Source organism: Paenibacillus sp. J5C2022 (genome assembly GCF_025567625.1).
Lineage (GTDB): Bacteria > Bacillota > Bacilli > Paenibacillales > Paenibacillaceae > Pristimantibacillus.
This window is the reverse complement of sequence record NZ_JAOQJC010000002.1, coordinates 1-57,671: the sequence shown is the minus strand read 5'-3', so window position 1 is coordinate 57,671 and position 57,671 is coordinate 1. Positions and strand designations below refer to the sequence as shown.

The following is a 57,671-nucleotide window of genomic DNA, read 5'->3' as shown; positions in this document are numbered from 1 at the left end:
CTTCAGACCGATGTCCTTCAAAATGAGCGTAGTCAAGATGCTGGCCTGCAGATCTCCGCCGATCGCGACGATGGCGTGATCCATATTTTTGACGCCCAGCTTCCGCATCACTCCGTCGTCGGTGGAATCCGCCTGGAACACATGCGGCAAGATGGAAGCGAATTCCGACACCTTCCGCTCGTCCTGGTCAATACCCATCACTTCAAAGCCGAGGGACAGCAGCGTTCTCGTCACACTGCCGCCGAATCTGCCGAGACCGATCACAACAAATTGTTTTTTCATGCAACTACCTCTTTCCGGACTGAATGGAAGATCAGAACTAAAAAAGCACAGCAAAAAACCACAGAGGCAAAGGTCCTCTGTGGCCGGTAACGATCACAAATATACACTTCCTCTCTCGAACGACGCTTACGAGGTTAGCTGTCGGATTCGGGATTCGAGAATTCCCTACCACAATTGTGGATTCACCCCTGCGGCTGTGCCGCGATGGTTCCCCCGCTCTTCACAAGATTCAGCGTTCCGTTTATTCAATTATTGGGTTAAGCCTTACTCTACTCCTATCGGAGGCAAAAGTAAAAGGCGATTGCGGGCCAATTTTTCCCGTATTTGTTCAAATCCCTTTATTATAGCGTTTACAAGCGGGATATGATTATGCAAGCTTCTTCTCGCTCAATTCAACATCCGATCCCTGAACTGCTTGGGTGTGCAGCCGTTGAATCGCTTGAACAGCTCATAGAAGTGCGCCATATTGTCAAGGCCTACAGAGCCGGCGATGTCCGAGACGGTACGGTCGCTCATGACAAGCAGCCGCTTCGCCGTCGCAATTCGCTTGCGGTTCACATATTCCGTGAAGGATACACCCGTCTTTTTCTTGAAATACTTGGAGAAGTATACGTAGCTCATGCCGGCGATTTTGCTAACCTCCGCCATATCGACTTTTCCGCCAAGATGATTATCAATATATTGAATGACGGGCTTGATCACCGAAGCGTCCACTTGCTGATGTGCGGCCAGCACATTGCGGTCGTCATGCCGCAGCAGCGCAAGCATAAGGTGCTTGATATGCATGCTTACGGCGATCTCATATCCCTTCTCCTTGCCCATCACTTCATCGTGAATCGCTTGCATAATGGCGCCGATCTCTTCCTGCAGGCTTCGATTGCGCTCCAATATGTCATTCAGTTCGTCCAGCGGCTTCAGTACTTCCATGAAGTAGCCCATATAATTCATCATGGCGGCATCGAAGTACGGCTCCAAATCCACATGCAGCACGATATACTTCACGTATTTGCCCTTGCGGGTTACGCCTCTGTGCAGCTGCGACGAACCAAGCACCATCACTTCGCCGGGCTTCAGAATGTAATTTTGTGACGGCGTATGGATTTCATGAACCCCATCCAGCACGAGGATAAACTCGATTTCCTTATGATAATGCCATTGCAGCTGATGAGCGGAGTCCACATCGCCTGCGGCAGCGAACTGCCATACTTTCAGACAAAGCTGCGGATTCTGGTAATGGATTGGTTCTTGATAGATTTGCACGCTTGTCCTCCTCACTGAACGTCAGGTTGAATATGGATATAAACTGCGTTAAATTCCGCATATACTGGAGCCCGTTATACCGGTAAGATCAACTTGTAAGCGCCAATTTACTTATATTAGGGAGATGAATACATGAAAGTTGCGGTATTGGGCTGCGGCGGGCTGGGCTCTATTCATGCCAATATTTACGCCAAGCTTAGCGGCGTCGAATTGACCGGCGTATGCGACATCAACCCGGAAGTCGTTCAGAATATCTCGAATGGAACCGGAGCTCCTGCATTTGCTTCCTTCGAAGAGATGCTGGACGGAGCGGAATTCGATACGGTCAGCATCGTTCTGCCTACGTATTTACACAAAGAATATACTGTGAAAGCGGCAAAAGCAAGAAAACATGTCATTTGCGAGAAACCAATTGCACTTACGCCCGAGCAAGCGGAGGAAATGATTGCGGCATGCAGGGAAAACGGCGTGCAGCTGTACATTGGACATGTCGTCCGCTTCTTCCCGGAATATGTTAATATGAAAGCCGCGCTTGACGCAGGCCAGCTTGGCCGTCCGGGCGTCGCCCATGCCAGCCGGATCGGAGATCATCCCGGCAAGGCAAGGGAATGGTATTACGACAAGGAGCTTAGCGGCGGCATCATTAAGGATCTCATGATTCACGATCTGGACTTCCTGCGCTGGACGTTCGGAGAGGTCGATACGGCCTATACGCAGCTCACGAATCGCGATGGCGTAGAATACGCCCTCGTTACGCTGAAGTTCGAGAACGGCGCCATGGCGAATGTGGAAGCGCACTGGGGTTATCCTGGACCGTTCCATACGAAGGCTGAGCTTGCCGGCACCGCGGGCATTATACGCGCGAACAGTCTGAAGAGCAGCTCCATGAACGTCGTGAAGCAGCCGTCCGGCGAAGCGGGCAGCGCCGTCGTCGCCGTCCCCGGCAGCCCCGGCTTCCAAAGCCCGTTCGAGCTGGAGCTTAGCCACTTCCTCTCCTGCATAGAGTCAGGAGCAGAAGCCCGCGTCACAGCTATCGACGCTTATCGCGCGTTGGAAATAGCCCAAGCCGCTGTAGAGAGCGCCGAGACTGGCAAAGCCGTGAAGGTTGCAAGGAGGAATATATGATGAATAAGCTAAAAGTCGGAATGATCAGCTTTGCCCATGGCCATGGCTTCTCCTACTTCCATGCGCTGCATCAGCTGGATCAGGTAGAAATCGTAGGAATAGCGGATTCCGTGAAGGATAGAGTTAGCGGGATCGTAGAAGAACATGGTCTGGCGTACTACGCCGATTATCGCGAGCTGCTGGAGCAGAAGATGGACGCGGTCGTCATCTGTTCCGAGAACGTCTATCACGCCGAGCTTACGATAGCGGCCGCGAAGAAGGGACTGCATGTGCTGTGCGAGAAGCCGCTGGGCGTCTCCGTCGAAGAGATGCAGGAGATGATCAGCGTCTGCCGCGCTAACAACGTTCAGTTGATGACGGCATTCCCTTGTCGTTATCTGGCATCCGTCGTCAGCGCGAAGCAAGCTGTCGACCAAGGCGAGATCGGCGACATTATCGCTATCAAGGGCACGAACCGCGGTTCATTCCCAGGCGGCTGGTTCGTCGAGCCCGAGCTGTCCGGCGGTGGAGCGCTGCTGGATCATACCGTTCATGTGATGGACTTGATGAACTGGATCGTCGGCTCCAAGGCGGAGGAAGTGTTCGCTCATGCCGCCAACCTGTTCAAGGAAGGGCTGAAGACGGACGATGCGGGCATGATTAATGTGAAGTTCGAGAACGGGGTATTCGGCACGATCGATACAAGCTGGTCGAGACAGTCCCCATTCCCGACTTGGGGAGACGTGACGATGGAGATCGTCGGCACGAAGGGCGTCATCTCCGTCGACGGATTCGCTCAGTCCAACGAGCTGTACAGCAGCGCGGCGGGCAAAGGGCAATGGAGCTTCTGGGGAGACAATATGGACTTCTATCTGGTGAAAGCGTTCGTCGAGGCAATCGCAAGCGGGCAGCCGGCGCCGATTAGTGGCGAGGACGGTCTCCGTTCCGCGGAAGTTGCGCTGGCCGGTTACCGTTCCGTGGATTCCGGTCAGCCAGTCAAGCTCTAGCGCACCATTGCGGCGCACTTGAGTGTGACGCTGATGGGCGTGAGTGCTGATGGGTGTCGTGCTGATGGGCGTGGTTTAGATGTGTGTCGTGCTGACAAGTGTGGGCGCTGATGTGTGTCGTGCTGATGAGTGTTGTGCTGATGTGTGTCGTGCTGATGAGTGTTGTGCTGATGGGCGTGGTGCGTTGCTGGAGCCTCCGGCATTGAGGCGCACGTTCGACTGCAGCAGCCACTGAAACGGCATTGGGCTCAATGCTCAACAAGCCTTTAACCTGTACGGGCAAGTGAGTCATTATAATGGTATATAAGCAGCAGGGTTGTCCCCCTAGTCATTCAAGCAACTGGGGGAACAACCCTGTTTGTTTGTATTCACCTGAACGATAACACTCGCTAAATGGATTTTATGCCTTTAATATTAATCGAAATAACGTAGTTGCTCCAAATAAATGGATTTCGTCCAGTTGAATCATCATCATTCGCAACAAACAAGTAGAATAGCTCAATTTTAGTACAAGAAATCCATTTATCTGCGCAATAATATGATTCAATCCAAAAATAATATCCATAAATCCAGTTAGACTGCGAATTAGTCACGACATGAACAGCGGCTGATCCTCTCTATTACTCTATCGCTTACCATCATTCCTCATCATGCCTCTATACCTTGAACTTAGCAACCAGATCCTGCAGCTCCGATGCCATGCGGCTCAACGATTCCGACGAAGAGGATATCTCCCCCATGGATTGATGCTGCCGCTGGGAAGCGTCGGAGATCGACGTTAAATCCTGAAGCGTATGCTTCGATATATCGACAATCTCAAGCATGGAGGCAGTCACCTCTTCCGTGCTGGCCGACAGTTCCTCTGTAGCTGCGGAGACTTCTTGAATTTGAGCCGATACTTGCTCTACGGATTGGACAATGGATTGGAATACGGCGCCCACCTGATCCATATGCGTCACGCTCCTGCTTACTTCCTCCATTCCTTCCGTAATGGATGCGGATGTAAGCGCTGCGGATTGCTGCACCTCATGCAAGATAGATGCGATAGAACCGGTAGCGTGCGAGGTCTGCTCCGCCAGCTTCTTCACTTCCCCAGCTACGACGGCGAAGCCTCTTCCATGCTCACCGGCGCGGGCCGCTTCGATGGAAGCATTCAAGGACAGCAGGTTGGTCTGCGTGGCAATATCGGATATGTATTTTACGATGCTGTTGATTTCCTCCGACTTCCGCTCCAGCTCCTTCACCATCATTGCCGCCCTGCTTACCGTATCGCTTGCGACATTGCATTGCTGTACGGCGGATTGCACCACCTCGTCCCCTTCGCTTACTCTGCCGTGCACGGATACCGCCTGCTCGCTGACGAGCCCGGAGGATTCCGCAATCTTCGTTATGCCGACTGCCATCTCCTCCATTGCAAAGGCAGATTGCTCGGAGCCTTCATGCTGTGTGCGCGCTCCCTTCTCCATCCGCTGGGCAGTCATAGCCGTCTGTTCCGCAGCACGAGTGGAGTTCGCCGATATCGCTGTCAACTGCTCGGAGGATACGGCTGTATGCTCCACCGCCTCGTACAGCTTCCGCAACGCTGTGCCGAAGGAATCCAGCATGCCGTTAATGTGACTGTTCAACTGCTGCAGCTCATCATTGCCCTTCACCGGCAGCCTCTCCCGAAGATCTCCTTCCGCTACATGTCTCATCAGAGCGGAGATCGACATGACGGGCCTGAGCATCAAGGAGGCCGCGAAGTAAGCAATGATGCTCGCTCCCGCCGCACATATGACAATGACCCAGATGCCTCTTTGCTTGGCGGCTTGCACACTGCTCATCAGATCAGTTTCATTGCCCGATACGACGATGCGCCAGTCCGTTGTGTCCACATTGGCGAACGAAGCAAGACGCTGCGAGCCGTCAGGTTCCGTATAGCGAATGCTGCCTTTCTCTTCCGCGAGAACGGTTTCCTCGTATAGCTTTATTTTCGATTCCGTTGCAAATTGCTTATATTCCTGCCCGATCTTCTCCGGAGACGTATGTGTAAGATACATGCCCTCCTTCGATAGAATATAGACGTATCCCGTCTCGCCCATCTTGTTGCGATTCAAGTTTTGCAAGAGATGGTCGGGATTGACGATTGCCTGCAGCAGACCTTTGAACTCACCGCTCGTATCGATGGGAATATCGATAATAATAATGTTCTCGTCATTCTCGGGATCATGGATTACGTCAGATATGCCAATCGTGTTGTCTTGTTTAATGCGCTTGAAATTATCATAGATAGATATGTCCTTGTATTCTCCCTGATCGTTAATCGACATCCCGGATACCGGCGAATAGGAGAACAGCTGAATATCGGGATTCATCGCTTTCAACGATTCAAGCAGCTCCAATACAACTTGTTCATCATTTTGCAGGAAGGTAGCTCTGCGCGCCTCAATGATTCCCTCCATCGCCTTCACTTTTGACTGTAAAAAGTCATTCAACGCCTGTGCGTTCGACGATGCGATTGACAACTGACGCTCTTTCAATTCCGTTTCCACATCGCCTGTCAGATCGCTCGTCAACAGCCAAGAGGCCAATACGGAAGGAATTAGAATCATCAGCAACAAAAATACAATGAATTTAGTTTTGATCGATCCCGACCACTTATTTAACGCACCCGCTTCTTCTTTCTTCATCCCTTCTCAGCTCCTCTTATCAATTTCTTCATCCCTTCTCCCTTATCAACGCAAATTCATGTTGCAATAATTCGACCAATAAAGACATAAACCTTCATATTTCGACATTTTCTTTGTGAATTTTTCGTATCCAAGGGCAAAATGAGTGAGCGATGGCAGGTGCTACTTTTGGGGCGGGCTGGCACTTTAGGCGGGGCTATGTGATCATTTTGAGCGATAGCGCACACTTTTCCGATCACTTGCGGGGGTTATGTAAGCATAATGAGCGATTGAGGGCTACTTTTGGGGCAGACAGGCACTTTGGGCGGGGAGGCAAGCATGCGAAAAAGCCAGCGACACCGGTCGGTATCGCTGGCACTTACACTTACACTTACACTTATACTTACTCTGATGCGCTATAATCAGTCCGAACCGCCGCTCTTTACACGCTCGTACAAATAATCGACGATATGGAGAGCTTCCATCCGGAACGGCGGCTTATGCTTCTCGATGCCCAGCTTCATCTGCAGCAGGCAGCCTGGATTGCTTGTCAGCATATAGCGGGCATTCGTAGCGGAAGCATGCTCCATCTTATGCTCCAGAATCTGCCCCGCCATCTCCGGCTGCGTCACATTGTAGATGCCCGCCGAGCCGCAGCAGCGATCCGCTTCCTTCATCTCCACGAAGGAAGCACCGTCTACGCTGCGCATCAGCTGTCTGGGCGCATCGGAGCTCTTCATCACATTGCGGAGATGACAGGAATCCTGATACGTGACGGTGGATTCCTCACCAATATCCGCGAATGCGGGAATGCGTCCCTGCTCGACGATAAGACGGCTCACATCGACCGTCCGCTCCGCGAACCACTTCGCATCCTCGCGCACTTGAACTTTGTCGTCCTCATGCAGCAAATGCCCGTAATCGACAAGCAGCGCGCCGCAGCCGCCTGCATTGGACACGATATAGTCTACGCCGGCAGCCTTGAATGCCGCAATATTATGCCGGGCCAGTTCCCTGGCCGCATCCATCTCACCGCTGTGGGCATGGAGCGCGCCACAGCAACCTTGCTCCTTCGGAATGACGACGTCGAAGCCCGCTTCCGACAACAGCTTGACCGTATTCACGTTCGTTCCCACGAACAGGACGTCCATGATGCAGCCTCTGAATAAGGCTACCCTTGCTATCGGCTCGCCCTTGGCGGGATAGAAGGCGCCAAGCTGCTCCACGACGCCGCTTGCAGAAGCCTCCGGCAATACCGCCTCCATCTCGCGCAAGTGCTGCGGGAACAAGCGCATGACGCCAGTCCCGCGCGCCAGCCGCCGAAGTCCCGTCTTCTGATACAAGCGCAAGGAGCCGCCCAGCAGCTTCAACGCCCCGCGCTTCGGGAAGACCCCTTTGAACATGAGCCGGCGCAGCCCCTGTACGGCTGCATTGTGAGGCGCGTGGTCTTCAATCGCATCCCTCGCCTGCTCCATCAGCTGGCCGTACTTCACATCCGCAGGACAGACCGGCTCGCATGCGCGGCAGCCAAGACAGTGGTTCATCTGGTCCTGGAAGGCCGCATCCGGCTCCATGACGCCGTCGACTACCGCCTTCATCAGAGCGATTCGTCCGCGCGGCGATTCCGGCTCCACTCCCGTCTCCCGGAAGGTGGGGCAAGCGGGCAGACAGAAGCCGCAGCGCATGCAATTGGTCAGTTGATCGTAATCCAGCTTGTTCAGCAGTGTCCGGGCAAGCGGATTGCTGTGCTGAACGTCGGGCTTCTTGCCCGCAGTGGCATCACCCATGCTGAATCACCACCCTTTTCCTTGTTTCCTTGGCGAATATTTTGCCGGGATTCAGCAGATGATGCGGGTCGAACGCCGCTTTAATGCCTTTCATCAGCTCGATGCCCGGCTCTCCCACCTTCCATTCCAGATAAGGCGCTTTCACCATTCCGACGCCATGCTCGCCGGTAATCGTACCGCCCAGCGCAATCGCTGCCTCGAATATTTCCTCGAACGCGGCTTCCACGCGATGAATCTCCTCCGCATCTCGCGCATCCGTCGTAGCCGTAGGGTGAAGATTGCCATCTCCCGCATGACCGAAGGTGGCAATGGTGACACGGTGCTTCTTGGCAATCTCGTTAATGCGCAGCACCATATCGGCAATCCGTGAGCGCGGCACGGTGGCATCCTCCAGTATCGTCGTCGGACGCAGACGGGCTAGCGCCGTGAATGCGCTTCTGCGCGCCGTCAGCAGCTTCTCCGCTTCCTCCCTCGTCGCCGCCACCTCGATGCGGTCGGCCGCTTCCGATGCGCATATTTCCGAGATTCGAGCTATATCGCGTTCTACCGTCTCGGGATCGCCGTCCTGCTCAATCAGCAAGATGGCCTCCATATCGCGCGGCAGTCCGAGGCCTGCGAAGTCGTCCACGACTCGGATCGTCGGGTTGTCCATAAATTCCAGCGTAGCGGGAATGATGTGCGATTCGATAATGCGCGATACCGTCCTGGCGGCACCATATAAATCGCGGTACATCGCCAGCATCGTCTTCTTCGTCTTCGGCGGCGGAATCAGCTTCAGCGTCGCTTCGGTTATGACGGCGAGCGTGCCTTCGGAGCCGACGAGCAGCTTCGTCAGATCATAGCCGGCCACATCCTTCATCAGCTTGCCTCCCGTGCGAATGATTCTGCCATCCGCCAGCACCGCCTCAAGCCCGATAACGTAATCCTTCGTCGTTCCATACTTCAAGCCGCGCAGTCCACCGGAGCATTCCGCGATGTTGCCGCCGATCGTACTGATCTTCATGCTGCTGGGGTCGGGCGGATAGAATAATCCTCTCGCTTCGATATGTTGAATGAACTCCGCCGTGATTAGCCCCGGCTGCACTGTCGCCGTCAAGTTCTCTTCATCCACTTCCAGTATGCTGTTCATCCGGTGCATGACCATGACGATCCCGCCTTGCACAGGTACGGTTCCGCCGCACAGATTCGAGCCTGAACCTCTGCTGACGAGCGGTATGCGAGCCTCCGACAGCACCTTCATAATGGCGGACACTTCCTCGGTCGAGGAAGGATAGATCACTCCTTCAGGCAGCGACTGCAGCATCGGTGTACCGTCATACGAATGCGCGACGAGTGCTTCCTGATCGTCCCTGAACCACTTCTCCCCGACAATAGCCCGTAGTTTTTTGCCCAATTCTGCTTGCACTAGCATCCCCTCCGCTTCACGTCTATATAGATCAGGTCATCTGATGACTTTTCATTCATTATAACGTATGCTTATACTAAAGCAACAGAGAAAATTGCAACAAAGCTTGAAATCGTTCATGGCAGGCAGTCAATGGAAGTATTAGAGGTTGGAGGAACGCCTATGCGAAAGATGAAAATAGAGACGGAGAAAGGTCACGAAATCGTAAGCCGGATTCTTCTGGAACGGATAAAGGGGAGCGAGCTTCTGCCGGGAGAAAAGCTCCCGTCGGTCGTCGATCTGTCGCAATCGTTCGGCGTCGGACGATCAACCATACGCGAGGCGCTGAGCGCATTGAAAGCGATGGGATGGCTGGATATCCGTCATGGCGGAGGCACATTCGTCAGCAAGACGCTGCCCTCCGGGGAGCAGCACGGAGCCGGCTCTCTGTTCCGTGAAGCGGAGTCGCTGCGTGAAATATTGGAGGTGCGCAAAGTACTGGAGGCAGGTACGGCGGAGCTGGCATCCAGCAGGCGAACGGAAGAAGATTTGGCCCGTCTGGAAGCCATTCTGGACAGAATGGCGCAGGCTGCAGCGCATAACGATACGGCCGAGAGCGAACGGGCCGACGTCGACTTCCATACTGCCATCGCGGCAGCTTCCCATAATTCGCTGCTTAATGAGCTTATGAGCTCTCTGACGCAGCGGCTGACCGAGACAATCGGCCGAACGCGGGAGCTATGGTTTTATCGGGAGCAAGCCACTTCCACCCGCTTGCTGGACGAGCACCGGGCGATTTATGAAGCCATTGCCGCTAGCGACGCCGAACTGTCCGTCCAGCGTCTACAAGAGCATTTGTCGAAGGTAGACGCCGTCTTGAAGCGTCACGAAGGTTAACTCGTCATGCACTAATGTGAGCATGACGATCCGGAGCGGTGGTCATGCCTTCAAGTAAGCCAGTATGATCGTCTTCATAATGGCCAACTGCCGCTCCGGCTCCACATCGGTCGGGAGCAATAGCACGTTCTTCTGATACGACAGCTTGCTTGAGAACAATCCGAACGCATTCACGACCGTTAGCAGAACTTCGCGCGTCTCCAAATCGCTTCGCAAGGAGCCGTCGCTTTCCCCCTGCTCTATAATCGAACCGAACACCTCGAATATTTGTCGTCCAACAGTCTCGCTGTCCTCCAGCATTCCATTCGCCTGACCGGAATGAGATACATTCAAATGCAAGTCCTCCATGAACTTGATGAACGAGCTTCGGTTCTCCTCCAGCAGCGTGATGAAATAATCGAACAGCTCGCCGATCTTCTCCAGACAAGGTACAGGCCTATCCGCGATCCTTTGAAAGCTATCCAGAATTTCCCCCATCATATGACTGGCGATAGAAGCCATCAAGCTCTCCTTATTGGGAAAATGTCTGAATACGGTCGCCACCCCGATATTCGCTTCCTCTGCAATATCATTCATCGTTGTAAATTCCATCCCTTTGCGAAAAAAAACCTTCTCCGCCGCTTGCAATATATGTTGGGAGCGCTGCTTCTTCTGCTCTTCCCTCTCCTGCTTATAACGTTCCTGCGGTTTCATTATGTCATCCTTCCACGTCCTCAATCTCTATCCCAAATTATACTCTTCAACCCCTTGCCTCACAACAATTGTCGAACGCGTGCAGTGGTGATATAATGAATTAACATAGTGATAGTCATAACTATCACTATCGAATTCATTACCATCACTATCCTCAGGGAGGTCATATCTATGAATCGTCTTAATGAAAAAGTAGCTATCGTCACAGGTGCAGGCAGCGGCATGGGATTGGAGGAAGCCAAGCTTCTCGCTCAGGAGGGCGCGAAAGTCGTCTTGACCGACATTAATGAGAGCAATGTGATGAAAGCGGCGGCCGACATTCGGGCTGGCGGAGGCACTGCCGTCGCTTACAAGCAGGATGTCGCTTCCGAGGAGCAATGGTCGACTATCGTCAGCGAGGTGATCGGCAAGTTCGGCAAGATCGACATTCTCGTGAACAATGCGGGAATCTCATTGGCAACGAGCATGCTGGAGACGACGCTGGAGCAATGGGACAAGGTCATAGCCATCAATATGACCAGTGTATTTCTCGGCATGAAGCATGTCATTCCACATATGATGACGAGCAAGCAGGGATCCATCATCAACATTTCTTCCATCGCGGGCTTGACCGGCGGAAGCGGCGCCGGTGCCTATACAGCTTCCAAAGGCGGCGTCCGGCTGCTGAGCAAAGCGGCGGCAGTCGACTACGGAAAGTTCAACATCCGCGTCAACTCCGTGCATCCCGGCTTTATTACGACGCCGATGAGCGAGCATCTCATCCAGAATGAGCAGATGAACCAATGGTTCCTGTCCCAGACGGCTCTGCCGAGAGTCGGCGAGGCGTCCGAAGTGGCGCAAGCCGTATTGTTCCTGGCTTCCGATGAATCTTCCTATATTACCGGCGCCGAGCTGGCAGTCGATGGCGGCGTAACGGCTAAATAAGCAGAAAAAAATGAAAAAAATGGACCTCTTCCCGATACGAATCGGGTATGAGGTCCTTTTCTCATTGCCATATGAAATTGTGTGACACGCCCTTCTTACCGCGAAGTCCAGCCGCCATCCACCGTCAGCGTCGTGCCGTTCACGAAGCTCGCTTCGTCGGAAGCCAGGAACAAGGCCGCTGCCGCCACTTCCGCGGCTTCACCGGAAGGCGCTTGTCCAACCGCTCCGATCGCGGCGAGTCCAAGCGGATTCGGCTCCGTAATCGTAGAGCCGATATTCGTATTGATGGCACCCGGCGCAATGGCATTGGCACGAATTTTCCCATTCCCGCCGTACGTTGCCGCAATATTCTTGGTCAATCCGATCAAGCCATGCTTCGAGACGACATAAGATGCGCCGCCGCGTGCCCCGAACAGGCCGCCTACGGATGCATTGTTAATAATAACGCCGCCATCCTCCTGCTCTTTCATGATCGCCAGAGCGGCTCTGCAGGTCATCATCGGTCCGCTCAAATTAACGCCCAACACTTTATTCCACAGCTCGTCCGTCACTTCTCCCGCCGGTACGAAGTTATCCATAATACCGGCATTGTTCACGAGTATATTCAAGCAGCCGTATTGCTCGACCGCTGCAGCTACCATCGCTTCCACACTTGAATTGTCGGCGACGTTCACGACTACGCCTGTCGCTTCCCCGCCGTTTCTCTTTATTTCTTCGACAACAAGACCGACAAGTTCGACGTTCATATCCGCAACAACCACTTTCGCGCCTTCCCGGGCGAACAGCTCCGCCATTGCCCTGCCCATCCCTGAAGCGGCTCCTGTTACAATCGCTACTTTTCCATTCAGTCTCATCTGTACCCCTCCAAAACAGTTGTTGGATTTTGAACACATGTTCATTATATAATGGTCATAAACCGCTTTCAATCAACAAACCTTCATAGATTGTACGGTAACATGCATCTTCTCATCTATTGTATGGTTAGGGAGGAAAAACGAACAAAGTCAGGGGGACTTGTGCGATGCCAACTCAGACGGACCGAAGAATAGTCCGGACGAAGAGCGCGTTAAAGGAAGCGCTGGTGGAGCTGATGACGGACAAGCCTTTCCGCAGCATCACCATTACCGAAATATGCAGGCAAGCCAATTACAACAGGGGAACCTTCTATGCCCATTATCAGCATAAGGACGACTTGCTTGAGGAAATAATGAACGATACGATTCAAGGCTTTATGTCCGCATTCCGGAAGCCTTACGAGAACAAGGATCAGCTGCAAGTGGACCTGTTAACGCATCACACTATCAAAATATTTCATTATGTCGAAGCAAACCGCCCTATATTCTCGCTGCTCCTGGACAGAGAATCCAACACCGGATTTCAGGAACGTCTGTGTCAGAGCATTCAGCATATGTTGTTGCATGAATTCCAATTCCACTTCCCGGAGGAGCAGAAGGAGATCGATATGAACCTTTACGTCTACCATCATTCCTATGCCCTCATCGGCATCCTGATGTATTGGGTAACCGGAGGCTTCCGATATTCCTCCGGCTACATGGCGGAGCAACTGCTCTATATTGTCAATAGCGACAGACAGAATCTCGTATCCATTAAAATCGAGCGCCGATCTTGACGATAGGAAAGAAGAGGGGGTTAGCCCTCTTCAATCGGGATGCGCTAGCTCCGCCGCTGTCAGGCCATCTCTCGCGGATGGCGCTTGATCAGCTCCTCCGCTCCTTCGCTGCGGCCCGTCGCTCTTAGCCGTTCGACATACTTGGGGAGATGGCCCTTCGCATGATAAGGTCCGCCTTCCTTCATGACGGTCCAGAGCGGGTCGACATCATGCTCCATCGTGCTCATCATCTCGTCATGCCACTCGTTCAAATAATAGACGGCTTCCTTGCACAGATCCGGACGTTCCTTCGCCAGATTGTGCTGCTGATGATAATCATCCACAAGATTGAACAGCATTTCCTTCTCGAAGAGATGATAGCCGTCATGATAGGTGCGGATATAGATCCAGTCGCCGAACCGGACGCTGCGCTGGCATACGTGGGCGCATTGCGAGACGACGACGAAGTCTCGGCCGGTATCCTCGCCTTTGAGCAGCGTGTCTGCATAGCTTCTTCCGTCCCATCTGGCGGCAGGCTTCATTCCCATCACTTCCGCCATTGTCGGCAGCAGATCCAGATGGTAATGCAATCCGTCGTCCGCCAAGCCTGCTTGCAGCCCGGGTCCCTTCATAATCATCGGAATGCGGCAAGTGAAGTGATCGGCCGTGCCATGCTCGCCGTAGAGGCCTAGTTCCCCCATATTCTCGCCATGATCCGCGGTAATAATAATATACAGATCATCCAGCACCCCTTTGTTCTCCAGCGCTTGGAACAGCTGCCCGATATGCTCGTCCATATGCCGGATGCCGCAGTCATAGCCGTCAATCATCTTGCGCAGATCGGCCATGGACTTGATCTCGCCGGGATGGCGTGGGAATTGAGGGAACGTCGCATTGTCGTACATATTGATCTCGTTCGCCCCGTGCGGACCGACATGACGTATATGCTGCTCCAACACTTCTTCCGTAATCCACTCTGGAAGCGGATCGTTCTGGAATGGATTGCCGAAGGACTCCGGCGCGCGGTATGGGGTATGCGGGTCCCAGTAATTGACATACAGCATCCAGTTGTCATCCGACGCATTGCGCTCGATCCAGTCCAGTACGACGGGGTTCACTTCTTCGGCAGACTCCGCACCGCCGCCGCCATGATTGTGGATTTCATTGAATCCGGCATAGAACGTATAGGCGGAATGCCGCTCTCCGAAAGGACTGACCAGCGCTGTCCTCATGCCCGCCCTGCGGAACAAGGACGGGAAGCTCTCCCAGTCCAGACTTGAGCGGAAGTCGCGGCTCGGCCCGTCGTGGCGGACATCCGCACCAGTACCGCCGTGTCCGACGACGCCATTGTGAATGCCGAAGCGGCCCGTCATCAGTGCAGTCCGGGAAGGAAAGCACGGCGCATCCGATGTATAATAGTTATTGAAGCGAACGCCACCGGCCGCTATCCTGTCAATATTGGGCGATGTGTTCCGGTGATAGCCGTAACAGCCCAGATGATCGGGTCTTGTCGCATCCAGATCAAGAAGCAATACTCTCATTTGTACATTTCCCCTTCCTGCTTATCAATATGGATTCATCATAATTTATAGTTCCGGGAATCGTCCACGTACAATTCCATTTGCAGTTGTACAATTCCAATATGAAGTATCACAATTGACAATAGGCTCCGAAGGAGGAGAATTGATGATTAACATCCATAGCGCGAATTATGACGATCGCATTCCCAATTGGCGGACTCATCCCGAAGTCATGACATGCCATATATTCGTGCTCGTGCAGGACGGGAAGGTTCGATATGTGCTGAACGGAACGGAAATGATCGCAGAGCGGGGCGATTTTCTGTTCATACCGCAAGCCACGCTACGTGAAGGCAGCAATTATGCCGATACCTTGCATCAGAAGCATACTCTGCTATTTACAGCAGAGAGCGGCGAATCCGGCGAACAAGCTATACCCTACCTGAATGAAGGGAAAGCTCTCAAGGTGAAAATAAGCAACTTCCAATACGTTCACAGTCGGTTCCGCCGCATGATCGATGAATGGAGAGGAAGCAAGCGATACCGGAAGTGGGTGTGCGAGGGCATCGTTCAGGAATTGATCGGCTTGCTGGGCCATGCGCTTGACAATCCGGAGCTGGCGCCCAGCAGAATGATCTTCGCGGAGACGATCAATGCTTATCTGCTGGACCATTACCGCGAGCCGATCGAGCTTGAACGGCTTGCGTCGCTCATCCAGCGATCGCCGGGCTACACAACGGCCCTCTTCAAGGAAGTGTATGGTCAGACCCCGATTCGTTACATGCACCACCTGCGAATTATGGAGGCTTGCAATTTGCTAAGCAATTCGGATATGAGCGTATCGGTTATCTCTCAATACCTGGGCTATTACGACGCCTCTTACTTCTTCCGCATGTTCAAGAGAATAACCGGCATGACGCCTTCGGACTTTATCGCATCGGGAAGACATTTTTGACACCGCGATGACAGACGGCAGCTTCACAGGGAACGCTCAGGTTACGCTTGCGGACGCCTCTCTAGCTTTGCTTCAGTTGATGAAGCAGCTGTAAATCAATGCGTGCCAGTGATCTGCGGCATCGAGCTGTCGCAGGCCACTTCCCTGACTATTCTTTTTCCTGCTGCACCCGCGTATTTTTCTCGGAGCTTGTATGCTTCACCTTTATGCGCACTGAAATATTCTTGACCGTATCTTTTGCTATCAATTTTTTGTGGCTAAGATGACGCGATTTCCACAATCGGTTGTGATAACGGAACATTTGGTATTGGAAATTGTAGATGTCGATTCCCTTTGCTCTTGCCTTGTCGTAGGTTTCCTGAATCTGCTTTGCAATCGCCTCCTCTGTCGCTTTATCCATCTCTAGCGACTGCAGCATCTGATTTTTCGAACGGTTCGTAATATATCCCGACGCCTTTAAGTTGATCGAAAATTGAGGTTTATCCCCATCTGACAGCATCGTTAACTTGGTTTTCGGCTTGTCTACAATCATGACGACCGTCGGATTTTTCACACTGGGCACTTCTATCGCCGCCCTTATCGTCTGTGGCTGTATCCAGCGCAGTCCCAGCAGCTGCTTGAGCGGGATGTATCCCATATATTTCTCATTCTCCAAAAAGATGGCACCGTCAATCATTAGCTTTGGCTCCATCTTGCCATTATTCGTCCAAGCTTTTTTATTCATAGTCAGTGTAGGTATAGCGGTCGTATAGGCCGGTTCGTTCACTTGGCTCATCAACCTGTGAAGCCGGATGGAACGGATCTGTGACGATTGCGAATAGATGCCCTCCGGATCATGGAGGATCGTGCTGAGTGGCGATTGCTCATAGAATCCCTTTGCGTTCAATATATCTTCGACAGACGCTCTCGTTCCGAACACCCAAGGCGTCAAGCGGAATTCATAATAGCGGCTGAAGCTGTCATAGATCGATTCGATTCCTTGCTTGATGGCTGACTCGCTAATGACGATAGCCGTCAAGTGCCCCCAAAAAATTCTTTCCTGCGAAGTGCGATAAATATCAAAAAACGACTCCTCGAACGTTTCACCTTTCCCTTTCCCGATCCATATTTTCGCCGATTCCTTCTTGCCGTCGGCTTGCTTCGCAATGGAAGGCAGGTTGACGAACTGCACGTAGCCGATGTACTTTCCATCCTTGAAGTCGACCCCGATCGTGGTGGCATAATTCAACTTCTCGATATCCTTCGTATCCGTATCGCAGCTGCCTGTCAATAAAGCGACCGCCGCAAAGACCGCCGCTATCAACATGTACCGTCGCACTCCCGTTCACCCCTTCTTCTTCTTCAGCATATCTGCGGCGAATCGCTTGCGCTTGAGCGGATTGACCAAGAAGGCCGACAGCCATTCCCGGAAGCGCAGCGACACTATTGGTTCAAGATAAGGAAGTCCGAATGTCTCCATCCTGCACAGGTAGATCAATATGGCGAACATCGCCAGAATAAAACCGTATATGCCCAGATAGGCGGATACGATCATGATCACCACTCTTAGCAAGCTGACGCTGCCGGAGAGCGACTGATTCACTAAAGCGAATGTAGCTACCGCAGAGATGGCAATTACAACGAGCAATGTCGGGGAGGCAAGGCCGGCCCTTATAAGGGAATCGCCGATAATAAGGCCGCCGACGATGCCGATCGTCTGTCCGACCGCCTTCGGCAGCCTTATGCCCGCTTCCCTCAGCAGCTCGAACAGGAACAGCAGCATGAACGCTTCCAGGAAGGTAGGGAGCGGAACTCCCTCACGAGAAATGACGACGGTGGACACAAGCGAGAACGGAAGCTGGTCCAAATTGACGGTTGCAATCGCAATCCAGAAGCCCGGGAGCAAAATGCTGAGCAGCAAGCCAAACAGACGCAGCAGACGCTGGATCATCACATAATAATAAGGGAAATGCGTATCCTCAGGCGTCTTGAGCAACTCCAGGAAGTTGCTCGGGCCGAGCAATGCCATGGGCGATCCGTCGACAATGACGGCGAATCTGCCTCGCAGCAGTGTATCCACGATATAATCCGGCCTGCCGATATAATCAATGAGCGGCACAAGGGAGAAGGTTCTGTCAGACAGCCATTGCTCCAATTGACCGCTGCTTAGCAGGCTTTCCGTCTCCATTGTTTCGAGACGCTTTCTTGCTTCCGCTACGATCTCCGGCTTCGTTCTGTCCTGCAAATACAACAGAGCTACGCTCGTTTTGCTCAAGCTGCCGATTTCGAATTCCTCGCAAAACAACAGCCCCGTATGCAGCCTTTTCCGAATGAGAGATATGTTCGTATAAATATCCTCCGTGAATGCATCCTTCGGTCCTTTAATGGATATTTCCGTATTGGATTCCTCAATCGAGCGCTGGGGGACTTTCGACACGTCCACCGACCAGAAGTACGTTGATCCCTCTATATAGAGGATGAAGCTTCCCGAGAACAGCTCTTCCATCATGCCGTTAAAGGAGTAGACTTGTTCAATAAGCGGAAGCTCATGATATTCTCCCGTTGGATCGGGGCTCTCCGGATGCGCTTCGGCATTCGAGACAAATTGGCATATGCGTACGAAATATTCGTTCAACTGCACCTTGTCCGTCATCCCTTGGCAGTACAGAGCGGTCAGCTTGTCCGCCTTGTCCACTTGTGGAAGGGGGGGAAAGTGAACGTCGGCATACAAAGCAAGCTGCAGCTTCAACGCAGACAGCGTTAAGCTCCCTTCCTGAAGCAACACTTCCATGTCGGCATACAGCATCTCTTCCTTCTGATTCCTCTTCACTTCTCCAATTCCCCCTTCCTTGGCTGTATGTGGGATACAGCATACAGAACGGCTACGAACAACACTCCGTACAGGAGCGACAACATATAATAATAGCGGTGCATGACGCTTTGAACCAAAATATCGCCGGGCTTGAGCAGAGAAGGCAGCGCCATGAGCAATGCTCCACCGATGATGACGAACTGACGCTTCTTCGCAGACAATTGACTGCCTATCAGTTCACTCCAGACGTGAATGCACAGAGCCGCACGCACCAGGCTTCCCGCCATAAGCTGGAACGCGGCCAGGAAATCAACATGATTGATATATCTGCCGATAATGACGAGCCGCCATTGCTCAAACGCGGGAAAGCGAAGATTGCTTGCAGCAGCAGGACCGAACGCCGCCAGCGAACCCATGCACGGCCCTAGAATCAATCCCACAAGCAGAGACAGCATGACAAATACTGTGCCATACTTAATGGGCTTCTCCATCCGGTGCTGCAGCATCAGCAGGGCAATGAAATCAATACTGCCGCCGAATACGATAATCCCGCCATATAAGTATGGCATGTAACCATCCGAGAAGAGAGGAAGCAGCAAGCCATACTGCTTGCTTCCTTTCGTCATAAGCGACACGGCTACACCCAGCATCCAGACGATGGGAAGCGTAACGGCCGCTACGAATACAATCGTCTTCAGCCCCGTTCTGGCTGCGCCGTACGCGACCAGCACGAAGCAGACGATGGTCACTTCGATAGGGGTATTGGGAAGAAAGTAAATGCTCACATTTTTGGTTGTATCGTACACGATAATGAGACCCATCAGTAGAAAGTAGCAAGCCATGGAACCGCCGATTATCCAGTATCCTGCGCGCCCTACGCGCGATTGCAGCCATGGGATCATCGAATTGTGCTTCATGGACTTTATCACCTTGTGCAGCAGCAAGCTCCAAGCGATAAGGAATACATATGTAACCAGAATGCTCATCCATGCGTCTCGTCCAGCCGCTTGAAGCAGATGCGGAATGACGATGACATGATTGGATATGCCGAGCGATAGCAATAGCAGAAATGTCATCTGCTTATTAGAAAACGTTGCCTCCACTCCTATCCCCCCCAGACGATCCTGTGCAATGAAAAATAATCCAGCCCGACTCCGTTAGCTTCCCCCTCAGTTGGAAGAAATATGCCAATGCGAAAGTTTCGACATTATTAGTTCTGCCGGCTTACAGAATAAGGATGTTTAGTGTCGCATTTTGCGAGCAATAAGCCTTGCGTATGGAAATAAAAAGGGACTATTTTCACGATATACAAATGTATTTGAAAATTTTATACTAAAACACAAAGTTATATTGAAATTTTATTTCGAAACATTATTTTAGAAAGGTTGTGATGTGTTGAAATTATGGTTACAGCTTCAGCCGTGGCTCCCCTTGCTTGTCGCAACGGCTATTCTATGGGCGGCTTTATTCCCCATTACGCCACTTGCCGAAAGCGCTTCCCAGACGGTGAATGCTGAAGAAACAGTGAAGTCCGACAGCAGCACGGTGACGGACAATGTATATGGACAGCCTCAGCTTCTTACGGAAGCGCCTTCATTGATCTCTTCGCCTCTCGCGCATGCCGTCATCATCGAAGACTTCGAGGATATCGGAGACATTACCACTTCAGGCGTTCGAACGGTTCCAGACTCAACAATGTTGGAGCTTGACGCAAGGCCGGGCCCTGTCATGTACGGGCATTATGCCGGCAAGTTCAGTTATGACTTCACCGGCACGTCCGGCACATCCGCCGCTTATATGCATTTCAACGGCAGCAGCGGCAAAGTGCTGGATGGCTCGCCTTCCAAAATCGGGATGTGGGTATACGGCGACGGCAACAAGCATTGGCTGCGCGGCCTGCTGCAGGATGCCGACAGCAAGACGCATTATATCAGCTTCACGGAAGTCCGGCAGTTCAATTGGCACGGCTGGCGCTATGTAACCGCAGACGTCCCCGACCAATTGCCGGGTCCGATCAAGCTGAGGCAAGTGTACATAGCGGAGCTCGACGACAACAACAAAAATAGCGGAACGGTCTATTTCGATCAACTAAGCGCCATCTACCATGACGCCGATCCAGTCTTGCTTGAGATAAGCGGACTGGCCGGGATGGCCGTCGGACAACAGCGGCAAGCGGAAGCGTTCGCCACGATGGCCGGCGCCTCCGCTCTGCAGCAAGTCACAGCAGGCACTGCATTCGTCAGCAGCGATCCTTCGGTCGCTACGGTAGATTCGACAGGTGCGGTAACGGCTGTCGGCCCCGGCATGACCGCGATATCGGCGGAATACGCAGGGCTGCAAGCTTCCTACATGCTCTCAGTCGGAGACAGCGCTGCAGCTCTGCTCGGAATAGAGTTGATGGGCAGCACGCATCTGGAGACGGGCGCAATGGAGCAGCTGCAGGCAGTTGCCTTCTACGAGGGCAATCCGGATGGAATGGCATTGTCGCCAGAGACAGCGAATATTGCATTCGCCAGCAGCGACACCAGCGTCGCAACCGTCGACGGCAACGGGGTGATCATTGCAGTCGGCGAAGGTTCTTCGATCATCTCCGCCGAGTGGCAAGGACGTAGTTTCTCGTACGGACTGAATGTCACCGATCCGGTACCGGTTCTGCAGAGCATTCGCATCGCGGATCTGACGCCCCTAACTGCGGGAGAGTCGAAGTCTCTTCGGGTCATGGCAGCTTATACGCTGCTGGAAGAGGAAGTGGACGTTACGGCACAAGCTTCGTACACCAGCAGCAATCCCGCAGTAGCCGATGTGAACGAAGACGGACTCGTGTCCGCGCATGCGGCCGGAACGACCAGAATTAGAGCGGTGTTCGAGGACAAATTGATAGATTACCTTCTGATTGTGTTCGCGGAGCAACTGCCGCAGAAGCGCGAGCTGAGAGCGGCATGGATCGCTTCCGTCGAGAACATCGATTGGCCGCAGAAGGGAGTAACGACGGAGGAGGAGCAGAAGAGCGACTTCCGAGCGTTGCTGGACGAACTGGCGGCAACGGGCATCAATGCCATCATCGTACAAATTAAACCGACTGCCGACGCCTTCTATCCTTCCAGCTATGCTCCATGGTCAGAGTGGCTGACAGGCGTTCAGGGACAAGACCCCGGCTACGATCCGCTCGCATTCATGATAGAGGAAGCGCAGGCAAGGAATATGGAGTTCCATGCCTGGTTCAACCCTTACCGGATCAGCATGACAGACAACTGGGACAATCTAGTCGAAGGCCACCCTGCCAAGCAGCATCCGGACTGGGTAGAAGCTTACGGCGGCAAGCTTTATTTCAATCCCGGCGTGCCCGAAGCCAAGCAGTATGTGATCGACAGTGTGATGGAGGTCGTGAACGGCTACGATATCGACGCCGTCCACTTCGATGACTACTTCTATCCCTACCCCGCCAGCGGAGACTTCCCTGACGAAGAGGAATACCTCGCGTACCGCGGCGAATTCGACGATAAAGCCGCGTGGCGGAGAAATAATGTCGATTCGCTCATTGAAGCGTTGTCGGAGGATATCAAGAGCAGCAAACCGCATGTGAAATTCGGCATCAGTCCGTTCGGCATATGGCGCAATAAGGGAAGCGATCCGTCTGGCTCGGATACGAACGGCCTGCAGAGCTACGATGCGCTCAATGCCGATACGAAGCGCTGGGTGGAGGAGGGCTGGTTAGATTACATCGCGCCGCAAGACTACTGGCACTTCGGATACGGACCCGCCGCTTATGAGAAGGTGCTGGAATGGTGGAGACAGGTCACCTCCGGCCGCAATGTCCACCTGTATGTCGGACAGGCGATGTATCGGGTCGATACAAGCTGGGAAGATCCTGAGGAAATATACAATCAAATCAAATATAATCGCAGCTTCCAGGACGATATCGACGGCAGCATGTTCTTCAGCGCCAATAGCGTATTGGCCAATCCGCACGGCATGCGGGACCGTATGACCGACGAGTTGTACCGCTACCCCGCTCTGCCGCCGACCATGCCATGGATCGATCATGAAGCGCCGGCAGCGCCGACACTTAGCGCAGCGCCTGCCGCCGATGGCGTCACACTGCAATGGCAGGATGCGCCGGAAGACAGCAGCGCTTCCTACTACGTGCTCTATCGCCAGAGCGGCCTTACAGCGCCGGATATAACAAATCCGGGGAATATGGTCGCGAAGGTGCGCAAGCAAGCGGACAGCGACGTGCAGACCTTCATCGACACTTCGATTATGCCGGGGACGGATTACACTTATACTGTAACGGCGCTGGACCGGCTGCATAACGAGAGTGAAGCAAGCAACGCGATCGCCGCTCCGATCTTGACGGGTATAGCTGTATCGGGCAAAAAATCCTTGCGCACCGGACAGTCCGATCAGTTGCAAGTAACGGGTATGCTGCGCGGCGGGAACGATATCCCGATTCTGGAAGGCGTCAGCTTCTCAAGCAGCAACAGCGATGTGCTTGCCGTCAGCGATAGCGGCAAGACGACCGCTCTCCGTTACGGTAAATCCGTTATAACGGCTACTTATGGCAGCTTGTCCGATCAGCATGAAGTGGACGTATTCCTCCCGTCCTATCCTGGGCCAGTACCTTCCCCGAATCCTGACGACGGCGATGACGGGGATGACGGCGATAATCCGGACGATGGCGGCACTGATGATACCGGCAATTACGCTGAACCTTCCTTCAAGGACATTACGGGTCACTGGGCCAAGCAAGCCATCCTTCGCGCCGCAAAGCTGGGAATCGCGGAAGGCTTCCAGGACGGAAGCTTCCGGCCGGAGAAGCAAGTAACGCGCGCGGAATTCATCACCTTGCTCATGCGTGCTTTCCCTGACAGAGGGAAGGCGGAAGGGGAGCTGGCATTCGCGGATGCGAAGCTGATTCCCGACTGGGCCGCAGATGCCGTCAGACGCGCGGTGAAGGCCGGACTGATCAACGGTTATGACGACGGAACGTTCAGACCCGATCAGCCGATTACCCGCTCGGAGATTGCGACGCTGGCCGTGCGCCTTCTGGAGCTGGAACCAGTGAAGGAAGCGAAGCTTCCATTCTCGGACGCCGATGATGCTCCCGTATGGGCGCAAGGCTATATCGCGGCAGCGGTAGAAGCCGGAATTATGAAAGGCCGCGGCGGCAACCGCTTCGCACCCGGCGAGCTTGCCAAGCGCTCGGAAGCAGTCGTCGTGCTGCTGGCGCTGCTGGACAATGAGTCGCGCTAAGTTTGCCGCGACAGACATGACATAGTCGATGAGCCCTCAGTACAAAAAGTCTCCCTCAACCGGCCTTCACCTGGCGGTTGAGGGAGACTTCTCTTTAATTATTATGTAAATTCCATCGCTGCCAACCTTATTTGAACACTTTCCTGCGGTCTCTGCTCCAGAACTTAACCCACAAGTGCTCCGATTCGTCCTTATATAACTTGATGCCTAGCAGCTTCAAAGGCGTCCATATTTCCTTGAAGTAGAAGTAAGGCATATTCGCACCTCGCAATCTCCGAAAATAGTTCTATAATACCAAATACCAATTGGGTAATAGTACCTATTTAAGTATAGTGGAATTTATATTCGCGAGCAACAAAAATTTGAAAATTTGTAACAGTTGCCAAATGGAAATGTGTGTTTTTGTAACCCGATGTCGGTATATCGCCATTGATGCATGATGCGATTGTGTTCATCGATAAAGACTTAATCAAAAAAAGCCGTTGCCATGAAGTTTACCGATTAGGTAAACGATCCTGGCAACGGCTTATGCGCCGCATCGCTTAAAATCGCCTGTACTTTTATTTCAACCAAAAAATCCGGATCAATCAAGATTCTCACTTCAACCATATTTCCAACTTTTATCGCCCTGCTGTAACCTACAACCGGCTCCCAAGGCAATCCGGAACAGATGCTTAACCTCTCTGACATCCCATGACCACTCCAGCTGTCTAATTACATGAACACATACACACGGTCATTCTCCACTTCCACCTTGTAGCCTTGCAGCTTCACTTTCTCGGTAGCCACATGCCGACCCGTTCGCAGATCGAACTCCCAGCCATGCCACGGACACTTGATCGTAATCCTTCGCCCTTCGCATTCACTTGCTGGCAAGTTCGTTCCGGCAAGCGGAAGGCGTCTGTCGGATTCACATACCGCTCCTTCGCAGACGGGAGCGGCGGCGTGCGGACATCGATTGCGCCATGCGTAGAAGGATTCGCCTATCGCGAATACGCCGATCTCATTGCCTTCGACCGAGTAGATGACGAATCCGGCCCGCCTTATCGCTTCAACCTCTGCCACTTCGTACCGATTGACAATGTCCGTCATATGCGTCACACTCCCTCTCCAACACGATGAAAGCAACGAACAGGGTTCAGGTACATTGTAACATACGCGAATTTCCTTTCAATATAGTAACGGAATTTGCACGGTACCTTCATGGGATAAGTCTGCCATCGGCAATTGAGCAGGCTCTCTTTCCATTCCTATGTTATGATAGCTCTATAATCAGAATGTTTGATAGAAAGGAAGTAGCTGCATTGACAACATTGCATGAACGCCAATCTCGTATTATCCGGCAAACGGCACAGCAAGCATGCCGGAAACCGCTGCAGGAAAGCGGATTATGGTTCCATGGCGATATTCGAGACAACTTCTACTACGCTTCATACTTATTCGTTGCGGCTTCGAAGCCATACGAGCTGCCAATTCAAGCGCAATCTGCCATGGAGCTGGCGGAGAAAGTAATGCTCAAGGTTCTCTCCCTGCAGGATCAAGACCCGGACAGCTCTACATACGGACACTGGCCGCTCAATTTGGGCGATTGTCCGGAGCAAGCGCGCATCCATCCTTTGCCTGTTGAATTAATGGGACCTCTTATGGTCTTATTCTATTCCAGATACAAGGAGAAGCTGTCCCCATCCCTGCAATCCGCTTACGACCAGGCAATTCGACATATGTACCAATCCCGTTACTATGCCGAACCGCTCAAGCTGTATCATCATCATGAAGCCAAGCATACAGCAGCCGGGCTCATATTCGCTGAATATATGCAAGACGAAGAGCTGCTGAAGGCAAGCCATGAACGGGTGAAAGCAACCTGTGCTCAGCTGAAGCGCCATGGCATGACGGAATACGGCATCTTGCCATGGTTCTGGCATTGGGTGCAAGCTTATGCCACCGCTTGGGAGATCGTTCAGAGCGCCGAGATAAAGCGAGATATCGAGCTGCTGCTGGAGTGGCTGTGGATGGAACGGGCGGATTATTATTTGAAGGGTGCATGGGTCGGGCCGCAATCCCGTTCATTGCCGCATGACGCGCCTGCAGACCGCAATACGGCTATGGATTACGTGCAATTCGGAGACTTCGACCTGACGGCCGAACTGCCGCGAGTGGAGTATGCGGGCTTGCTTGCTTATGAAGTACCGGAAGCTGTTCGCAGCGGAGCATGGAACCGGTCCTTCCCGATGGAGCTGAAGCGAACATACCCTGCTTCTATAGATGAACCCGAGCGCAGGCTGCATAGCTACGTATATATGAATGATTCCTATGCGCTGGGAGCGATGTGGGAGCGGACGCTGGAATTCGACAACGAGCAACATCGCTGGGACTTGACCTTCCCCGTCTCGGAGGGCTCCGTCAATCAATGCTGCTTCCTGCATCCCGCAAGCGAGGCGCAAGCTGGCACGTTGCGCCACAGCAGCGATGCGGAATCGATTGCGATTCATCGCAATGCGCTGGCAGCGCTCTATCGGCCCGATGCGCAGGAGCAAGGCATCGTAGGCGTGCTGCCGTTAGGCGAATGGAGCTGCGAGCAGCTTGGCCTTATCGGTCAGATCAATGATGTGTTCGTGACGATACATCTGATGAAGCCTTACGAGATGGAGACGCTGAGCGATCGTCACCTCGTTCGCGCGAGTGAAGCAGGCTTTAACGGCATCGTGCTGGAAGCGATGTCGCGTCAAGAAGCGGCGGACGCCGGCATACATACACTGCGGCAATGGAGCGACCGTTCGCTGGCGCTGGCTCCTCGCTTCATCGAACAGGAGAACGCGCTATCCGTCAGCTTCACCTCCATATCCGGCCAGTCCCTGACCCTCAAGACAAGCGATCATGCGCCGGCTGTCGCTACAGTCAATGGCTCCGCCGTAGATTTCAGCGATTACAAGTCGATGGGATAGGCACTGTACACAGCGAGCGCCCGACCGCCAACAATCCTTTGCTAACGGTCGGGCGCTGTGCTGTTGCGAGCAGCTGCTATCTGCGATGGGTTTTCAGATCGGCTTCCAGCTTGTCAAGATGCTCAACGACGTTTCTTGACGCTTGATCCATCTGCTTCAGCAGCTCCGCCGCCTGCTCCTCCTTGCCCTGCTCCATGCACTCAGCCACTTGCCGGGCGATATGATGGATGGCCCGATGCGGTTCGTCCAATTGCTGATACGGCGCCAAGCGCGCAATCGATGACGTTCCCTTGTTGTTGTCGTACCACTTGCCTAGCCGGCACAGATGATAGTCTCCGGCCGCCTCGCCGTCCAGTTGATGAAAGCCGAGAATGCTGTTGTACACCCACCAGCGCCACAGCATATGATCTGTCTTGACCGTTCTGATTGTCTGGGCATCGGTTAATTCCGGCATATAGTGCAGAGAACGCTGGCGAAGCTCGTTCACCTTCACGCTCACTTGGTATATATCTTCGCCGGTGCTCTTCGCATTTTGCCCGATCAGCTCCATCTGACTCAACACTTCATGAATGCGGGAATTAATGTCGTCCGTAGCCGCGGACTGCTGCTCCACGATGGCCGCAATATTGCCGGTCGAGCCCCCGATGGATGTCACTTGCTCCATAATCTTGTCCAGACTGGAGATCGCCTCCTTGGACTGCTCCGCCTTGTCGCCCATCTCCTCCGCCATCCTCTGCGTCTGCATGCCAACAGCGCTCGCATTGCCCATCACGCGCTGTATCAGGCCCGCTATCTCCTCTACCGAATTCGTCGTCTGTTCGGACAGCTTGCGCACCTCGGCTGCCACGACCGCGAAGCCTCTACCTTCTTCACCCGCACGCGCAGCTTCGATGGATGCGTTCAATGCAAGCAACTTCGTCTGATCCGCCACCTCGCGAATGAGCTGAACGACTTCCGTGACGTTGTCGATCGCCGCCATTAACTCATCGAACTGTGCTTTCGACTGTGCGAACCGTTCCGCCATCGCCAGAAATCCATTCAGCGACTCGTCTATAATGCCGCGACCGATTGTGGCCTGTTCAATGAGCAGATCCGTATCCTCGGCTACCTGCACGGCATGATCCGCCACCTCCTGTATAGAGGCGGACAGCTGCTCCGCCGCTGCGCTAACGCTCGTCGCTTCGTCCATCGATACATGAACGGACGCAAGCAGCGGCTTTACTTTATCCATACGGATCAATTCTTCCACAATCTCACTGTTCGTCTCAATGAATTGAAATTCATGCGCTTGCTGGTATGCTTCCAGCGTAATCTGGGCATCCAGCGTCAACAGTCGGTTAAGCGCCACCAGAATCGCGCTTGCTTCCTTGGCATTAAAGCGTTCCAGCACTGTGGGCACCAAATATTCATAAACTCTTGTAAAGCTGCCGATATACCATTCAGGAGCCAGTCCGATCCGGCTATGCACCAACCCGATGCGTATTCTGTACTGCACATACTCGTCGTCGATGGCGACGCGAGGAATCGATTTCAAGTAATCGATGAATGTTTGGGACAACCTCTCCCAAGTGCTGTTCTTCTCGACGATGCTTCGCATGTCGGTCACTTCCGCCAGCAATGCGTAATGGCGCTTTGTAATGTTTTCCGCTTGCTCCTCGATGATGTCATCCAGCTTTTTCAGCTGCTTCATATCATCCGAAGTCATTTGCAGGAAGAACAGCTTTTGGGCAAGCTTGTCATTGGCAGATATATCTGATGAAGAAATCGTTTTCAACGTTTTTCCTGAATTAAGGCGTTTTCTCAATAGCATGGTAATCCTCCTGTATATGTAAGATCAAGCTGTTCATTCGGTATAAATTAGCATATCTATTATCTATATTGTCGGCTATTTTTTAAAAATAATGATAGCTCTAGTCAAGCATTCGACGAGTTACGACACAATCCTCCCTGTTTTTTTGATTTCCGCACGTAAATCTAGTACTCTAGTAATATATGGAACGCTACATAAAGGAGACAGAGAGACACGATGAACCAAGCCACTGTACAGAAAAAGATTAGCTTGACCATTCGTAAAAAACTGTTGGGGATGTCGCTTATTTTGCTGTTCGTACCAATTGTAACCTTAGGTCTTGTGTCCTATAAAGTCTCGATGGACGAGACGGACGCACTGATCGAAAGCAAGCTGGATTTGAGCGTCAATATCATTCTCGAGATGATTGCGAACATGGACAAGTCCGTGAAGGCGGGATTCCTGACCGAGGAAGAAGCCAAGGAGCAAGTTACCACGATGATGCTGGGCGAGCTGCAAGATGACGGTACACGCCTCATCAATAAGAACATCGATTTGGGACCCAACGGTTACTTCTTCGTCATCGATGAGACAGGAACTCTGCTTGCCCATCCGAGGAAGGAAGGGGAGAACATCTGGAACAGCGAGTCCAACGGCGTTCTTTTCATTCAGGATTTGATCAAAACCGCAATGGAAGGCGGGGGTGTCACCTATTACCAATGGCCTCTTCCCCATACTGACGGAGCGGACAATAAGGAAGGCAAAGAAGCGCTAAAAGTATCCTATGCCAAAATGGCGCCTGAATGGGGATGGATTGTCGCGACTAGCTCCTATATGCAGGATTACGATGCGGGCCAGAAAAAAATATTCGAAAGCATACTGGTTACGCTGGCTGGCTGTCTCGCGATAGGATCGGCCGCGCTTATTCTATTCGCCCAGCACATCGCGCGGCCGATCAGGGCGATTACGCGGCGTGCAGAGCAAATCGCGCAGGGCGATCTGCGTGGAGAGGAACTTAACATCCGCAATCGCGACGAGGTGGGCATGCTGGGACAATCCTTCAATCAACTGACGATGAACATTCGCCAACTGGTGGGCAATCTGTCGCTCAGCTCCAACATTCTGGCCTCGTCATCCGATCAGTTGGCCCATACGATCGGCAGCACGAAAGAGGCGATTCACCAGACGTCGACTTCCATCGCAAATGTGGCGATGGGCAACGAGTCTCAGGCTCAGTCCACGGAGGAGACGTCCCGTGCTATGGAGGAGATGGCCGCAGGCATCGGACGCGTAGCGGATGCGTCAAACGAAGCATATGAGCTCTCGGTGCAGACGCTTCAGGAAGCGAAGCAGGGCAATACGCTCATTCAACAGTCTACCGGGCAGATGAATGAGATTCATGGAACGATGCACGATCTGGGATCGGTCGTCTCGCAATTGAACGGCCAGTCCGAGCAGATTACGGAGATCGTCGGCACGATACAGGAAATCTCGGGGCAGACGAACCTGCTGGCACTGAATGCCGCCATTGAAGCGGCAAGATCTGGCGAGCACGGCCGGGGCTTCGCTGTCGTAGCGGGTGAAATTCGCAAGCTTGCCAACAGGACGAACGAGTCAGTAGAGCAGATCGCTTCCCTCATCGATGGCGTAAGAGGCGGCATAGACGCCACTTATCTGTCGATGCAGAAGGGGCAGCGCGAAGTGGAGGCAGGCGTGCAATCTATCCGAGATACCGGCGAAGCGTTCGCCCGAATCGTCACCGCGGCTGAAACGATTGTTACCCAGGTGCAGGAAGCTTCCGCTGCTGCTGAACAGATGTCGGCAAGCACGGAGGAAGTGGCGGCTTCTATTCAGGAGATTGAGAAGGTGGCGCTTCATTCCGCCGGTGCGGCCCAGACGGTATCCGCCGCGGCCGAGGAGCAGCTGGCCGCCATGGAGGAGATCTCGGGCTCCGCACAGAAGCTGCGCGACATGTCGCTGCAAATGAAGTCCATCGTCAGCCAATTCAATATCGGGTAATACGCATTCCCTCATGACCCGCACCCTCTTCTCATATACTGTCTTATACAGGATGAGGAGGGGGCGGAATGAATGAACGGCTTGCTTCAACATACGGAGAGCGAGATCGAGCGCCTGACCGCAGAATTGCTGCAGCAGCAGCAACCTGACGGATCATGGCGCTTCTGCTTTGACAATGGTACGACGATCGACGCCTTCTTCATCATCTTGCTGCGGTCTCTTGAGAACGATAAGTATGAGCCTCTTCTTCGCAGGTTGCACGACCGCATCGTCCGCCGCCAGCGACAAGACGGCGGCTGGAGCCTGTATGAGGATGAGGAAGCCGGTAATCTGTCGTCGTCCGTAGACGCATATTATGCGCTATTATACTCCGGCTACAGCAGCCATGACGACGGGCATATGCGTCTTGGTCGCCGATTCATTACGGCTGGCGGCGGGCTCGGCGGCGTTACCAGCGTGCTGAGCAAGACGATCCTTGCCGCTACGGGGCAGCGGCCGTGGCCGAAGTCGATTAACCTGATTCCGCCGCCGCTCGTGTTGTTCCCTCCCTCCTTCCCCGTCAGTCTGTACGACTTCTCCAGCTATGCCAGAATCCATCTCGTCCCGATGCTCGTCATGGCTGAACGCAAGCTGGCGTTGCGGACGGAGACGACTCCGGATCTGTCGCATCTCTTGGCGCATAATGCCCCTGCCATGAACGATGCGGATGCACAAGCTCACGATATTGCAGCCAATATGCAAGCCGGGCTGAGCAGACTGATCGGCCGGCCGGCCCTGATTCGCGAGACGGCCATCAAGCGAGCAGAGCAATTCATGCTGGACCGAATTGAAGTGGACGGAACGCTATACAGCTACGCAAGCTGTACCATCCTGATGATCTTCGCCTTGCTCGCCCTTGGCTACGAGAGTGATCATCCCGTTATTGCGAAGGCTGTAGCCGGCATGGCTGCGATGCGTTGCGAGCTGCATGGCGACACGTCGACCATACAGAATTCTCCTTCTGCCATATGGGACACCGCACTGCTGTCTCACGCTCTGCAGGAAGCGCGCCTGCCTCCGGATCATGAGGCGATTGTACGGTCGAGCGGCTTCCTGCTTCGTCTGCAGCATCGGACTCGGGGAGATTGGAGCGTTCGCAACCCCAATGCCGAGCCCGGCGGATGGGGGTTCTCGGAGAGCAATACGATTCACCCCGACGTCGACGACACAACCGCAGCTCTGCGTGCCATTCATTCGTCCTGCGACAGCTCGGCACGCAATCGGGAAGCATGGAACAGAGGCTTGGCATGGGTGCTGTCCATGCAGAATAAGGACGGCGGGTGGGGAGCATTCGAGAAGAACAACGACAAGCAGTTGCTTACCCTGCTGCCGATAGATGGAGCCAAGGCGGCGGCGATCGACCCTTCGATTCCCGACCTGACGGGCCGTACGCTGGAATATTTGGGCCGGTATGCGGGACTGGATATCCGGCATTCCTTCATTCGACGGGGGGCGGAATGGCTGATTCGGCATCAGGAGAAGGACGGTTCGTGGTATGGACGCTGGGGAATATGCTATATCTATGGCACATGGGCGGCACTGACCGGGATGAGGGCTGCAGGCGTTCCCGCCGGACACGACTCTATCGCAAGAGGAACGGAGTGGCTGCTGCGCATCCAGAACGAGGATGGGGGATGGGGAGAGTCTTGCAGCAGCGATGCGCGAAGGCGCTACGTTCCGCTTGGCGGCAGCACGCCTTCCCAGACGGCCTGGGCGCTGGAAGCGCTTATGGCATGCCGGGAGCAGCCCACCCAGGCCATTCATCGAGGGGTCGCCCGATTGATAGCATTACTGCGCGAGCACGACTGGAAGACGATATACCCTACCGGAGCGGGCCTTCCCGGCCACTTCTACGCCCACTATGAAAGCTACGCCGTCATATGGCCTCTATTGGCGCTGTGCCGCTACAGAAATCTTGCCATGCTGTAGGCAGGCAGAATGCCACTCACCCTTGCCATTATGACATAACGGGAAAGCCAATGCGGAATCCCCTCCCCATTGGCTTTCCCGCTATCAGAGCTGCGTCTTCAGGGTGACAAACTTCAGCTCCGTCATATGCTCCACTGCATATTTAATGCCTTCCCGTCCGTATCCGCTCTCCTTCACACCGCCATAAGGCATATGATCGGATCGGAACGTGGGGATATCGTTGATCATCACGCCGCCTGCTTCGAGCAGACGGGCCGCGCGGAAAGCTCGATCGATATCATTAGTGAAGATACCTGCATTCAGTCCGTACGAGGAAGCGTTCACGCAATCAATGGCCTCTTGCAATTGGTTGTAAGGCATAATGGATACGACCGGCGCGAACGTCTCCATACAGGAGACGGCCATATGCGGCTGCACGTTCAACAGCACGGTAGGCTCGTACAGGGCGCCTCTTCGACCTCCTCCACAGCCGAGCAAGGCGCCGTCCGCTAACGCTTCCTGCACCCACCGCTCGATCCGCTCGGCTTCTCGCTCGTGAATCATGACGCTGACATCCGTCTCCTCCAGAGCGGGATCTCCAAGCTTCAGCTGCAAGGTTCGGGCGATGAACGCATCGGAGAATGCCCGGTAAATCGACTGGTGCACATAAATCCGCTGAAGTGAAATGCACACCTGGCCGGCATTGGCGAACGCCCCTTCCACGCACCGGTCAACAATGGCGTCTACCGGCGCATCGGGTTCCACAATTAGCGCTGCATTCGATCCCAGCTCCAGCGTCATCTTGCGCAGGCCTGCCTTCGCCTTCAGTTCCTTGCCCACTAGAGTGCTTCCCGTGAATGTAATCTTCTTCACCCTGGCATCCGCCAGCAGATGCTCGCCGAGCTCCGCTCCATTCCCGGTTATCACCTGCAGCGCACCCGCGGGAAGTCCCGCTTCGTGGAACAGCACCGCGATCGCAAGCGCAGAGAGCGGGGTCTGCTCGGCAGGCTTGAGCACGACGGTGTTGCCTGCGGCGATTGCCGGTCCCAACTTATGCGCGACCAGATTGAGCGGGAAGTTGAACGGGCAGATCGCGACGACCACGCCAAGCGGCTCCCGCCATGTCCATCCGAGACGATGCTCGCCTCCGGGAGCGGCGTCCATCGGCACTGTCTCGCCGTATAGCCGATTCGCTTCTTCCGCAGCGAATCGGTACGTGGCAATCGTCCGTTCAACCTCCGCCCGAGCCGTCCGGATCGGCTTGCCCGCTTCCGATGTGACCAAGCGCGCGAATTCCTCCTTGCGCCCGGACAACTGCTCTGCGACCTTGTACAGAATCGCCGAGCGCTCATGGGCAGCCATATCCTTCATCGCACCGAAAGCGGCGTGCGCTCCGTCTATCGCAGCTTCCGCTTCCTGTCGTCCTGCCAGGGCGACATGTGCCAGGAGCGCTCTATCATACGGAGCATACAGCGGATAATACCGCTCCGCGCCCGCCTCCTTGCCATTTATCCATATTCCTTGCTTTGCTGTTGTTGACATGACCAGTGAAGCTCCTTCCTGTCCTTCCTTCTATCCAACCTCATTATATACAAAAATGCCAAAGCGTTGTCCACCATACGGAATATCCAGGTCTTCTCGCGAAACGTTCGTCGCAGAAAAACTGAACAGTATCCCGTCATCCAGAGGCAGCGCTGCCGGTAAGGCACTGCTGGCTGCTATTCCATGCCTACTTCCAATGCGTTCAGCTCGATTTGAAAGCCAAGATCTTCGATCATCCCATGATCCATCGACACCTCTTGGCCGTCGGTCGTCAAATAATCGCCTACGAAGATGGAATTGGCCGCATACAGCGCCAGCGGCTGCAACGAGCGCAGACTGACTTCTCTTCCTCCCGCAATTCGAATCTCCTTCGAAGGGCAGACGAAGCGGAACAGCGCCAGCACTTTCAGCGCTTTCAGCGCTATCGTGCGGCCAGCATGCTGAAGCGGCGTTCCGGGTATCGCATTCAGAAAGTTGACCGGAATCGAATCGGCATCCAACTCCCGCAGCGCGTAGGCCATCTCGACAATTTCGCTGTCGCTCTCGCCCATGCCGATGATGACTCCTGAGCAAGGCGACATGCCCGCCTCCTTCACCCGCTGCAACGTCTCTATTCGTTGCTCATATGTATGTGTCGTCGTAATGGAAGCGTAATTCGACCTGCTTGTATTCACATTGTGGTTATAGCGATTGACGCCGGCATCCGCCAGCCGCTGCGCTTGCTCTTCCTTCAGCAAGCCCAGGCAGGCGCATAGCTTAAGCGGCATTGTTTCCCGTATTTCATTCACCGCTTCAATCACTTGATCCAGCTCGCGTTCCGTCGGTCCCTTGCCCGATGCCACGATGCAGTATGTTCCCGCCTTTCTCTCCATCGCTTCTTTCGCCCCGGCCAGCAGCGTATCCTTATCCAGCAGCGAATATGTCTTCACCGGCGCCGTCGACACGATTGATTGCGAGCAATATCCGCAGTTTTCGGGACATAATCCGCTCTTGGCGTTAATAATCATGTTGAGTTTCACCTTGTTGCCGTAATAATGGCTTCGCACAGTGTACGCGGCATGCAAGATCGGAAGCAGATGGCTATTGTCAGCCTGGATTACGGGTAGCGCCTCTTTCATCGATATTCGTTGCCCTGTCAGCGCCTTCCCGGCCAGCTCCTGCCATAGCTCTGCCCTTTTCTTCGCAAGTTCCATCCCTTCTCCTCCAGACCATATCTCATTCTCTCCTATTCTAATTGTCAACCTATCACAAAATAATTTAAGTTAACAATAACTCGCATTATAGCAATCCGTCTAACCGCTGTAAAGCAACGGGGAGAACGAAGCCATGCCAAAAACCCGCAAGAGCATTGCTCCTGCAGGTTCCCTGCAACTGCTTAATCCTTCCTCTATAATGGATGGCGGCTGGAAGCCATTGTCTCCTAGCCTTCCGCCTTTTCCTTCGTCTCCGTCAGGTTCAGCTTCATAATAAGCGGCTTCAACGTCAGCCCTTGCACGATGAGCGAGAACAGTACGACGCTAAACGTCAGTACGAGTACATCCTCCCGTCCTTCAAAGGTTGGCGGCAAGCTTAATGCAAGCGCAATGGACAAGCTGCCTTTCAAGCCACCCCAATTCAGCAGCGTCTTGGCAGCGAACGGAAAGCCTTTAATGAGCTGCAGGCTGGCGAATGTGGCAATCGTTCGGCCTGCCAGCACGATGACGATAGCCAGCACAATCAAGCCCAGCTTGTCGGCGAAATCGATATTGCGGATTTCCAGACCGATCATAAGGAAAATAAGCGAATTGGCAATAAGTGTCACAACGTCCCAGAACGTGTTGATGTTAATCTTCGTCGTCTCCGACATGCCGATCCGGCCGCCATAGCTGCCGAAGATGAGCCCGCTTACGACAACGGCGATTACGCCGGATACATGGAATTGCTCCGCTATGAAGTAGCTGCCGAAGAACAGGATGCCCGATAATACGATTTCCAGCGGATAGTCGTCATAGAAGCGGATCAGCTGCGAGAAGATAAAGCCGAGCACGGCGCCGACTGCTATGCCGCCGAGACTGAATTTCAAGAACAGCAAAGTGCCTGCGCCTATGCCGGACCAGCCCATCTCTACATATGTAAGCAGATAGATGGATGAGATCTGGAACAGCACAACCGCAATGCCGTCGTTGAACAGCGACTCTCCTTCTATAATTGTCAACATCTTCTTCGGCACACCGAGCGTTTTGAAGATGGAGATGACGCTGATGGGGTCGGTAGCGCTCATAAGAGCGGCGAACGTGAAGGCCACGGCAAGCGGGAGCCCGATGAAGTAGTATGCACCGCCGGCGATAAGAAGAAACGACAATAGCGTACCGAGCAGCGCCAGCGCGAGCACCGGCCTGCTCTGCTCGCGCAAGTACCGGAAAGGGAGCTTCAGCGTCGCATCCCCTAGCAAAATCGGCAGGAACAGCGATATAATGATGGATTGAAATACATGTGATTGTGTAATATACTCTTCCGCATGCTCCAGGAACGGAATGTTGAACAAGCCCAACGCCAAGCCCACCAGCACCAGCGCGATAGAGTAAGGCCAGTTCGTTTTTTTCGAGATGGCGACGACGCCTGCGGATATCGCCAGCAGAAGCAGGATTTGCATAAAGACCTCGTTGAAATGGTGCATCGTTTTCATCCTCCGGTATTTTCTACCATTATACCATAACCGTGTCCTCTTCTACTCTGGCAATTCCGTCTTGGCGATCTTGTCATCCAATGCCTCGTACTCGCTGTAACGGAGCAAGTCATACAACTCCTTGCGCGTCTGCATATGCTGTACCGACGCAGACTGCGTGCCGCTGTCGGCAATCTCACGGAATACCCGTTCATAAGCCTTCGCCGCTATCCTTATCGAAGTTACGGGATAGATAACCATCTGATACCCCCAACTGGCGAATTGCTCTGCGGTGTATAGCGGCGTCCGGCCGAATTCCGTCATATTCGCCAAGAGCGGCATATGAATCGCGGCACGGAAGGCACGGAATTCCGCTTCATTCTCCAACGCTTCCGGGAAGATGCCGTCCGCCCCTGCCGCAGCATAACGCCTTGCGCGGTTCACCGCAGCCTCGATCCCTTCCACTCCCCTTGCATCCGTCCGTGCAATAACGAACAGCTCCGGACTTACCTCCTTGATTACCTGAATTTTTCGCACCATCTCTTCGGTCGGGATGAGCCGCTTCCCATTCAGATGTCCGCACTTCTTCGGCAGCTCCTGGTCCTCGATCTGAACGGCAGCCACCCCCGCCTCGACCATCTCCTTGGCCGTCCGGGCGGCGTGCAGCACGCCGCCAAAGCCGGTATCGATGTCGACGAGCAGCGGCAAGCCCGATGCGCGTATCAGTTCGCGGGCACGTTCCGCTACCTCATTGGAATAGACGATGCCGATGTCCGGCAAGCCTCTGCTAGCCGTATATGCGGCTCCTGACAAGTAGAGAGCTTGGAATCCCGCCTGCTTTGCCGCCTTGGCGGCCAGTCCGTCATGAGCGCCGGGTATTTTCACACATGTACCCGCCGCCGTCACCAGCTGCCGGAATTCGCTCGCAAGCTCTCGCTGCTCCCGCTGCTTCTCAACCAGCCAGCCCATAGGCGCCTCCTCGATGCGACAACACACATCTCCTCCTCTACTCGCGCTTCATTCTGACCGATAACGTTCATATGACCAGTATATCCATAAACTTGTTCACGGGCATAGCTTTCAGTCGCTCCAGTTCGAAGCCTTGCCGCATAATCTCCGCCGTCCTCTTGCGGGGAAATCTCGTTAGCAAGCTGGCCTCACACTTCTCCACCACCTTCGGCAGTCCTTCGTCGCGGCGCTTGCGGTGACCGATCGGGTATTCGCACTCGACCTTCTCTGTTGCGCTGCCATCCCGGTAATGAATTTGCAGCGCGTTGGCGATGGAACGTTTGTTTTCGTCCAGATAATCTCTGCTGTAGCCTTCATTGTGCTCAATGATCATCTTCTCTCTCAAGGCATCAATTCTGGGGTCGGCGGCGGCTTCATCCTCATAATGCTCCGCCGTCAAGCAGCCGTAGAGAAGGGCGACGGCGACCATATACTGCAAGCAATGATCGCGATCCGCCGGATTGTAGAGCGGGCCTTTCTTGTCGATAATGCAAATCGCCGATTGATGAGTCGTAATGGTGATCCGGCTAATATCCCCCAAGCGGTCCTTCACCGCCCCGTGCAGCCTGAATGCACATTCAACGGCAGTCTGCGCATGAAATTCGGCAGGAAACGATACTTTGAACAGCACGTTTTCCATGACATACGTGCCAAGAGGCCGGGCAAGCGCAATGGCGTTCCCTTGGAACAGCACATCCTGGAATCCCCACTTCGGTACCGAGAGCGGCGTATTATACCCCATCTCCCCTTGCAGTGTCATGAGAGCCAGCCTGACGCCCCGACTAGTCGCATCGCCGGCTGCCCAAGACTTGCGAGAGCCCGTATTCGGGGCGTGGCGGTAAGCTCTCAGTGATCCGCCGTCCAGCCACGCATGAGACAGCGCATCCGCTATCTCCTCCTCCGTACCGCCAAGCAAGTATGCCGATACAGCTGTGGAAGCGATTTTCACGAAAAGGACATGATCGAGCCCTACACGGTTCAAGGAATTGCTCAGCGCCAGCACACCTTGAATTTCATGCGCCTTCACAGCGGCATCCAGCACATCCATCATGCAGAGCGGCGATCTGCCTTCCGCAATCCTTATGCGGCTGACATAGTCCGCAACGGCGAGAATGCTTCCCAGATTGTCAGAAGGATGTCCCCATTCCGCCGCCAGCCAAGTGTCGTTATAATCCAGCCAACGAATCATGCAGCCTATATTGAATGCGGCGTGCACAGGGTCCAGCTGACAGGTTGTACCCGGCACGCGCGATCCGCCATCCAGCTCTGCGCCAGGCACGACGGGACCAATATGCTTGGCGCATTCCGGAAATCTGAGGGCCAGCACAGCCGTTCCGATGGAATCCATCAGCACGTATTGTGCGATCCGCTGCGCTTCTTCGCTCTTCACTTCATACCTGCAGACGTATTCGGCGATTTGTTCAAGCAACCGATCTCTTCCCGTCTTCACCTATCTCTCCTCCTCTATCTCTCCTCTTCTGCCTGCCTCCTGGCCAGCAAGGGCAAGGTCTAGGGATGCAGACCTCTCGGTCCCATATAGCGCACCCGAGGCCGGAATAACCGGTTATGGTCATGCTGCTCCATGACATGCGCGCATATGCCAGCGGTACGCGCCGCCAGGAACACAGGAGTGAACAGCGGAATGGGAATGCGGAGAAGATCGTATACGGGAGCCGCATAATAGTCCAAATTAGGGTACAGCCCTTTCTCCTTAAGCATAACCGCTTCGCCCGCAATACACTTATCGTACAAGTCCCGCCGCCCTCTCGCTTGAGCAAGCTTCTCCAACGAGGCTTTCATAAGTACGGCTCTGGGGTCCGGCTTGCGCATATACACGCGATGTCCGAATCCCATAATCCGCTCCTTGCGCGCCAGCTTGGACAGCATCAGGCTCTCCAATTCATCCGGCGTCCCTGCTTCCAGCAGCATGTACATGACCGCCTCATTGGCACCGCCGTGCAGGTACCCCTTCAACGACGCCACTGCCCCCGCCAAGGCGCCGTACATATCGGACATCGTCGAGGCGATTACCCGAGCGGTGAACGTCGAGTTGGGCATCTCGTGCTCACTGTATACGATGAGAGATTGGTCGAAAATGCGCTCCTCCAGCGCATTGGGCTTAGTCCCCGTCAGCATGTACAGGAAATTGCCCGCATAGGACAGATCCTTGCGCGGTACTCGTACAGGCTGTCCGCTTGCCGCCCGCATACCGTTGGCGACTAGCTGCGGAATTTTGGCGAGCAATGATATCGCCTTGCGTCTATTCGCGTCCGTTGAATGATCCTCCAGTTCCTTATCGAATGCGGCAAGAGCCGATATGCCGGTACGCAGCAAGTCCATCCGGTTCGCCTCTTCCGGCATCGCACTCAGCATATCGTACAGCGCTTGAGGCATATCGTATTCATTGACCAGCTTGCGCTCGAGCTCTTGCCGTCTGCCCGCATCGGGCAGCGATCCGTTCAGAAGCAACTCGGCGACATCCACATATGCGACTTGCTGCGCCAGCTCAATAAGCTCATAGCCGCGCAAGACGATTTCTTCCCTTTCCACATCCAAATAAGAGATGGCAGTTTCACTTGCGATCACATTTTCCAATCCCGGCACATACGATGTGTCCGACATAGCGATACACTCCTCTCGTGCACATGATCTCAAGTACTCACTTCCAATGCATCCATTCAGGCAGCGTCCCGCGCACAACTCCCGAAGCCCGACCTGACCTCCTCATCCCTACTCCTTCAATAAATGCTTCGCAATGACCAGCCGCTGAATTTCATTCGTGCCTTCATAGATTTGCGTCACCTTCGCATCGCGAAACAGCCTCTCCGCAGGATAGTCCCTCATGTAGCCGTAGCCGCCATAGATTTGTACAGCTTCTGTAGCAGCCTCCATCGCCATATCGGAGCAATATCGCTTCGCCATGGCAGCTTCCTTCCCGCAGGGCATACCTCTGTTCCTAAGAGCTGCGGCCCTGTACAACAGCAGCTTGGCCGCTTCGATCCCAGTGGCCATATCCGCCAGCTTGAACGAGATTGCCTGATGCTCCGCAATCGGTCTCCCGAACTGGCGCCGCTGCTTCGCATAGGTCAGCGAGCACATGAGCGCCGCTTCCGCAATGCCTGATGCCTGCGCGGCAATGCCGATTCGACCGCCTTCCAGATTGTCCAGCGCAATGCGGAAGCCCTCCCCCTCATTCCCTAGCAGTTGATCTGCCGGCACTTCTGCATTGTCAAATATAAGCTCGGTCGTGCTGGAGCCGTGCAAGCCCAGCTTCTTCTCCCGTTTGCCAACGGTAAAGCCAGGCGTCCCCTTCTCCACGATAAATGCCGATATGCCCTTCGTCCCTTTGGAACGGTCTGTCACGGCAAAGGTGATGTACGTATCCGCATAACCCCCGTTCGTCACAAACACTTTGGAGCCGTTCAATCTGTAGTAGCCGTCGCCTTGCTTCACCGCCGTCATGCGTATGCTGCCTGAGTCGGAGCCGGCATGCGGCTCCGTAAGCGCGAATGCCCCCAGCATCTCTCCTGTTGCAAGCTTGGGTACATACGCCTTCTTCTGCTTGTCGCTGCCGTACTGCAGGATGGGGTTCGTGCCGACAGAGCTGTGGACAGACAAGATGACCCCTGCAGCTGCGCTCACTTTGGAAATCTCATGGATCGCAATGACGACGGACAAAAAATCGGCGCCGGCTCCCCCGAACTTCTCCGGAACGGCTATCCCCGTCAAGCCCAGCTTCCCCATCTTGCGAAACAGCGTCATCGGAAATTCATCCTTCTCTTCCATCGTTGCGATACAGGGAGCAACCTCCCTTCTGGCAAAATCGCGAGCCATCGCTTTAATCGCTTCATGCTCGGCTGTGAATGACAGCTCCATCGCACTCACTTCCTCTGCGGGTTATTCGTAGCTGTAAAATCCACGTCCGGACTTCCTGCCCAGCCGGCCTGCCTGCACGTATTGCCTCAGAAGCGGACATGGGCGATATTTGGAATCGCCGAATCCATCGTGCAGCACCTCCATAATGGACAGGCAAGTATCCAATCCGATCAGGTCGGCAAGCGCGAGCGGACCCATGGGATGATTCATGCCAAGCTTCAATATCCGATCCACAGCTTCAGGAGTCGCTACGCCTTCGTACACGCAGAATACCGCTTCATTGATCATGGGCAGCAGTACGCGATTGGATACGAACCCCGGACAGTCGTTCACCGCAACGGGCGTCTTGCCCATAAGCGCGGCCAATTCCATTACCTCATCGTAGGTCTTATCGGAAGTAGCGAGTCCGCGTACGACTTCAACAAGCGGCATGACCGGTACCGGGTTCATAAAGTGCATACCGATGACCTTGTCGGCTCTGGCCGTTGCGGCCCCCAGCTCCGTAATCGGCAGGGACGACGTATTGCTGGCCAGAATCGTCCGAGGCGGACATATGCGGTCCAATTGCCTCAGCAGCTTCAGCTTCTCCTCCTTCTGTTCATGAATGGCTTCAATGATCATTTCCGCTTGCGCGGCCGCCTTCATATCCGTCGTAACGACGATGCGATTGATCAAAGCTGAGGCATCCTCCGTGCTTCTTCTTCCCTTCTCTGCGTCCTTGGCAGCATTTTGCGCAATTCGATCGTACGCTCGCCGCAGCGCTTGTGCATCTGTATCCAGCAGAATCACTTCCGCTCCGGATGCAGCCGCTACTTGAGCGATACCGCTGCCCATCTGTCCCGCTCCCACTACCATCAGCATGCGGATAGTCATTGGCTGCCTCCTCTTTCACAAAGTTCCCGCTACTTGATGACGACCTCCACCCCTTTGATCCTTCTCTCCTTGATCCATCTCCCTTGTTCCCGCTCCCTGCAATCCATCTCCCCTTGTTCCCGTTCCCGCTCCTCGTGAGCCCTCCTCCCTGGATCCACCCGCTACTCCCTCTTCAACATCATTCCTTATAATCCATTACTCCTCACTATCAATCAACCTTCACAAGCATGGCATCGCCCTGGGCAGTGCCGCTGCAGATGGCTGCGATGCCGTAACCTCCGCCGCGCCGTCTCAGCTCGTAGAGGAGTGTCATCAGAATTCTCGCTCCGCTTGCTCCAATGGGATGACCTAACGCTATAGCCCCGCCGTTGACGTTCACCTTCGCTTCGTCCCAACCGATAATCGCACTTCCTGTCAACACAACCGATGCGAAAGCTTCATTGATTTCGAACAAATCGATTCCGCTTAGCGAGAAGCCTGTCTTTCGCAACAGCTTTTGCACTGCGGCTGCGGCTGCTTTGGCGATATACGGCGCTTCCAGAGCAACCTCGGCATGACCGATTATGGACGCCAGTGGCCGCTTGCCCAGTACCTTCGCCCGCTCCTCCGACATGACGACAAGCGCTCCCGCGCCATCGTTTACCCCCGGTGCGTTGCCGGCTGTAATCGTGCCATCGCTTTCATATAATGGAGGCAGTCTGGAAAGTGCATTACGGTTCGCATCCTGGCGAGGAGCCTCATCTGTGGATAGCTGAAACGTCCGGTTTACCTGCTTTTTCCCGTCCGGGGGCTTCACAGGTACAATCTCTTCTTGCAGCTTCCCTTCCGACGTAGCCTTCAACGCTCTCATATGACTGCGCAAAGCCCATTCGTCCTGACTTCCCCTGGTAATGCCGTATTCCTTCGCTGTCAAATTCCCATACTCCGCCATCTGCACCTGGTTGAAAGGGCATCTCAATCCATCGTGAAGCATAAGATCGATCGCTTCCGCATTGCCCATGCGGTTCCCCCATCTGAAGCGGGGCAAAAAGTGCGGCGCATTGCTCATACTCTCCATCCCGCCTGCGACGGTTACTTCAGCATCTCCCGCTCGAATGATTTGATCCGCCAATGCAACCGCCCTCAAGCCGGAGGCGCAAACTTTATTAATCGTCTCGCTGCTTGCAGTCCAAGGCATTCCCGCATGCCTTGCCGCTTGTCGGGCGGGATTCTGTCCGCTTCCTCCCTGCAGCACCATTCCCATCATGACTAAATCAACGAGATCATCATCTATTCCGGCACGGCTTATTGCTTCTCGAATCGCGATGCCGCCTAGCGCAATTGCCGGCACATCCTTTAGACAACCGCCTAACTTGCCGAAGGGAGTTCTTGCCGCACTGACGATAACACTTCTTCTGGTCATATTCTCTAGGCTCCTCTTCGCGGAATGGCCCACCTTGCATAAGTTTGGTTGAACTGCTCCTAGATTAAATATATGCGCCAATCCCTGTATCATTAGTAGGAACGCCACACTCTCCCTTTTGCTCAGGATGTATGTGATACGACCTTTGCTTTTCATGATGGGACTCTTCTCTATTGCTTTGCGTGCGCTTGCGTGGTCTGTGATACGTATTTTTTGTCAGGCCACACTCTCCCTTTTGCTCAGGATGTATGTGATATTATTTTTCATTGATCTGACAATCAATCATCTAAGTCATACTACTTTGAATTGATAGAACTAAATGGGTGTTGAAGTTTGAGAGAATTGAGCACCACCTTGTGATATATTCTACTGATTGAGGGAGGGTTGGCAGGAATGCACTGAGTAAACTTTCTGGGCTAGAGCTGACTAGCCGAAATGTGCGCAGATTACTGCCTCCTGAGCTATGGGGAGAGTGGAGACTGGCGGAATCGTGAGGAATACTGCCTCCTGAGCTATGGGGAGAGTAGAGACTGGCGGAACATGGCCTTAATGGATTGCGCTGTGACGAACATTCTGAACTACGGGAAAAGTATAAGCCTATGCGCCAGTGCATAGGCTTATACTTTTCATACAGCATGAACTTCATCTTGCAATCTCTTGTTATCTCTAATTATCTCTAGTCATTTCTTGTTATTTCTTGTTATTTCTTTTTATCTCATTTCATCTTTCTTATCCCTCGTTATCTCTTGTCAATCATCAGCGTTAGCATGTTAGCTGTCCCGATTCACCATATAATCCAGCAGATGATACAGGAAGGTCGATTTGCGAGGCATCTGCCGCAATTCCTCCTCCGCAATGCAGTAATGTTCCCACATTGCCTTTAGAGCTCCCTCAAGTCCCAGCGCCGTGACGAACGTGGAGCTTTCATTCTGGATATCCGCACCGATCGGCTTGCCGAGCGTCGATGCATTTCCTTCTGCATCCAGCACATCATCTTTAATTTGAAATGCGATTCCCGCATGGTAAGCGAACTTCTTCAAGGACGCAATCTCCGCTTCGCCCGCTCTGGCCAGAATCGCGGGCATGACCAACGAGGCTTCAAAGGCTATGCCCGTCTTGTAAAAGCATATCCGGTTCAACTGCTCCAATGTCAATGCGCGCCCTCTGGCACGCAAATCCATCGCTTGCCCCATACACATGTCCGCCGCTTTCTGAGAAGAATAATGAATGAGCGAGAGCACATCGTTCGCATCGAACAAGGTTAGCGAGGACTGCTCCACCATCGCTTTCTGAATGAGGAACAAGCCGGTCAGCTCTGCCGTAGCGCTGTTGTATACCTGATGCAATGTAGGGCGGCCGCGGCGGGTCGAGGCGTTGTCCTGGGACGGCAGGTCATCGAAGATAAGGGAAGCGGTGTGCATATATTCCAGCGATCTGAGCAGCGGAGCAATGGCCGAAGCGTGCAAACCGTATTCGTTCACCGCCATTACCCACGCCAATATTGGTCTGAGACGCTTGCCCGAGCCCTCCAGGCTGTAATTTGCCGTGTCGATCAGAGACTGTTCGGCTTCCGGAATGCCCCGTATTTCCTCTATCAGCAATTGATTATTTATTTGTCCGCGAATCGAATCAATCGTTTCCAGAAATCTGATTCTGTCTTCCCGATTTTTTCTTAAAACCGCCACCATCTGGTCGCGCAGCAGCTTATCGAAGAAATCGACGTTCTCCACTTTTCCGGCAACACGATCGATTAACTCATGCAGTCCTCCGTCTTCAAGCGCGAATACCTGCATTACTTCCTTATATTTCTCCTCACCCAGCCGAGTCCTTCGCCGCTTCAGCCCGTTGAATGCCCGATCCAAAATAATGGAGCGCGTCTTGGCATCAGAATGGTATATATGATGAATCAGATAATGGATGACGGCCCAGTACAATTCGAAAGGATTCATCAGATCGCGACGCTCCGCATGGTAGGTCCAATAATAAGTGAAGGGAGTGACGGCACCGGCTTCCAAGTCTTCGAACAAATCCGCAAAATCATCCGCAAGCTGATTGTAGATGCCATAGCAGAAAGTGTGCATATCAAAAGCCTCATCTTCAGTAGCGCTAATGACATGACGAACGATTAATCTGGAGGAGGAGGACTTCAAAATGATCGGCACATACAGCTCTTCATTGGTTAGATTCCTCTCGGACATGCTTCTTGTCCGATCAACATGCTGCGACTGAAAAAATACATATGCCTGCTCGAAGAAGGAATGACGTGCTCCCGGCTGTTGCTGATACGTCTTCAAGTACTGTAAAGCTTCCGACAACTCGGAATGAACGAATTGCATCAAGTCCCCGTGGGGGTCAGGCCATTCGCCCTGCTCCGGTACTTCGCCTGTCAGCAGAGCATCGCGTATTATGGAGGCATATTGCGCACTCCCTTCGGGGCCGAGAATGCCGGAGTCAATCAAATCGTCAATGAACGGATAGGTCAAGCCGTATGAGTAACCAAGCCTGAAGGCCTCATCAAGCCGCTGTGAACGCTCTTCCTTGTCTGTGCCCTCATCCATCTCGTCCATGACATGCATCACGACGCCCGCTATAATCTTAATCAGCTTGCGCTGTGCATGCTCGGCGTTCATCTCTTGAGGAATATGCGAGGACACCGCCTTAAGCTTGCCAATGACCCAGATGGCGGCGTTCTCAACTCCCTCCTTCTGCGCCCAGCGATAAAACCCCGCCAGGCTGAAAAAGGAAGGATGCTCTTCCTCGCCGGAAGAAATCATCAGCTGTTTCTTGACGCTGTCGACAACCTGCTTCACTCGCTTAGCCGTATCCGGCGATGCCAAGGACTTGCCCAAATCTCGCATATAAATATAAGAGACGCTCCGATCCAAATAATCGTCCAGCTTCCCTTGCTCAATCATCCATCGTATAAAACGGTCATAATGCTTGGAATCAGGCTTGCGGTAGCTTCTCACAAGCAAAGGCAGCCGATCGCGCCCTTTTTTCCATAGTTGTATATCCTCCTTCAGGGAGGGTTGATAAGCTTTCCGCATCACTTGATTATAAAGCGCTGCAAAATATGTTGCCGCCTTCTGCTCAGCCTTCGCGTACCATGTTGCAGCACACTCTGTATATCGTTCTTCCATTGGATGAATGACCTCAACTTCTGTATGAATTCAACAAAAAAACACCTACTTTTATAGTATAGCATTGTAAGTCCCGATACAAATGCCATGCTATTAAAGAAGGTGTATTCTTCGATTGCGATCAATTATTCAAGTTTATTCATTCAAATAGGTCATGACCCGGTTCTGAATGATCTCGCTGACTGCCTCCGCTGACTTCTGTCCGCTCATGTAAGCCGCGAATTCTTCTATTGCAATGGAAGCTACCTTATCATCGCTACTCTTTCGGCCTCCCATCTCTTCCAACAGCATCTTCACAGCATCGACCTGCTCCTTCTGATGCGCATCGCCGGATTCCGAAGCTTGCTGCAGCCACTCCGCGACAACGCCCTTATGCATTGGAATTCCGATAAGCTCCGGAGAAGACTGCATCTCTTCCGACAGCAGATACTTCATGAATGCCCACGCTTCATCTTGTACGGTAGACTGACTATTCAGCCCAAGCTCCAAGGAGGGTTGGAATCTGCTCCCTCTCCCTTCGTCCTCTAGTGCCGGAACTTGAAGGATGGTTTGGTTGAAAGAATCGGCTCCTATCCCTGACAAGCTTCCCATTCGGAACAGCGCTTTATCATAATCATACGTAAAATCCTCTTTCAATACTCCTTCATCATACAACGACTTGATGTCTTTCATTATTGCCCTGAAGCGCTCACTGTCGAAGTTGGCTTGTCCGTCCTGCACCAGCCATGAGTAATTGCTCGCGATGTATTCATAAAGCAATGAACTCGAGAACAGATTAATGAACAATTGGTATTCCGTGCCGGCTTGCTCCTTCAATTGATCGGATATCTCTCTCATCTGCTCCCATGTCCAGGCGCCGTCGTCCACTTCTATATGGAACTGACTCATCAGATCCGCATTCCCATATACGACACCGATTGTATAAGAGAACGGCATCGCATACACCCCTCCGTTATGCTCGGAAGCTCCTATAATATTCTCGTAATAGCTGCTCTTCTGAAACGATGCATCACTTGCCATCAGTTTATTCAGATCGATCAGCAGTCCCTTCTCGATAAATTTGTCCTCCGGAAGATTATTCATCAGAATAAGATCGGAGCCCTTGCCGGACAGGAGGCTCGTCGTGACGCTCTGGACATACTTCTCAACATCCGCTTGCGATATAGCTTTCATCATCGCGCCGCTGCCAACTTCCGGCAACGCCATATGCTCCTTCAGCACAATATCAATATTCGGATTGGCCTGCTCGAATTGCTTCACGGCCATCTCCAGGAATCGGCTCGTATGCATGACAGCAATCTCGACGGTTGTTACGCCATCCTTGGCATTGCCGTCTTCCTCACTACCCTGTCCATTGCCATTATTCGTTCCCGTGCAAGCTGACAGCGTCAACATCGCTGCCAGAACGAGAGTCCACATCTTCTTCATCATTCGTCACCTCTATTTGAATCTGATTTGATTGCCGTCCTGCAACGGCTCGCTCATGTCCGAGATCACATCGTCCTGCGGGAACAGCCCGCCAAGCACGACAATTTCATCATCATTTTCATCGCCTGTAGTCACATAGGCCTTCTGTGCCGTATACGTATTTCCTAGCGCGCTCGTGCGCTCGCGGACGACGAACAGATAGCTGCCCTTGCCGTCTTGCCGCAGCAACGACTTCGGGATGACCACCCCTTGCTCCTTGGCCTGCTTCTGCAAGGATACGGAAGCGCGCTCGCCTCCTGCAATCTCGCTATCGGACAAGTCAATGACAATTGTCCGGGGAGAGCCGGCGTTGTCAGTATCCCCGCCATTCAAGCCGCCGCCTCCTCCAGACCGATCCGTGGTCGTCTCCGTAATGGAAGTAATGGCTCCTTGCAGCTGCCATTCCTTAGCTCCGCTTACGGTCACCTTCACCTCCTCTCCGATCTCCAGAAGCTCCGCTTGCGCTTCGCTGACCTGGAAGGAGAACTGATACCCTTCCTCTATCGCGGACAAGGTCAACGCTGACTGCCCTTGCGGAATCGCCACTCCCTCTCTGGCTTGAAGAAGTGAGACCCTTCCGCGAAAGGGAGCAGTCAATTCCCGCTGTGCCTTCAGCTCCTCGCGCATCCGTACGAGTTGACGCTCTGCGACCTCCATATCCAGCGAATCGATCTCGATATCCCGCTTCGCCTTGCGAACCGCCGCCTCGTCTCCGGCTTGACTGGCCGCAACAAATTGTTCCTGCAGCGCTTCCCGCTGCAGCTGCCGCTTCTTCAGCTGCGCTTCCATATCCAGTAGCGCCGCCTCCGCGTCATCGTTATAGAACGATACAAGCACCTGGCCTTCCTCGACGATATCGCCTTCTTCCACATGCACCTGCCTTACCTTCCATCCGCTCTCGCCCGTCAGCTCCATCTGATGCTTTGCCGATGTTATGCCGCTCCCTTTGATGATATGGTACAACGTCTTCTGCGCGGGCTTCTCCGTCGTGACCTTGGGCAGGTTGAATGATTGCAGCGTATTGCTGAATAAGGTCAGAACCACCAGCAGAACAAAGAAAAACACCAAAGCAATGCTTGCGGCACGCTGCCGATTCATCTGTAAATTCATATCTCTGTCCTCCTTGCTTACGCCAATCCATATGTCGCACTGCAGCTTATCCCTTCACGCCCGAAAGCTGGATTCCTTCAATGAAATGTCGCTCCGCGACCATGAACAACAGCAGCATCGGCGCCATATAAATGACGGAGGCAGCGAACGAGACGCCCAGCAGTTCATCGTGAATACGCGACAGGAATAGGGATAAGGGCTGCATTCCCGCATCCTGCAAAAAAATGAGCGGCTGTTCCACCATATTCCAATAATCGGCGAACAACAAGACGATAAGCGCGGCGATTCCCGGCTTCACCATGGGCAAAATGATCAAAATAAAAATTCGCAAGTAACCGGCTCCGTCCATCTTGGCCGCTTCAATATACGTGTAATGAATATGAAGCATGAACTGGCGCAGCAGAAATACGCCGAATGCGCTGAAAATACCCGGTAAAATGATAGAGCTTGGCGTATTCAACAGCTCTAGCTTGTCCGCCATCATATAGTTGGGTACAAGTGTCACCTGAAACGGCATCAGCATCGTAATCAAGTATACGAAAAACAATTTGTCGCGCCCGGGGAAACGCAATTTGCCAAGCGCAAACGCCGCCAGCGCCGCTACAACAGTCTGTCCCGCCACTATCGGCAGCGTTAATGCTGCGGAGTTCCAGAACATGCGTAGAAATACCGGCGTCTCGATCAATACTTTGTGGAATTGTTCAAAGGACACCCAATCCGGAATCCACTTCATATTTACGAACTCGCTAGTATTGTTCTGTCCCAGCATGCTGTAGTTGGCCATAATTTCACGTTCCGTCATCAAGGAATTGACAACCGTGAACAGAACCGGAACCAGCATGACAAGCGCTGCCGCTATTAGCAATGCGGAGCGCAGCAGCGGTTCAGCCGCCTCCTTCCACCTCATCACCTCACCTCCGTTATTCCATAAATGAGCGAAACTTCCGTTCAATCCGGAACAATCCCACAATTAGTGCAAAAATACATACCGCCATCAACACCGCAGCAGCCGAAAGCTTCTGGATGTCAAGCGACAGGAACATGTTGTTCATGTAATGCTGCAGCATGTATATACGGTCATGCGGGTAGGCGCCTGCAACCAGATATACTTCTCTGAACACTTTAAATGAACCCAGCACGGACATCAGCACGACCAAAAATGTGGTAGGCGTCAAATAAACGAACGTGATCCCGAACAGCTTGCGCGATGCGCTTGCCCCTTCCAGATCGGCAATCTCGTAATATTGACCCGGTATGTTCTGCAAGCCGGCCAGAAACAATACGATATTGTACCCGATGTTTTTCCATATATAGATCAGGACAATAATCAGTCCGGCCCATTCGGACTTCATCCAATCGATTCTGCCGGCACCCAGAGAATTAAGCCACGCATTCCCTACGCCGTTCCAATCGAACAGGATCTGCCACACCATGACGATGGATGCGACGGGCACGACCAGCGGCATGACGTAAGCGGCGCGAAGCCATTGGCGGATGAATACCCGCTGATTCAACAGCAATGCTGCACCTAGCGACAATGCCACTAACAAGGGAACGCTAATGAGCGTAAACCAGAACGTATTGGCCGCGGCTTTCTGAAACGATGCACTCACGAACAATTCCTTGTAATGGGTTAATGTAACGCCAGTGCCGCCAAGTCGATCCCCGAACGATGTGAAGATGCTCTGACCGAACGGGATCAGATAGAACAGGGCAAAACCGATAAAGCTTGGGGCCAGGAACCATATGGCAACCGCAAACTCCTTGCGCGCCAGACGATACTTGAACATGGCGTAACCCTCCTTTCTCCCCGACTGCGCATGTCCAGTGTAGCTTTCATTATTGGCACAAGCTTGGAAATGGTGTGGAAAAAGTGTGGAATCCGACAAGCAAGACTTCTTTTTTGCTACAATGATGAGAATGCAAAGAATGAAGATGTGGAGGACGGTAATGTGAACTCGCACCGAATCGCCGTTGTAGAAGACGACACACATATACGGGAAATCGTGGAAGCCTACTTGGAGAAAGAAGGTTACCGGACAGTCGGACTGACTACTGCGGAGGCAGCTATTGAGCTATGGAGGAATACCCCTCCGGATATGTGGATACTGGATATCATGTTGCCTGGCATGAGCGGATTCGAGCTGTGCAAGCTGATTCGCAAGGAAGCCGAGGTGCCTATTATTATAATCTCTGCCAAGGATGAGGAAGTGGACAGAATTCTTGGCCTGGAGCTTGGCGGAGATGATTACATGACCAAGCCGTTCAGCCCGCGCGAATTGGTAGCAAGGGTTAATCGTCTATTCAAGCGGTACGACTCCATCAAGCAAAGCAAAGAAGAACCTACGCCTCGGCACCGGATGCTGGAGAGCGGTCATTTGCGGCTTGTCATGGAGGAACGGCGCGTTTTTTGGTGCGAACAGGAAATCGTTATGACCATTAAGGAATTCAAGCTGCTTGAGGCGTTGGCCGAGCATCCGAACCGAGCGTTTTCCCGGGACGAGCTGTTGAGTCTTGTGTGGGGAAGCGATTATTTCGGCAGCGATAGAGCCATCGATGATCTGGTCAAGCGGCTGCGCAAAAAAATGATCGACCTGCCGATCGATACTGTGTGGGGTCACGGCTATCGGCTGCGGGATCAAGGAAAGCAGGGACAACGATGAAATTGCTGGTTCGGCTGAATCTATCCATCGGACTGTTAATCGTCTGCATTCTGGCTATTACGGTCGTGCTTATCTATCCACTGCTGCTCAATACGCTAATTGAAGGTCAACGGAAGGACATGCGTGAACAGGGAAGCATTCTTATGAAGCTGACGTTGCCCGAGACATCGGCCATTCCGTTGACGCCGGCCAAGCCAGTGCAGCAGCTGCCGCTTCAGCACATCCTGATAGGGAGCAAAATGGAAGCCATTATAACCTCACCCGCCAACCAAGTCCTCTATAGCACGTTACCGGAGGAGAAAGCTAATGCGCTGCTGGGCAATTCCGGTATACAGAATAAGCAGCAGAATATCTGGCAAAGCGAAGAAGACGATTACATCGTGGAGACGATACCTGCTTCCGCGGTTACCGCCAACGGTGAGGTCATACCTGCTATCTCGCTTACTGTGGCTATGCCGCTTGGTGAGATTAAAGAGATGTGGATAGCCCTGTTCCAACGCATGCTGCTCATCTTGGTGATCGGTGCAGCGCTGACCTTCCTGATCAGCATGTTGATCACAAGGCGTCTTGTCACTCCGCTTACCCGTCTTCGGCAGGAATTGAAGAAAGTGGAAACAAGGCGGTTTTCCGAAGTGAAGCTGATTAAAGCGGATGGTGAAATTGGCGAAGTCGCCCAAAGCGTCAGTCAACTGGCCGCTGTGCTGGAGCAATACGAAAAGAGTCAAAAGCAATTTTTCCAAAACGCGTCCCATGAGCTGAAGACGCCGCTCATGTCCATTCAAGGTTATGCGGAAGGCATGAAAGACGGGATATTCACCGGGGAAAAGGCGGAAAAAGGGCTGGGCGTCATCGTCAAGGAATGCGAACGGCTGAAAAGCATCGTCACCGAAATGATCCTTCTCGCCAAGCTGGAAAGTGAAGAGGGGATTTTCCGTACGGAGCAGATCAAGATCGAGACGCTGATTCAGGAGTTGACGGACCGCCTCCATCCTCTTCTCTTGACGAAGGGGCTGGAGCTACAAACAGTAATAGCGGACAACGTCGCGTCAAGGCACATTGCCGGGGATCGCGAGAAGCTGTTGCAGGCTCTGCTCAATATTGCCGCCAACGCAGCCCGCTACGCGAAAAAAACGATCTGGGTACGTGCCTGGATTGGGGAACAAAACGTTCATCTGGAAATTGCAGATGACGGCGAAGGAATTCCCGAGTCGTTGCTGCCGAGATTATTTCAACGGTTCGCGAAGGGTGCTCACGGTGAGACGGGACTGGGACTGGCGATTTCCCGGGCAATTGTGGAACGAAGCCGGGGACAGATTACGGCGAGCAATCGCAAGGAAGGCGGGGCATCGTTCCGATTGCAATTCCCTAATCCGGGAGCCGGCAGCTAGTATGACTACTCGACTGCCAGCCTTCCTCTCATTGGTTGTCCTTGCTTGCACAGTTCGCTTAAGCCTGCAGCTTGCCGCGAGAAGCTGTACGCTTCTTCATGATCCAGCCGATTCCGGCAATAAGCAGCAGGCCTAAGAACACCACGGTCAATATATGCTTCGTCATCGTGAAGGCTACGGCCAAGCCGGCTGTTGCATCCGACAAGGCGGGGTAACTGGATAACAGGGAGAATATGCTGATGTTCTCCACAATATCGGCCATTCCTACGAGGACGGGAATAAACCACAGCTTGCGCATCATATGACCCGCGCGCCAAATGCGCGTCGAGCTGTAAATGTACAATGCCGTATATGCGGTTGCATAACAGATGACGAAGAACATATCAATGACCTGATTGAGCGTATAGGCTTCACGGCCCGCTTCTCCGCCAGCGCCAAGCAACTGTTCCACATCCACAGCAGTATAATGAAATCTTAAGTCAAGAATACCTTCTCCCGCCAGCTGCTGTACATGCGCTCCCGTTCCAAGCACGATAATGAATTGGAGTATAAATTGAACCAGAAGCAAGATAATAACCATTTTCCCGGTAATGCCTTGTTGAATGCTCTGAACACGATTGGACATGATGCAAATTCCCTCCGAATAAATGTCTATTTAACGTTAACGTTAGATTTTATTGAAAAAAAGAGCGGAAACGGCGGCTTCCTCGCGCTGACGCTAGGTTTCGTCGTAATAGCGAATATACTGCTCCAGAACGGCAATGTTCCTTTCCGTTTCTTCCCGGAACTGCTTCAGCTCTTCGATTTTTTTGTCCGCTGTTGCCAGATGGGCCTGTAAAATTTTCAATACCTCATGCTTCGCTTCCAGCGCTCTTCCATCCTCATAATAGAGCGGTAATATCCGTCCGATATCTTCCAGCGTCAATCCGACGTTCTTCAGCAGCGTAATCCTGCGGAGTCGGTGAATATCCCCATCCGAGAAATAGCGGGTACCGCCTTCGGAACGGTCACTCTCCTCCAGCAGACCCAGTTCCTCGTAATAGCGGATCGTGCGTGCTGTCAGCCCCGTCAATTGTGCCACATCGCCGATTTTGTATCCTTTATTCATGTGTACCCCTTTATCTAACGTTAACGTTAGATGTTATCTTAATCGACTATTTCCCGCTTGTCAAGTCCCTAAAAACCCACCTAAATACATAAATACACCCCAAAAAACCGAATGGGATGAAGAGCCCCCGCCGCATCTGATCGACTTCGGGGGCTCCATATTGCCAGAAGCGTCCATGCTTCGCTGTCTGGGTCCTGGAAAGCTTCGCCTTCCGTCGCATAACTTCATAAGCCGATTCTGATAGCTGTAATAAGCCAGTTCGCTTACAGGCACCTCTCGCCCGATATCGGCCATCATCCAAGCGGATGTCGAGCCCTTCAGCGACACCCATCTGGAGCCGTCCGAGAGGTCATTATCGAGCGCTTTCTGAGCGCCGTAGCTGCTTGTGCTGTCATTCCACACTCTGGAGAACTGCACTTCCTTGTTATGCAGCCAATTATCGGAGCTGCTGCGGGCGCCTATCGTGGGGACCTCTTGCTCTGCGGCTGCAGATGCGTTGCCCCGGCGAATCGCATAGACCTTCACCGTATACGTCGTGCCGGGGGCCAAGCCGGCAACCGTATACGAGGTATCCTCGACTTCATCGGCCACGACCCTCTCGACAGCATCCGTTGCCACCGCTACCCTGTAGCTCTGAGCGTCTTGCACCGCCTCCCAGATCACATCTATCGCGAATTCCGACGCCGAAGCCGTTACAGAAGCGGGCGCCACCGGTATGATCGGTTCGCCATCCGTCTTCAGTACTACGGCTTCGCTTGCCGCCGACAGCATCGATTTGAACGAATACGGGTCTCTGAACACGACTTGACGGTTAGGGAATAGACGGCGCCGGGGTCCAGATCCTTGAACGTGTGCGAGCTTGATGCGATCTCATCGGCAATCCGTTCGTCACGGTCGTATATCTGATAATACTCGGACATGGAAGCAACCCATGAGACGGTCGCTTCTTCGCCTCCATCATACTCCACCTTCATTCCGCTTGGTGGCTCCGGCGCATAATAAATTTCAAGCTCGGATAAGCGCGGAGGTCCTGTCATTCGAATGGTTCCGTCCTCGTTGACTTTATTCTGTCCGCTTCCATTCTCCACATACAGCCTCACATACCTGGAAGTGTACGTTTTCCCAAGAGAGATGGTATGGATACTGTCAGCAGAGTCTTCGCCGCCGTTATTGTCGGCGTTGAAGTAACTCCACTCCCCCTTCTCGTCCACATGCACCGGCTCAACCGGTGTGAATGCCACATTGTCCCAATCGCCCGCATGATCGGTCGTATCTTCGGTCACCCATACATTCGCATACTTCAAGCGAACCGACTTGGCATACAATTTAATCTCGTTGAAATTCATCGCTTGTCCCAGATCGATGACGATGTTGCCCTTCTTGGAGCTTTCCGTACCGATCCAGTTCAGCTTCCCTAACGCCGAGTAATCATCGGCAGGTATGTCATTCAAGTTCTCATATGTCGCCGGATCGATCTGCACTCCGTCCGTTAGCCTGTCCGGCATGGCGTTGGCGGATTGGAATGGATTCCCGCTTTCCGGATCGGTATTGTACGCTTTCTTGCCATAAGCCAGATTAATCGGGCGATACATCGACAGCGGACTTGTACAGCTACATATCTGCCAAGTATATCTTCGCGTCCTTTACGCCCTCGTCGTCTTTATTCGCTTTGCGGTAGATCCCCCACTTGGGACGGTTAAGCATGTTGCCGACCGCAGCGTAAGGCCCCTCGAACGTCTGATTGCTGTATTTCACCTCAGGACTTCTCCATATATCCAGCACCCGGTCCGGATCGTTGTAGGTCAGCAGCACCTCGCCTGTGACGGCATCCTTCATCTCCATCGTGACCCAGCCATACTCGTTGCGCCTTCCACAGGATTGTCCGTTCCGAAGGCTTCGCCGAACACCTCAAATGGAGATTTCCCCGCATCGGCAGAGACCGCTACTGCATGACCACCATGCTCCTTAATGAAATCGGGGTCAAGCAAATCGATTTTTTGTTCGCTCGGAGCCGCTGTCGCATCGCTATGGCCGACACCGCTCCCGGTGGCGGCCATGGCGGCAATCAACATGAGATAGAGCGGTCTTTGAAGCATCTTTAAGTGCATCTCGTGATCTCCTTTCATCCTCTAGGTTTGGAATCGCTTAAAGTATAAAGGAGATCGGACGGCCCCGGGATGTAAAAAACGCATACTGAGATGTTTTTTTACCATCGTCACCCGATGAAGCCCATTTGCCCCCGAATGAACGGCGATAACTCTCAAGTCGAGAAAACCTCTATCGAGGCCTCTCGAAGAGGTGCGATCAAGGTCACATCGCTTACGACTCACCATTCGCTCACTTTCCTGCCTCCAACCATGGTCACATCGCTTATAACACCGTAATGGCTCATACGCCCCTTCTCGGCGCTTCAATGTAGGATTCATACACTATTTCAGCTTTCAGCTCGAACAGCCCTTTTCGGCGCTATAGTGTAGGATTCATACACTATTTCAGCTCGAACAGCCCTTTTCGGCGCTATAGTGTAGGATTCATACACTATTTCAGCTCGAACGCCCCTTCTCGGCGCTATAGTGTAGGATTCATACACTATTTCAGCTCGAACAGCCCTTTTCGGCGCTATAGTGTAGGATTCA

48 protein-coding genes and 1 riboswitch (1 of these 49 running past the window's edge) are annotated in these 57,671 nt (G+C 53.2%); of the genes, 12 read left to right on the top strand and 36 right to left on the bottom strand.

Features of this window, described 5'->3' with window-relative positions:
* Together M6D81_RS02070 and M6D81_RS02065 are read right to left on the bottom strand one after the other, a co-directional pair.
* A protein-coding gene (locus M6D81_RS02070; RefSeq protein ID WP_262675142.1) for a potassium channel family protein crosses the window boundary here: on the bottom strand, positions 1–282 show its beginning. The gene continues 381 nt to the left of window position 1, outside the view; the window shows 282 of its 663 coding nt (coding positions 1–282); its start codon is at positions 280–282; the stop codon falls past the left edge of the window.
* A 107-nt stretch (positions 283–389) separates the two neighbouring features.
* A riboswitch (cyclic di-AMP (ydaO/yuaA leader) is annotated at positions 390–527 on the bottom strand.
* A gap of 142 nt (positions 528–669) precedes the next feature.
* The gene (locus M6D81_RS02065) at positions 670–1,542 is read right to left on the bottom strand and encodes a helix-turn-helix domain-containing protein (protein WP_262675141.1); all 873 of its coding nucleotides are present in this window, start codon (positions 1,540–1,542) and stop codon (positions 670–672) included.
* A 132-nt stretch (positions 1,543–1,674) separates the two neighbouring features.
* Between M6D81_RS02065 and M6D81_RS02060 the strand changes: the two genes are divergently transcribed.
* Positions 1,675–2,667, top strand: a complete 993-nt coding sequence (locus M6D81_RS02060; protein WP_262675140.1) for a Gfo/Idh/MocA family protein — start codon at positions 1,675–1,677, stop codon at positions 2,665–2,667.
* Positions 2,667–3,653, top strand: a complete 987-nt coding sequence (locus M6D81_RS02055) for a Gfo/Idh/MocA family protein (protein ID WP_262675367.1) — start codon at positions 2,667–2,669, stop codon at positions 3,651–3,653. The genes M6D81_RS02060 and M6D81_RS02055 overlap by 1 nt, the downstream gene beginning before the upstream one ends.
* Before the next feature lie 656 nt (positions 3,654–4,309).
* Here the strand turns inward: M6D81_RS02055 and M6D81_RS02050 are convergent.
* The 3 genes from M6D81_RS02050 to M6D81_RS02040 all read right to left on the bottom strand — a co-directional run bounded on the left by M6D81_RS02050 (position 4,310) and on the right by M6D81_RS02040 (position 9,499).
* The gene (locus M6D81_RS02050) at positions 4,310–6,322 is read right to left on the bottom strand and encodes a methyl-accepting chemotaxis protein (protein ID WP_262675139.1); all 2,013 of its coding nucleotides are present in this window, start codon (positions 6,320–6,322) and stop codon (positions 4,310–4,312) included.
* A gap of 401 nt (positions 6,323–6,723) precedes the next feature.
* Positions 6,724–8,088: a (Fe-S)-binding protein gene (locus tag M6D81_RS02045; RefSeq protein ID WP_262675138.1), complete on the bottom strand. Its 1,365-nt coding sequence runs from the start codon at positions 8,086–8,088 to the stop codon at positions 6,724–6,726.
* Positions 8,081–9,499, bottom strand: coding sequence for an FAD-binding oxidoreductase (locus tag M6D81_RS02040; protein WP_262675137.1), 1,419 nt, complete (start codon positions 9,497–9,499; stop codon positions 8,081–8,083). Before M6D81_RS02040 ends, M6D81_RS02045 begins: the two co-directional genes overlap by 8 nt.
* A gap of 156 nt (positions 9,500–9,655) precedes the next feature.
* On the opposite strand from M6D81_RS02040, the gene M6D81_RS02035 reads away from it, so the two are divergent.
* On the top strand, positions 9,656–10,369 hold the full coding sequence (locus M6D81_RS02035; protein WP_262675136.1) for a FadR/GntR family transcriptional regulator: 714 nt from the start codon (positions 9,656–9,658) through the stop codon (positions 10,367–10,369).
* A 42-nt stretch (positions 10,370–10,411) separates the two neighbouring features.
* On the opposite strand, the gene M6D81_RS02030 is transcribed toward M6D81_RS02035, so the two are convergent.
* On the bottom strand, positions 10,412–11,062 hold the full coding sequence (locus tag M6D81_RS02030; protein WP_262675135.1) for a TetR/AcrR family transcriptional regulator: 651 nt from the start codon (positions 11,060–11,062) through the stop codon (positions 10,412–10,414).
* Positions 11,063–11,233: 171 nt separating this feature from the next.
* On the opposite strand from M6D81_RS02030, the gene M6D81_RS02025 reads away from it, so the two are divergent.
* Complete coding sequence (locus M6D81_RS02025) at positions 11,234–11,986, top strand: SDR family NAD(P)-dependent oxidoreductase (RefSeq protein WP_262675134.1); 753 nt, start codon at positions 11,234–11,236, stop codon at positions 11,984–11,986.
* Positions 11,987–12,081: 95 nt separating this feature from the next.
* On the opposite strand, the gene M6D81_RS02020 is transcribed toward M6D81_RS02025, so the two are convergent.
* Complete coding sequence (locus M6D81_RS02020) at positions 12,082–12,840, bottom strand: SDR family oxidoreductase (protein ID WP_262675133.1); 759 nt, start codon at positions 12,838–12,840, stop codon at positions 12,082–12,084.
* Positions 12,841–13,007: 167 nt separating this feature from the next.
* Here M6D81_RS02020 and M6D81_RS02015 point away from each other — a divergent pair, with 167 nt between their 5' ends.
* Positions 13,008–13,616, top strand: coding sequence for a TetR/AcrR family transcriptional regulator (locus tag M6D81_RS02015; RefSeq protein ID WP_262675132.1), 609 nt, complete (start codon positions 13,008–13,010; stop codon positions 13,614–13,616).
* A 59-nt stretch (positions 13,617–13,675) separates the two neighbouring features.
* Here the strand turns inward: M6D81_RS02015 and M6D81_RS02010 are convergent, their stop codons facing one another.
* Positions 13,676–15,136, bottom strand: coding sequence for a sulfatase family protein (locus M6D81_RS02010; RefSeq protein ID WP_262675131.1), 1,461 nt, complete (start codon positions 15,134–15,136; stop codon positions 13,676–13,678).
* Between the two features lie 145 nt (positions 15,137–15,281).
* Between M6D81_RS02010 and M6D81_RS02005 the strand changes: the two genes are divergently transcribed.
* Positions 15,282–16,070 carry an AraC family transcriptional regulator gene (locus M6D81_RS02005; protein WP_262675130.1) on the top strand — a complete coding sequence of 263 codons (789 nt, stop codon included), beginning with the start codon at positions 15,282–15,284 and terminating at the stop codon, positions 16,068–16,070.
* Between the two features lie 148 nt (positions 16,071–16,218).
* Here M6D81_RS02005 and M6D81_RS02000 read toward each other — a convergent pair whose 3' ends face one another.
* Genes M6D81_RS02000 through M6D81_RS01990 form a run of 3 tightly spaced genes read right to left on the bottom strand, consistent with a single transcriptional unit; the run spans position 16,219 to position 19,964 of the window.
* Complete coding sequence (locus tag M6D81_RS02000; RefSeq protein ID WP_262675129.1) at positions 16,219–17,376, bottom strand: Ger(x)C family spore germination protein; 1,158 nt, start codon at positions 17,374–17,376, stop codon at positions 16,219–16,221.
* Between the two features lie 18 nt (positions 17,377–17,394).
* Entirely contained in the window at positions 17,395–18,879 is a 1,485-nt protein-coding gene (locus tag M6D81_RS01995; RefSeq protein WP_262675128.1) for a spore germination protein, read from the bottom strand.
* Positions 18,876–19,964 (bottom strand): GerAB/ArcD/ProY family transporter, encoded by a 1,089-nt coding sequence (locus tag M6D81_RS01990; RefSeq protein WP_262675127.1) that lies wholly within the window; start codon positions 19,962–19,964, stop codon positions 18,876–18,878. Before M6D81_RS01990 ends, M6D81_RS01995 begins: the two co-directional genes overlap by 4 nt.
* A gap of 292 nt (positions 19,965–20,256) precedes the next feature.
* Between M6D81_RS01990 and M6D81_RS01985 the strand changes: the two genes are divergently transcribed.
* Entirely contained in the window at positions 20,257–24,114 is a 3,858-nt protein-coding gene (locus M6D81_RS01985; protein ID WP_262675126.1) for a family 10 glycosylhydrolase, read from the top strand.
* Between the two features lie 501 nt (positions 24,115–24,615).
* Here M6D81_RS01985 and M6D81_RS01980 read toward each other — a convergent pair.
* Positions 24,616–24,804, bottom strand: a complete 189-nt coding sequence (locus M6D81_RS01980; protein WP_262675125.1) for a RidA family protein — start codon at positions 24,802–24,804, stop codon at positions 24,616–24,618.
* Between the two features lie 24 nt (positions 24,805–24,828).
* Positions 24,829–25,206: a Rieske (2Fe-2S) protein gene (locus M6D81_RS01975; RefSeq protein ID WP_262675123.1), complete on the bottom strand. Its 378-nt coding sequence runs from the start codon at positions 25,204–25,206 to the stop codon at positions 24,829–24,831.
* Positions 25,207–25,418: 212 nt separating this feature from the next.
* Here M6D81_RS01975 and M6D81_RS01970 point away from each other — a divergent pair, with 212 nt between their 5' ends.
* Positions 25,419–27,059 (top strand): hypothetical protein, encoded by a 1,641-nt coding sequence (locus M6D81_RS01970; RefSeq protein ID WP_262675121.1) that lies wholly within the window; start codon positions 25,419–25,421, stop codon positions 27,057–27,059.
* Between the two features lie 76 nt (positions 27,060–27,135).
* Here the strand turns inward: M6D81_RS01970 and M6D81_RS01965 are convergent, their stop codons facing one another.
* Positions 27,136–28,869: a methyl-accepting chemotaxis protein gene (locus M6D81_RS01965; RefSeq protein ID WP_262675120.1), complete on the bottom strand. Its 1,734-nt coding sequence runs from the start codon at positions 28,867–28,869 to the stop codon at positions 27,136–27,138.
* Positions 28,870–29,085: 216 nt separating this feature from the next.
* On the opposite strand from M6D81_RS01965, the gene M6D81_RS01960 reads away from it, so the two are divergent.
* Both M6D81_RS01960 and shc read left to right on the top strand, forming a co-directional pair.
* Complete coding sequence (locus M6D81_RS01960) at positions 29,086–30,867, top strand: methyl-accepting chemotaxis protein (protein WP_262675119.1); 1,782 nt, start codon at positions 29,086–29,088, stop codon at positions 30,865–30,867.
* 72 nt (positions 30,868–30,939) lie between these two features.
* Complete coding sequence (gene shc / locus M6D81_RS01955) at positions 30,940–32,835, top strand: squalene--hopene cyclase (protein WP_262675118.1); 1,896 nt, start codon at positions 30,940–30,942, stop codon at positions 32,833–32,835.
* Positions 32,836–32,919: 84 nt separating this feature from the next.
* Here shc and M6D81_RS01950 read toward each other — a convergent pair whose 3' ends face one another.
* The 15 genes from M6D81_RS01950 to M6D81_RS01880 form a co-directional block, all read right to left on the bottom strand.
* Positions 32,920–34,356 (bottom strand): aldehyde dehydrogenase family protein, encoded by a 1,437-nt coding sequence (locus M6D81_RS01950; RefSeq protein ID WP_262675117.1) that lies wholly within the window; start codon positions 34,354–34,356, stop codon positions 32,920–32,922.
* A gap of 176 nt (positions 34,357–34,532) precedes the next feature.
* A complete protein-coding gene (gene bioB / locus M6D81_RS01945; protein WP_262675116.1) occupies positions 34,533–35,549 on the bottom strand; it encodes a biotin synthase BioB in 1,017 nt (338 codons plus the stop codon).
* 227 nt (positions 35,550–35,776) lie between these two features.
* Positions 35,777–37,012 carry a cation:proton antiporter gene (locus tag M6D81_RS01940; protein ID WP_262675115.1) on the bottom strand — a complete coding sequence of 412 codons (1,236 nt, stop codon included), beginning with the start codon at positions 37,010–37,012 and terminating at the stop codon, positions 35,777–35,779.
* 51 nt (positions 37,013–37,063) lie between these two features.
* Positions 37,064–37,969, bottom strand: coding sequence for a methylisocitrate lyase (gene prpB / locus M6D81_RS01935; RefSeq protein WP_262675114.1), 906 nt, complete (start codon positions 37,967–37,969; stop codon positions 37,064–37,066).
* Between the two features lie 67 nt (positions 37,970–38,036).
* The gene (locus M6D81_RS01930; RefSeq protein WP_262675113.1) at positions 38,037–39,458 is read right to left on the bottom strand and encodes a bifunctional 2-methylcitrate dehydratase/aconitate hydratase; all 1,422 of its coding nucleotides are present in this window, start codon (positions 39,456–39,458) and stop codon (positions 38,037–38,039) included.
* A gap of 59 nt (positions 39,459–39,517) precedes the next feature.
* Positions 39,518–40,630, bottom strand: a complete 1,113-nt coding sequence (gene mmgD / locus M6D81_RS01925) for a citrate synthase (protein WP_262675112.1) — start codon at positions 40,628–40,630, stop codon at positions 39,518–39,520.
* A gap of 108 nt (positions 40,631–40,738) precedes the next feature.
* Positions 40,739–41,884: an acyl-CoA dehydrogenase gene (locus tag M6D81_RS01920; protein ID WP_262675111.1), complete on the bottom strand. Its 1,146-nt coding sequence runs from the start codon at positions 41,882–41,884 to the stop codon at positions 40,739–40,741.
* Positions 41,885–41,905: 21 nt separating this feature from the next.
* Positions 41,906–42,757 carry a 3-hydroxyacyl-CoA dehydrogenase family protein gene (locus M6D81_RS01915; protein WP_262675110.1) on the bottom strand — a complete coding sequence of 284 codons (852 nt, stop codon included), beginning with the start codon at positions 42,755–42,757 and terminating at the stop codon, positions 41,906–41,908.
* A gap of 29 nt (positions 42,758–42,786) precedes the next feature.
* Entirely contained in the window at positions 42,787–42,915 is a 129-nt protein-coding gene (locus M6D81_RS01910; RefSeq protein WP_262675109.1) for a hypothetical protein, read from the bottom strand.
* A 50-nt stretch (positions 42,916–42,965) separates the two neighbouring features.
* Entirely contained in the window at positions 42,966–44,159 is a 1,194-nt protein-coding gene (locus tag M6D81_RS01905) for an acetyl-CoA C-acetyltransferase (RefSeq protein ID WP_262675108.1), read from the bottom strand.
* 770 nt (positions 44,160–44,929) lie between these two features.
* Entirely contained in the window at positions 44,930–47,299 is a 2,370-nt protein-coding gene (locus tag M6D81_RS01900) for a polyprenyl synthetase family protein (RefSeq protein ID WP_262675107.1), read from the bottom strand.
* Positions 47,300–47,434: 135 nt separating this feature from the next.
* Positions 47,435–48,730 (bottom strand): ABC transporter substrate-binding protein, encoded by a 1,296-nt coding sequence (locus M6D81_RS01895; protein ID WP_262675106.1) that lies wholly within the window; start codon positions 48,728–48,730, stop codon positions 47,435–47,437.
* Between the two features lie 9 nt (positions 48,731–48,739).
* The gene (locus M6D81_RS01890; protein ID WP_262675105.1) at positions 48,740–49,876 is read right to left on the bottom strand and encodes an efflux RND transporter periplasmic adaptor subunit; all 1,137 of its coding nucleotides are present in this window, start codon (positions 49,874–49,876) and stop codon (positions 48,740–48,742) included.
* A gap of 46 nt (positions 49,877–49,922) precedes the next feature.
* The gene (locus M6D81_RS01885; RefSeq protein ID WP_262675104.1) at positions 49,923–50,783 is read right to left on the bottom strand and encodes a carbohydrate ABC transporter permease; all 861 of its coding nucleotides are present in this window, start codon (positions 50,781–50,783) and stop codon (positions 49,923–49,925) included.
* Between the two features lie 13 nt (positions 50,784–50,796).
* Positions 50,797–51,666: a carbohydrate ABC transporter permease gene (locus M6D81_RS01880; protein WP_262675103.1), complete on the bottom strand. Its 870-nt coding sequence runs from the start codon at positions 51,664–51,666 to the stop codon at positions 50,797–50,799.
* Positions 51,667–51,828: 162 nt separating this feature from the next.
* On the opposite strand from M6D81_RS01880, the gene M6D81_RS01875 reads away from it, so the two are divergent.
* Both M6D81_RS01875 and M6D81_RS01870 read left to right on the top strand, forming a co-directional pair.
* On the top strand, positions 51,829–52,539 hold the full coding sequence (locus M6D81_RS01875; protein ID WP_262675102.1) for a response regulator transcription factor: 711 nt from the start codon (positions 51,829–51,831) through the stop codon (positions 52,537–52,539).
* Positions 52,536–53,927, top strand: a complete 1,392-nt coding sequence (locus tag M6D81_RS01870; RefSeq protein ID WP_262675101.1) for a sensor histidine kinase — start codon at positions 52,536–52,538, stop codon at positions 53,925–53,927. Before M6D81_RS01875 ends, M6D81_RS01870 begins: the two co-directional genes overlap by 4 nt.
* A 58-nt stretch (positions 53,928–53,985) precedes the next feature.
* Here the strand turns inward: M6D81_RS01870 and M6D81_RS01865 are convergent, their stop codons facing one another.
* From M6D81_RS01865 to M6D81_RS01835, 7 genes are all read right to left on the bottom strand, one after another.
* Entirely contained in the window at positions 53,986–54,552 is a 567-nt protein-coding gene (locus M6D81_RS01865) for a hypothetical protein (RefSeq protein ID WP_262675100.1), read from the bottom strand.
* A gap of 93 nt (positions 54,553–54,645) precedes the next feature.
* The gene (locus M6D81_RS01860; RefSeq protein WP_262675099.1) at positions 54,646–55,035 is read right to left on the bottom strand and encodes a helix-turn-helix domain-containing protein; all 390 of its coding nucleotides are present in this window, start codon (positions 55,033–55,035) and stop codon (positions 54,646–54,648) included.
* 60 nt (positions 55,036–55,095) lie between these two features.
* Entirely contained in the window at positions 55,096–55,836 is a 741-nt protein-coding gene (locus M6D81_RS01855) for a fibronectin type III domain-containing protein (protein WP_262675098.1), read from the bottom strand.
* Positions 55,779–56,627 carry a fibronectin type III domain-containing protein gene (locus M6D81_RS01850; RefSeq protein ID WP_262675097.1) on the bottom strand — a complete coding sequence of 283 codons (849 nt, stop codon included), beginning with the start codon at positions 56,625–56,627 and terminating at the stop codon, positions 55,779–55,781. Before M6D81_RS01850 ends, M6D81_RS01855 begins: the two co-directional genes overlap by 58 nt.
* A 19-nt stretch (positions 56,628–56,646) precedes the next feature.
* Positions 56,647–56,877 carry a hypothetical protein gene (locus M6D81_RS01845; protein WP_262675096.1) on the bottom strand — a complete coding sequence of 77 codons (231 nt, stop codon included), beginning with the start codon at positions 56,875–56,877 and terminating at the stop codon, positions 56,647–56,649.
* Positions 56,868–57,143 carry a hypothetical protein gene (locus M6D81_RS01840; RefSeq protein ID WP_262675095.1) on the bottom strand — a complete coding sequence of 92 codons (276 nt, stop codon included), beginning with the start codon at positions 57,141–57,143 and terminating at the stop codon, positions 56,868–56,870. The genes M6D81_RS01845 and M6D81_RS01840 overlap by 10 nt, the downstream gene beginning before the upstream one ends.
* Positions 57,144–57,469: 326 nt before the next feature.
* Positions 57,470–57,671 (bottom strand): hypothetical protein (locus M6D81_RS01835; RefSeq protein ID WP_262675094.1); only part of this gene is annotated, 202 nt, incomplete at its 5' end.

Excerpts from the sequence above, each read along its gene's own strand:
- M6D81_RS02060 (WP_262675140.1), top strand. The coding sequence starts at position 1,675 with ATGAAAGTTGCGGTATTGGGCTGCGGCGGGCTGGGCTCTATTCATGCC.
- M6D81_RS02055 (WP_262675367.1), top strand. The coding sequence starts at position 2,667 with ATGAATAAGCTAAAAGTCGGAATGATCAGCTTTGCCCATGGCCATGGC.
- M6D81_RS02050 (WP_262675139.1), bottom strand. The coding sequence starts at position 6,322 with ATGAAGAAAGAAGAAGCGGGTGCGTTAAATAAGTGGTCGGGATCGATC.
- M6D81_RS02045 (WP_262675138.1), bottom strand. The coding sequence starts at position 8,088 with ATGGGTGATGCCACTGCGGGCAAGAAGCCCGACGTTCAGCACAGCAAT.
- M6D81_RS02040 (WP_262675137.1), bottom strand. The coding sequence starts at position 9,499 with ATGCTAGTGCAAGCAGAATTGGGCAAAAAACTACGGGCTATTGTCGGG.
- M6D81_RS02035 (WP_262675136.1), top strand. The coding sequence starts at position 9,656 with ATGCGAAAGATGAAAATAGAGACGGAGAAAGGTCACGAAATCGTAAGC.
- M6D81_RS02030 (WP_262675135.1), bottom strand. The coding sequence starts at position 11,062 with ATGAAACCGCAGGAACGTTATAAGCAGGAGAGGGAAGAGCAGAAGAAG.
- M6D81_RS02025 (WP_262675134.1), top strand. The coding sequence starts at position 11,234 with ATGAATCGTCTTAATGAAAAAGTAGCTATCGTCACAGGTGCAGGCAGC.
- M6D81_RS02020 (WP_262675133.1), bottom strand. The coding sequence starts at position 12,840 with ATGAGACTGAATGGAAAAGTAGCGATTGTAACAGGAGCCGCTTCAGGG.
- M6D81_RS02015 (WP_262675132.1), top strand. The coding sequence starts at position 13,008 with ATGCCAACTCAGACGGACCGAAGAATAGTCCGGACGAAGAGCGCGTTA.
- M6D81_RS02010 (WP_262675131.1), bottom strand. The coding sequence starts at position 15,136 with ATGAGAGTATTGCTTCTTGATCTGGATGCGACAAGACCCGATCATCTG.
- M6D81_RS02005 (WP_262675130.1), top strand. The coding sequence starts at position 15,282 with ATGATTAACATCCATAGCGCGAATTATGACGATCGCATTCCCAATTGG.
- M6D81_RS02000 (WP_262675129.1), bottom strand. The coding sequence starts at position 17,376 with ATGTTGATAGCGGCGGTCTTTGCGGCGGTCGCTTTATTGACAGGCAGC.
- M6D81_RS01980 (WP_262675125.1), bottom strand. The coding sequence starts at position 24,804 with ATGTCAGAGAGGTTAAGCATCTGTTCCGGATTGCCTTGGGAGCCGGTT.
- M6D81_RS01975 (WP_262675123.1), bottom strand. The coding sequence starts at position 25,206 with ATGACGGACATTGTCAATCGGTACGAAGTGGCAGAGGTTGAAGCGATA.
- M6D81_RS01965 (WP_262675120.1), bottom strand. The coding sequence starts at position 28,869 with ATGCTATTGAGAAAACGCCTTAATTCAGGAAAAACGTTGAAAACGATT.
- M6D81_RS01960 (WP_262675119.1), top strand. The coding sequence starts at position 29,086 with ATGAACCAAGCCACTGTACAGAAAAAGATTAGCTTGACCATTCGTAAA.
- shc (WP_262675118.1), top strand. The coding sequence starts at position 30,940 with ATGAACGGCTTGCTTCAACATACGGAGAGCGAGATCGAGCGCCTGACC.
- M6D81_RS01950 (WP_262675117.1), bottom strand. The coding sequence starts at position 34,356 with ATGTCAACAACAGCAAAGCAAGGAATATGGATAAATGGCAAGGAGGCG.
- bioB (WP_262675116.1), bottom strand. The coding sequence starts at position 35,549 with ATGGAACTTGCGAAGAAAAGGGCAGAGCTATGGCAGGAGCTGGCCGGG.
- M6D81_RS01940 (WP_262675115.1), bottom strand. The coding sequence starts at position 37,012 with ATGCACCATTTCAACGAGGTCTTTATGCAAATCCTGCTTCTGCTGGCG.
- prpB (WP_262675114.1), bottom strand. The coding sequence starts at position 37,969 with ATGGGCTGGCTGGTTGAGAAGCAGCGGGAGCAGCGAGAGCTTGCGAGC.
- mmgD (WP_262675112.1), bottom strand. The coding sequence starts at position 40,630 with ATGTCGGACACATCGTATGTGCCGGGATTGGAAAATGTGATCGCAAGT.
- M6D81_RS01920 (WP_262675111.1), bottom strand. The coding sequence starts at position 41,884 with ATGGAGCTGTCATTCACAGCCGAGCATGAAGCGATTAAAGCGATGGCT.
- M6D81_RS01915 (WP_262675110.1), bottom strand. The coding sequence starts at position 42,757 with ATGACTATCCGCATGCTGATGGTAGTGGGAGCGGGACAGATGGGCAGC.
- M6D81_RS01905 (WP_262675108.1), bottom strand. The coding sequence starts at position 44,159 with ATGACCAGAAGAAGTGTTATCGTCAGTGCGGCAAGAACTCCCTTCGGC.
- M6D81_RS01900 (WP_262675107.1), bottom strand. The coding sequence starts at position 47,299 with ATGGAAGAACGATATACAGAGTGTGCTGCAACATGGTACGCGAAGGCT.
- M6D81_RS01895 (WP_262675106.1), bottom strand. The coding sequence starts at position 48,730 with ATGATGAAGAAGATGTGGACTCTCGTTCTGGCAGCGATGTTGACGCTG.
- M6D81_RS01890 (WP_262675105.1), bottom strand. The coding sequence starts at position 49,876 with ATGAATTTACAGATGAATCGGCAGCGTGCCGCAAGCATTGCTTTGGTG.
- M6D81_RS01885 (WP_262675104.1), bottom strand. The coding sequence starts at position 50,783 with ATGAGGTGGAAGGAGGCGGCTGAACCGCTGCTGCGCTCCGCATTGCTA.
- M6D81_RS01880 (WP_262675103.1), bottom strand. The coding sequence starts at position 51,666 with ATGTTCAAGTATCGTCTGGCGCGCAAGGAGTTTGCGGTTGCCATATGG.
- M6D81_RS01870 (WP_262675101.1), top strand. The coding sequence starts at position 52,536 with ATGAAATTGCTGGTTCGGCTGAATCTATCCATCGGACTGTTAATCGTC.
- M6D81_RS01865 (WP_262675100.1), bottom strand. The coding sequence starts at position 54,552 with ATGTCCAATCGTGTTCAGAGCATTCAACAAGGCATTACCGGGAAAATG.
- M6D81_RS01860 (WP_262675099.1), bottom strand. The coding sequence starts at position 55,035 with ATGAATAAAGGATACAAAATCGGCGATGTGGCACAATTGACGGGGCTG.
- M6D81_RS01850 (WP_262675097.1), bottom strand. The coding sequence starts at position 56,627 with ATGTATCGCCCGATTAATCTGGCTTATGGCAAGAAAGCGTACAATACC.
- M6D81_RS01845 (WP_262675096.1), bottom strand. The coding sequence starts at position 56,877 with ATGGAGATGAAGGATGCCGTCACAGGCGAGGTGCTGCTGACCTACAAC.
- M6D81_RS01840 (WP_262675095.1), bottom strand. The coding sequence starts at position 57,143 with ATGCACTTAAAGATGCTTCAAAGACCGCTCTATCTCATGTTGATTGCC.